Genomic DNA, 57671 nt, shown 5'->3' with positions numbered 1-57671 from the left:
GAGTGCGGACTTAGCTTAGAGCCCATAATTGAGGCCATTCAGGCCTGGGGCGAGAAGAACCGAGCCGTTATCAGTCAGGCTTAGCTCAGCAGGTAGCCTGAAAGGAAGGGCTAGAAAATCACCCTCGGAATACTAGCCCAGCTACTTTATGGGGTGCACACTGCATCTTGCATTGTCTTTAATTGCCGGGCCTTTTCCTCATGTTGCAGCTTCCCACTTTGCCCATCGTTTCGCGGCTGGCACCCACGCCCAGTGGCTTTTTGCACCTAGCAACGCCCTAAACTTTACCCTAACATGGCTGGTAGTGCGCCAGGCTGGCGGCACCTTGCACTTGCGGATTGACGACTTAGACCGAGCCCGGTTTCGGCCTGCCTACCTCGATAACATCTTTCGCACCCTGGCATGGCTAGGGCTCGACTACGACCAAGGGCCCGCCGGACCCGATGCGTTTGAGCGGTACTTTTCCCAGCGGCATTTTTTGCCTGAGTACGAAGCAGCTCTGCAAAGTGCCCAGGCTGCCCACCCGGGCTTATTTTATGCCTGCCGCTGCTCTCGCACTGAGCTGGCCCGCTTGGCTCTGCCCGATGGACGCTACCCCGGTACGTGCCGCACTACCCACCTGGCGCTGGCCGGCCCCGATACTGCGTGGCGAGCCCACGTGCCGGCTGATGCTACCGTGTCGTTCCCGGACCTGGGCAGCGGCGCGGTGCACGTCAGCCTGGCCCAGGAGCTAGGCGACTTTGTCGTGCGCAAGAAAGATGGTACGGCCGCCTACCAGGTAGCATCGGTAGTAGACGACGTGCGGTTAGGTGTTACGCTTATTGTGCGTGGGCTTGACCTGCTGCCCAGCACGGCGGCTCAGTTATGGTTGGCGCACTACCTGCCCGGCGCGAGTCGCTTCGGGGCTACTCAGTTTTGGCACCATAGGCTGTTGCTAGACGAGGTTGGACAAAAGCTGTCCAAATCAACCCAGGCCAGCCACCAGCGCGGCATTATGGAGGCTGCCGGTAGCCCCCGCGTAGTGTACGCCGCCGCTGCCCGCCTCCTCCAGCTGCCCGCCGCTGCTGCTGAGTCGTTGGAAGCGTTGCGGCAGTATTTCAACCAGTGTACTACCCAATAAGCACTGCGCATACAAGGTGGGCCTTCGTGCTAACGTGTTGTACTCGTCATATTCCGCCACCCCTAGCGTAGCTCCTTCTTAAATTCTTCGGCCCAGTGGTCAGCGAGGCGGGTAGGCTCGGGGAGCTTGTAGCCGCGCAGGCAGGCCAGCGTGAGGCGGGTGGCGGTGGCTTGGTCGCAGCGGTGCCCAGGACTCACGAAGAGCGGATTCACCTTGTCCTTACTGCGGATGACTTCGCCCAGCAGGTCGCCGCTTTTGTCGGTGAGGGGAGAGAGGCTGCCCTTGGCAACGTCGGGGTCTTGGTATACACCAGTTAGCTTCTGCTTGGCCACCCCGAAAGTGGGCATATCGAGCATTACCCCAATATGAGCGGCAATACCCATGCGGCGCGGGTGCGCGATACCGTGCCCATCGACCATAATGATGTCGGGTTTTTGGTGCAATTGCTGGTAGGCGCGCAGCACATTGGGTGCCTCCCGAAACGATAACAACCCCGGAATGTAGGGCAGTTCTACGGTGCTGGTCTGGTACACCTTCTCCACAAGCTCCAGGCTCGGGAATTTCAGCACCACAAACACGGAAAGGATGGTTTCGGGGGTGGGAAAGGAGGAGTCGCAGCCCGCTATAAAGCGCGGCTCCTGCGAGAGGGGCTCAAGGCGTACGCGCGTGCGAAGCTCTTCCTGCTGCTGGGTGAGGTCGCGCACAATGCGCGGGTCCGCGGGGGGCGTATAGGGGCGGTAGTAGGCCATAGTAGGGTGGGAGGGTGTGGGTAGTGTACTGCCCCACCTGCCCGTAGGTTGGCATCTGGCGGCCGGCTTCGAACCAAATACGGAAGCTGGCTGGCCGCGCCATGCAGTAACTCCGCCTTAACCCGGCCCCAGGGGCGCACGTTACGACACCCAACCGCTGCGTATGCGGCTGACCTTTCCCCTCCGTGCTATGAGCAAATCCGAACAACCCGCCCACACCGGCAGTGGCCCCCTATTTGAGCGGCGCTACTGGGTAGATGTGCAGAACCCGCGCCGTACGGCGGCTGAGCTGTTTGAGCACATCAAATGCAACTTGCCCGAATTCTCCCCCGATTTGCTCGCCGATTTCGAGAAAGCCAAAGGCCAGGCCCATGAGTTGCGCGTGGACGATGAGTTTCGCATCAAGATTCTGGGTCCGTGGAACGGCGACGTTCGGGTAGATGAGATTGGCAACGACTACTTTGTACTGGTCACACTGGAAAGCCACCCCGAAGCTGGGCGCATCCGGTTCTCGCTGGGCCCTCATCCGCAGCTGCCCGATGCACTGCGCTTTGAAATTCACTCCTGGGCCCGCTCCCGCGACGGGCTGGTGGCCTTCACCTACGATACTTTGGGGATGGGCAAGCGCGTGCAGCAGCAAACCTGGGAAACCTTCTGCGAGCGGGTGGCTGAGGCTAGCGGAGGCTTGCTGCTAGGCCCTGTGCACGTAGAAACCGTAAGACAATCGGATACGAACACTGAAGTAACGCGCGATGCCTGAGTCCCGGCCCCTGTATGAGCTCCAGAAAGCTCGCCTTGAATCGTACGCCAAAGCAGGCTACAATTTCGACCTCGACCGCACCGACGAGTACACGGCCGAAAACGGCTGGCGGGTAGACGACTACGAAACGGAGTTGCCCCACGAGATGCCCGGCCCCCCGGACCCGCATGGGGCCTGGGCGGCCGCGCGGGAGGTGCTGCGCCGGTACACCTTTCCGCCTCCCGATCTTATTACGGGCATCTTCTTACCCGATCAGCCTTGGAACAGCGCGTAATGGTGCTGCGGGGGCAGTTTTTATTCTTTACCTTCTGGTTTGGGGTACGCATTGGCGGTGTTACCGACGAAGTGCAGGCCTTGTTCAGTGGGCAGCAGGAACAAGTCTGGGGCTATAACTACCGCACTTTGGAAGGACACTTCGAGCGGGGGCAGATCGACTTTACCGTTCACAAAAATCTTACTACTGGTCGCATCCGCTTCCATATTCACGCCTTTTCGCAAACGGGCCGTATCAGCAACCCCTTTTACTGGATTGGTTTTCGTCTGTTTGGGCGCATGCTCCAGCGCAAGTTTTCTACCGAGTCGATGAAGCGGCTGCGGGCCCAAGTAGAAGAAATGCTGCGCAAAGGCTGGACGTCCCCCACAACTACCGCTGGCCCACCCGTGCAGGCCGCCGCAGGGCATGAGGATGCCACCGAGCAATTGCGCAAAGCCACACAGTAGCCCTACTACTGCGCGGCTTACCTTGGTAGTAAGCGCATAGGTCGTAGCCTAGCGGCCCCTGGGTTACGGGTTCCGGCTGGCTCGGTAAACGTTTTCCTGCTAAGCCGCTGTACCATCTAGCACTAGGAAGGAGTAGCTAGAAATCAGGGCACAAGGTTCTTCACTTCTACCGTAACGCAGAGGGTAGGCGGCTGGGGTAAGAGAAGGTTGACGGTAAAAAGGCGAAGCCACCTTGGCCGTAAACAATTACCCTGTGAAACCGTTATTGTGATTCCGTTCTGAAGTTTCAGTTCTCTACAACCAACCCGTTTTCATGTCACAAGCAAAAGGCTACGCTGCTCCCGCAGTGCATGCTCCCCTCGTACCCTTCGACTTCCAGCGCCGTGAAGTGGGAGCCCACGATGTACGCATCGAAATTCTATTCTGTGGCGTGTGCCACTCCGACCTTCACCAAGTGCGCGACGAATGGGGCGGTTCTGTTTTCCCTATGGTACCCGGCCACGAAATTGTGGGCCGCGTAACGGAAGTAGGCGCGCACGTGAAAGGCTTTACTGTAGGCGACCTAGCCGGCGTGGGCTGCATGGTGAACTCCTGCCAGCACTGCCCCGAGTGCAACGAAGGCCTTGAGCAGTACTGTGACGAAGGATTTGTGGGCACGTACGGCGCTACTGACCGCGACGGCACCATAACCTACGGTGGCTACTCCAATAGCATTGTGGTAACGGAGAAATTCGTGCTCCACGTGTCGGATAAGCTGGACCTCTCCCGCGTAGCGCCGCTGTTGTGCGCTGGCATCACCACGTGGTCGCCCCTGCGGCAGTGGAACGCTAAGGCTGGCGACCGGGTAGCTGTTATGGGCCTGGGTGGCCTGGGCCACATGGCCGTGAAATTTGCCGTTGCTCTGGGCTGCGAAGTAACTGTGTTCAGCACCTCCCCCAACAAAGAGGCCGATGCCAAAGAACTAGGCGCCCACAAGTTTGTGGTAAGCAAGGATGCCGACGCCATGAAATCGGTGTCGAATTACTTTGACTTGATCATCAACACGGTGTCGGCTACCATGGACCTAACTCCCTACATCAGCACCCTGCGCCTAGACGGCACCATGGTACTGCTGGGCGTGCCACCAGAAGCCCCACAACTGCACGCGTTCAACCTCATTGCCAAGCGTCGTCGTATTGCTGGTTCCCTCATCGGAGGTATTCAGGAAACCCAGGAAATGCTGGATTTCTGCGCCGAGCACAACGTAATGAGCGACGTGGAAGTGATTCCCATGAACTACATCAATGAGGCCTACGAGCGTATGCTGAAGTCTGATGTGAAGTACCGTTTCGTGCTAGACCTAGCCACCATCTAGGCAAGAGCAGTAAAACAGAAGAGCCCGGCTTCCTCCTTGGAAGCTGGGCTCTTCTGTTTTACTGCTCTTGCTGAGTTACTTGTGCGGTAGCAGAGCGAGTGTTCCAACGTTTGCGGCCCCTTCTTCTCAGCAGAAGCAAAGCCACGCCCCCAGCGCTACCTAGCGTGAGTAGATTGGAGACCCAGCTTACGGCCTCTGAGGCCCGGTGTGCCGCTATGGCCGTGGCAATCTGTTTGTGCTGGTCGGGGCGGAACTGGTCGGCGGAAAGCGAAAGCACAACCTGCCCCCTCTTAAAGTGTCTGCGCTGAAATTGCCAAGTGCCTCCTTGGTACCGGGCTACTACCAATCCGGTGGGGTACAAGTTTTCCGTTTCTATGGTTACTTTTTGGTCGGAGAAGAAAACATACTGCACCCAAAATACCCGCCAGTGGTGGTGCTTACTTGCTCGCAAGAAGTACAGCTTCTCAACGTGATGATGGGGGTTCTGGATAACGACTTCGCCAGGGGAAGACGCCAATGAGGACGGAGAACTCAACAAGAGCTTTATTCCTATTATGGGGAGGCTTAGTAGCACCAGGCCTAGTGCCAGTAGCTTGCGGACAAACGAGCTATGGGGCCGCCGAAAAATAAGCAACGCTAGTAGCAGCAACAGTACCCCATCGGCACCTAGGATAAAAGCGACTACCAAGTCTAGTTGGTGTAGTTGATACAGCATATAGCAATAGCGCGTTGTGTGTCATGAATAATAATTAATATCTACTCTTTTTCTACGGGGTAGCGAAAGGTGCCTTCCAGTGTGAAGCGCTTGCCCCCGCGGCCCGATTCGCAAACAGTGCACCGGTAGGAGCCGGCCAGCCAGTGCTTGGCGCCGTTGATGGCCGTAATCGTAACGGAACCTGGATTATCGGGGCAAGATTTAGAGTAGGCCGCCGTCTTGCCAAAGCGGTAGGAGGCGTCTCGGTTGCGTCCACTCAAGATTTCCTGAAAGCTATACGTGCCCGTCTGAATCGGAAATCGGTCAATCAGGATAGTGAGGCCCTCCCCATCGGGGTCATCGGCCCGGATGATATTGAGGCGGAGCGTGCGGGTGTCGCTGAGGAAAAAACGCGAACTAATAGTATCGGCAGCAACTGCCTGCCCATTCACGCGCAAGGTTAGCAAGCGGGCCGAATCGGGGGGCGTGTGGCGGACAGTGGGGGCAGCACCCAGCAGCGGTAAGAGTAGCAGGGGTAGGAAGCGGTTCATAGAGCAGCTAAGGGCAAGAATCAGCCCAGAAGATACGTCATGGAATTACACGCCTCAAGCGCCTGCTCTTAAACCTGCCCCCTGCCGTCAAATGGGCCCCCTAAAACCAGGAAGCCGAGCCTACGTTGGTAGGTGCCTCGGCTTCCTGGTTTTACTGACTAAGAGAACTGCTACTCCTCGCGCCATGGGTATTGCTGCAAGGCTACTTCCAAGCAATCCATAGCTTTATTGATAACATCTTGGTTGACCACGTAGGCCATACGCATTTGCTGGCGGCCCAGAATGGAGGTGGCATAAAAGCCCGCCGCCGGCGACACCATGAGCGTTTGCCCGTTGTGCTGAAACTCCTCCAGCAGCCACTGTGCAAACCGCTCGGCATCGTCTACGGGCAGGTGGCAGAGCACGTAGAATGCACCGCGGGGTAGGGGGCAGCGTACGCCAGGCATGGCCCGCAGGCGGCGCACCATCAGGTCGCGGCGGGCCTGGTACTCGGCTTTGGTATGGTCGAAGTAGTCTTCTGGTAAGTCGGCGGCAGCTTCGGCCAGCAGCTGACCCAGGCCGGGCGGGCACACCCGCAGCTGGGCTAGTTTGAATACTACGTCGCGCAGGGACTTGTTTTTAGTCACGAGGGCGCCAATACGGGCTCCGCAGGCGCTATACCGCTTCGAGATAGTGTCAATAAGAACCACGTGTTCGTCAACACCTTCGAGGTGTAGGGCGCTGGTGAACTCTCCGTCGTAGCAGAACTCCCGATAGGCTTCATCGGAAAGCAGGTACAGGTTGTGGCGCAGGCAGAGGTCTTTGAGCTGCTCAAGTTCTTGGCGGCTGTATACGTAGCCCGTTGGGTTGTTGGGGCTGCAAATCAGGATGGCCTTGGTGCGGGGCGTAATCTTACGCTCAAACTCCTCAATGGGTGGCAGCGCAAAATCCTGCTCCAGGTGCGATGCCACGGGTACCACGTGCGTGCCCGTAGACACGGCAAACGCAGTGTAGGGACCGTAGAATGGCTCCGGCACAATAAACTCATCGCCTGGGTTAAGGCAGGCCAGCAGCGCAAACGAAATGGATTCGCTACCGCCCGTAGTTACAATAACGTCCTCGTAGGTGACCGACAAGCCCAGGCGCTGGTAGTAATCGGCCAGCTTGCGGCGGTAGCTCAGCGTACCTGCCGTCGGGCCGTACTCCAGCACTCGAATGTCCGCCTGCTGCACGGCCGCCAGCATGGCTGGCGGCGTCTCGATATCGGGCTGCCCGATGTTGAGGGGATGCACCGTCAGGCCGCGTTGGCGAGCGGCTTCGGCGTAGGGCGTAAGTCGGCGGTAAGGAGAAGGCGGTAAGGCCAGTCCACGCTGCGAAGGTTGAAGCATGGGCTTAAAGTTAGCTTAGCTGCCTAGAACGAGCCACTTTTCCGCGAAACTTCTAATGCAATTACCGCGGAATGCAATTCGCAAGGGCTAGCAAGATAGCCTGGCAATTTGCTGCGTTGGCGTAGGTATGTTGCCTCTACAACCAACCAAGGCAGAATGTGCAACCGACCACGCTAAGTAGTCTCCGCCTTTAGTGCAAACCCCGCAAACCAGCGCCCACGCTACCGGTTATGTTCCCATGACTCCCTCTTCCCCCCAACCCGAAGTATGGCTGCGCGGTCCGCTCCCGGATGTGCTGCCCCTGCTACAGCCCATAGCTCACGCCCTGCTGCAAGCCCGCGAGGAGTTGCAGGTTGCCCTGCGCCACTTCCCCGACCACTTATTGCAGGTTCGGCCAGCGGGCGTGGCCTCAGTGGGTTTCCATCTGCGTCACTTGGCCGGCGTGCTTGACCGCATGCAAACTTACGCTCGTTATAAGCCCCTAAGCCAAGCGCAATTCGAGTTTCTGGCTGCCGAGAAAGAGGGCTCTACCACCTCTCCCGACACCGTTGCGCACTTACTACAGCAGTTTGCTGGCCAAGTAGAAGCCATGCTGGACACCCTGCGTGCCACCCCGGAAGCTACGTTGGCGGAATTCCGGCCAGTAGGCCGGGCGGGGCTGCCGAGCACCGTTATGGGCCTGCTCGTACACGCCGCCGAGCACACCACGCGCCACGTGGGGCAGTTGCTGGTCACGGCCCGGGTAGCACAGGCTGGGGCTGCTGCCTCGGCGTAGATTGGATAAGAAATTTCCTGCTGTTTGCCTTTGCTACGACCAGGGTAACAAAAAAGTAATAGTATACCAGAGAGTATGGTCGGCTAGATGGCCCCAGAGCAAGGCCTGCGTTCTGGTAGCGTCCATATTCCGGTGTTCTGATAGGATTGCTTGCCTGGGAATGTGGGCCGGTGAATGGGAATTTGGATGCTCGGGAGGGACTGCCAGAAGGCGCTAGCGTCCGGCTTACGGTACGGCTCCTCTATAACCCCTGAGTATTCATTCCGTTGGTATAAGCTCAATCCTTTACCAACTGCTATGGAAAATAAACCAACTAGCCTGCCCCCTCAAGAGCAAGACCAACAGCCCGGAATCGAGGCGGAAATGACCCCACAGCCGGAATATATCCGGTCGAATTATAAGGGAAGCAACAAGCTTCAGGATAAAGTGGCGCTCATCACGGGTGGCGACTCCGGCATTGGTCGGGCCGTGGCCATTCACTTCGCCCGCGAGGGAGCTGATGTAGCCATTACTTACATGTCGCACGAAGAGCAAGACGCCTATGCTACCCGTCAGTTGGTAGAAGCCGAAGGTCGCCGCTGCCTCACCCTGCCCGGCGACTTGCGCGACCGGGAATACTGCCAGTCTATTGTAAGCCAAACCGTGGAACAATTAGGCGGCCTGAACGTGCTGGTGAATAATGCGGCGCAGCAATTCGTGAGTCAGGACGTCACGGATGTAGAAGACCAGCAATGGGAAGACACCTTCCAAGTGAACTTCTTCTCCTTCGTGCGCGTGACTCGGGCCGCCCTAGAACACCTCAAAGAAGGCGACTCTATCATCAACACATCTTCCATCAACGCCTACCGTGGCAACCAGCAGCTCGTGGATTACACTTCCACCAAAGGTGCTATTACGGCTTACACTCGCTCAATTGCTCAGCAGCTAGCCGAGAAGAAGATTCGGGTAAACTCCGTTGCTCCTGGCCCCATCTGGACGCCCCTTATCCCCGCTAGCTTCCCCGCCGAGAAGGTAGCCTCCTTCGGGAAAGACACGACCATGAAACGCCCCGGCCAACCTTCTGAGGTGGCGCCTGCCTACGTGTTCCTGGCTTCCGAAGATGCTTCCTACATCACGGGGCAAGCTATTCACCCCAATGGGGGCGAGATTCTGAATACCTAAGCCGGCTACGGCTACTGCATGAGAAAGGGCACCCATGTGGGTGCCCTTTGTTATGGGGGGGATATGGTTAGGCTGCTACTGAGTTGCCTCGCTTGAAATACTGGTTTATTCCTTTCGAGAACAGAAGCATGAGCACAACCGTCAGGTGCAAGGGAACGAGCAGCCCAAAGCCCAGGACTTTACCACCGTGGGGGATGTTGTAGGATAACACGACGTAGGCCAGGTAGAGCTGCACGCAGGAAAACAGTAGCGTAATGAAATGGGCCGGCCGCCACCGCTGAAAAAGAGATATGCTGAGCAGAGTGGTCCAGAGGAAACTGACGGAAATGTGGCCGGAGCTTTCTACAAACCAATCCGCAAACACGCTTGGCAGTAAAGAGGTGAGCAATAGGCACGCCGCTACTACCGCCAACTGCCACACGCCATTCTCTCTCGGGTTCATACTAGGTAACACGCCCTGGGGCGGCTGGTAAAGAGTAGATAGCTACTGGCGAAGTATACGCAAAGGGCACTAGCCCGTTTAGAAGCAACCGTAGGTTGGAGGGGTCGTCGCAGCTTCTAGGTAGGGAAAGCAAAGCTACTATCTGATGGGTGGTTCCTAGCACGCCAAGCACCAGTTTCTAGCAAGATTTTCGCCCAATAATTACCCCGTGCTGGCTGTTACGCTGATGGGGTGTGCAGGTAGTTTTTTATGCGTACTCGTTTGGCCCGGTACCGAAACCAGCCTGCCACCGTGATACCAATTCCTACGGGCACGAATACAACGCCTACCCACACGTAGAGGTAGTCACGAAAGAAGTTGATGAAGGAGAAACCGGCTACCACCAGGGCCATGCCGGTACGTACGTAGGCCAGCACTGTGCGCTCATTGGCCAAGTGGGTGCGTTCCAGCGCAAGCTTGTCGCGTAGGTCGAGGGGAAGCTCAGAGATGAGAGGCGAAGATGAAGGCATGTCCATCTTACGCATAACGACAGTTGTGGTAGGCACTTCTAGAAATCCAGAATCTAGCTTGCAGCCGCCTTATCTGGACTTAACTACGCTCGGAATAGCTTTTTGTCGGCCCAAAAGGTGCCAAATGGCACCACCGATACTACCAAGGCCAGCAGTGCCTTCCGCCACGACCAGCTATGCTCCAAGCTCGCTTGAAGTACTAGTAATAGGTACAGCACAAATAACACCCCGTGCGCCATGCCCACAATGCGCACCGCTGCCGGTTCGCCAGCCAGGTATTTCAGAGGCATGGCAATCCCCAGCAGCACCAGAAACGAAATGCCTTCCAGAAACCCAACAGCGCGTAATCGGCCAAGCGTGGTACGTAGCAATACAAGCATAAATCCAACTGGAACTGATAAAGCCGCAAGATACGCCTGCCAGCAGTACAACTAGCCACTAAAAATTACCAATGCTCCCGAGATTTTAATCCTAAGGGACAGTATCGCTGTCCGAAATTTGAAAATAGTAAAGTGAAAATTAAACCCCCGCGCCAGCCTTACAGCCAACGCGGGGGTTCTTATGAGTAATTGGCTAGTGCCAAGCTACTACATCCGGCTGATAATCTCGTCGCCGAACTCGCTGCACTTCAGCAGAGTAGCACCTTCCATCAGACGCTCGAAGTCGTAGGTAACGCGCTTTGAGGCAATGGCGGCTTCGAGCCCTTTGTAGATCAGGTCGGCGGCTTCCTGCCAGCCAGGTGCTCAAACATCATGGCACCCGACAGGATAACCGAGCCGGGGTTCACCTTATCTTGGCCAGCATACTTGGGTGCGGTGCCGTGGGTCGCTTCGAAAATGGCGTGGCCCGTTAGATAGTTGATGTTGGCACCGGGAGCAATGCCAATGCCACCTACAATAGCTGCCAGCGCATCGGAGATATAGTCGCCGTTCAGGTTCAGGGTAGCTACTACCGAGTACTCGGCGGGGCGGAGCAATATTTGCTGCAAGAAGGCATCGGCAATGCTGTCCTTAATCAGGATCTTACCACCTTCCAGGGCTGCGCGCTGCTGAGCATCGGCTACTTCTTGGCCCTGCTTGGCAACTACCTTGTCGTACTGGTTCCACGTGTACACTTTGTCGCCAAACTCGCGCTCTGCCAGTTCGTAGCCCCAGGTTTTGAAAGCCCCCTCGGTAAACTTCATGATGTTGCCCTTGTGGACCAACGTCACCGACGGTTTGTTGTGCTCAATGGCATATTGAATAGCCGCGCGTACCAAGCGCTCTGTACCTTCCTTCGATACGGGCTTGATGCCGAACGACGAGGTCTCGGGGAAGCGAATTTTCTTTACGCCCATCTCATCCTGCAGAAATTCCAGCATTTTCTGGGCCTGCGGCGTGCCGTTCATGTACTCAATACCGGCGTAAATATCCTCCGTGTTTTCGCGGAAGATCACCATGTCGGTCAGGTTGGGCTGCTTCACGGGCGAGGGTACGCCTTCAAACCACCGCACCGGGCGTACGCAAGCGTACAAGTCAAGCTCCTGGCGCAAGGCCACGTTCAGAGACCGGATACCACCACCCACGGGAGTAGTCAGGGGGCCTTTGATGCCCACCAGGTATTCGCGGAAAGCATCGAGGGTTTCGTTTGGCAGCCAGTTGTTGGTTTGCTTGAAGGACTTCTCGCCGGCCAATACCTCTTTCCACACCAGCTTGCGCGAGCCGCCATAGGCTTTTTCTACTGCCGCGTCGAACACGCGGACGGAAGCCGCCCAAATGTCCGGACCCGTGCCGTCGCCTTCGATGAACGGAATGATGGGTTGATCGGGCACGTGCAGCTTGCCGTTCTTGATGGTGATTTTCTCTGCCATTGTTGAAAAGGTACTTAGGTACTATAGGTTTTTGGTGGTGGGCCCCGTCCCTAGCTCCTCCCGGGGGGAGGGGTACGTCTAGTTTCTAGCTATTCACTTCGGATTTCTTGCTCTCAGGTGGATAGATGTAGAACTAGAAATAACAGCCCAGGCTAGTGCTCCTATCTTGCTGAGTAGGGGCTAGGGATAGAGTACTTAATAGCCGAAAATCTCTTTCAGCGTAAGTTGCTGGACCTGCCCGTACTTGGCCAGTTCCTTGAAGTTGAGGCGGTCCTTGGAGCCGATAACCAGAATGGTTTGCGGCTGCCCTTTCACGCGAGCCTGCTGGAACTTCTGCAAGTCCTGGAAGCTCATGTTAGGCGTCTGCTCGTACACGTCGCGGCGCACATCATAATCGAGGCCGAGGCGTTTGGCCCGCTCGTAGCTGAAGAGGATGTCCGACTTAGTGATGCGCTCCGTGGCAATGCTGTTGCGGATGGCGTTCTTGGCAATCTGCAGATTGGCTTCGGCCACGGGCATGTCGTTGAGCAGGGTGTTCATGCCGGCCATGGCCTCGGGCAGCTTGTCGCTCTGGGTGCCGATATAGCTGAGGTTGTAGGAACTGCGTCCTACCTTATCGGCATTAGCAAAGCGCGAGGAAGCCGAGTAGGCCAGGGCTTTCGACTCGCGTAGTTCCTGGAACACAATACTGCCCATACTCCCCCCAAAATACTCGTTGTAGAGGCTGGTAGTAGGTATCAGTCCTTTGTCGTACATGGGCCCTTTGCTCAGGAACAGAATTTCGGCCTGTACCATGTTGTAGTCTACCCAATATACTTTGCGGTCCGTCATGGGCTGCTCCGCGAAGTCCTTGTTAGCTGGCACGGGCGTGAGCTTAGCAGGTACGCGGTGGGTTGTATTCAGCGTAGACGCTAAGGCGTCGGTAGCGCGTGGCCCGTAGTACAGCACGCGGTGCTGGTAGGTCGGGAGCTTCTGGATGAGGGCGGTGAGCTGCTCAGGCTTCAGCGCTTTTAGCTCTTTCTCGCTCAGTTGGCTGGTGAAGGGGTTTTTCGCGCCGTACTTGGCGTAGTTCACCAGGGCCTGGTTCAGAATAACTCCTTTGTTGAGCTTGGCATCCTGGCGGGCTTTCAACACCCCAGCCACCATGTTCTTGAGGGCGGCGGCATCGGGCTTGGGGGCGGCAAGCAGACTTTCGAACAGCTGCAAGGCTTGCTCAAAGTTGCTGTCGAGGCCGGAGAGGCTCACGAAGGTGCGGTCCTGGCCGCTTTGCACCGAGAAAGAGCACCCGAGCTTGTAGAACTCCTGCTGGAGCTGGGCGGCGTTGTATTTGCCGGTGCCCAGGTACTGCAGGTAGTCGGTAGCGAGACCAAGCTTGGGGTCATTGTTGGTACCCAAGTCCAGCGCGTAGTACAGGTTGAAGAGGTTGTTCTCCTCGTTGTGGGTGTAGTACACCGGAATGCCCGAGGCCAGCTTGGTTTCCTGAATGTCCTTCTTGTAGTCCAGGAAAACCGGCTGCAATTCGGGCGACGTCTTAGCCGTAACTTCTTTGTAGAACGCAGAGGCCGCTTCGCGGTTTACGGGCACGGGCGTAATGGAGGGCTTCACCACTTTCACCTTGTTGGAGTCCTGGCCGGTGCGCTTGTACACCAGCGCGTAGCCGGGGCCGTAGTACTCGTTGGCCACGCGCATCACGTCCTGCTTGGTGATGGTAGCGAAGTCGTCGAACTGTTTGAGGTAGTCCTTCCAATCTTCGCGGGCCACAAACGCCGCCACAAAAGCGCCGGCACGAGCCTCGTTGCTTTCGTAGCTGCGGGTACGCTGTAACTGCTCGTTGTTGATAATGGCCGGAATCAGCCACTCTGGGAAGTCACCCTTCTTTACCTTGGCTAGCTCGCCCAGCAGTAAGTCGCGGACTTGCGTGAGGCTTTGGCCCTGGCGGGGGGTAGCGTACAGAACGTGGGTGGAGTAGTCGTTGTTGAGGTCGGTGAAAGAAGCCGCACTCAATACCGTTTGCTTCTGATTCAGGTCCAGGTCAATGAGGCCGGCCTGCCCGTTGCTCAGGATCTTATCAATCATGCGCAGCACCAGCGCGTCGCGGGAGGCAGTGCCGGGAAAGCGGAAGCCGAGCATTACGTTTTCAGCATCGGGCCCCAGTATTTGCTTGACAAGGGGCGCCGTGATGGGCGCTTCCTGGGCCGGAGTGAAAGTAGGTACTGGCTTGGCCTGTAGCTTGCCAAAATACTGGTCAATCAGCTGGATGGTCTGGTCATAGTCCAGGTCACCGGAAAGGCAGAGGGCTACGTTGTTGGGCACGTAGTACTGCCCGAAGTACTTCTTGATTTCTGTAATGGAAGGGTTCTGCAAGTGCTCGATGGTCCCGATGGTGGTTTGGGTACCATACTCGTGCTTTTGGAACAAGCTGCTGTTCAGGGCTTCAAACTCCTTGCGGAAGTCACTATCCAAGCTGCGGTTTTTCTCCTCGTATACTGCTTCCAACTCCGTGTGGAACAGGCGGGGCACCATTTCCTGCATGCGCTCGGCCTGCACGGCAGCCCACTTCTCTAGCTGGTTACTCGGAATATCTTCCTGGTATACCGTCTGCTCCACCGAGGTGTAGGCGTTCGAGCCCTTGGCCCCGATGGCGCCCATTACCTTGTCGTACTCATTTGCCACGGCGTACTTAGCCGCCACGCTCGATACCGAATCTATCTGATGGTAGAGCTTTTTGCGCAATGCGGCGTCGCGAGTACTGCGATACTGCTCGTAAAGCGCCTCGATTTTGTCCAACTCTGGCTTCTCCGCGGCCCAGTTCTGAGTACCCAACTTAGAGGTGCCTTTGAACACCATGTGCTCCAAGTAGTGCGCCAGGCCGGTAGCGGTGTGCGGGTCATTCTTAGAACCGGCGCGCACCGCTATGTACGTTTGAATGCGCGGCGCATCATCGTAGTCCGACAAGTACACCGTTAGGCCGTTATCTAGGGTGTAGATACGCGCTTTAAGCGGGTCGCCTTCCACCGTTTGGTACTTGTACTCTTTCTGTTGCGCAGCTGGCACAGTTGTAGTAGCGCAGCCGAGGTAGGTGGAGTGGCCGCCGGCTTACTTGTCTGACACTGGGTAAGGCCGAGCGTAGCCAGGGCCGGAAGGATAAGCAGCAGGGGTTTCTTCACGGGCAAATTCGACGCGGAAAACGGAGCAGGAAAGGATTAGGGCCAAAGATAGGCCGCCCCCCTGGGAATAAAAAGCTTGGCGAAGGGCCGCTTCCCGCGAAGTGCGAAAATTTGCGTATGAGAATCATGGCTCAGCGAGAACAGCTAAACCGCCCTGCCCAGCCTTGGTTTTGTACTCATTCGATCAGCGCCCTACCAGTAGAAACACAAAAACTGCCCTGTGGGTAGCAAGCAGAAGTTGAGTTATCCGTTTAAGGTAGCCTACATGCTGTTTGCCAGCCCACAGGGCAGCGGTAAAACGTAGCGGTGATCCTAAAAGTCAGCGTCGAGACCCAGCTTCTGCTTCATGGCCGTCAGCATGGGGTACTTTTCCATCAGGTACTCTAGCTTGTCGCTGGAAGTATAGAGCTTGCGGCCGGTATCTACCCGCTCCACTACTTCCACTTGCACATTGATGCGAGGGTAGCCCGTCCGTCGCCGTAGTTCACCTAGGAAGTCGGCCCGAAACTCGTTGAACTGGTCCTCCTGCACCGGATTGTCTACGCGTAGCACAATAACATGCTGGGCGTTGGCTTGGACGGGGCGGTTGAGCAGGCTGTACTGGCTCATGCTAATGGCCTTGCGCTCTTCAATCAGCTCGGCCCATACCCGCTGCAGCACTTCGTCGTTCACGGCGGGTAGGCCGGTTACGGGGCCCGCTGGTTCCGCCTCCGTGGTAGTTTTTCCGGCGGCAGCTTGCTGCTCTAGCTGGGCCTTCATTGCGTTTAGGCTGCCTAAGCCGGGTAGCTTGGTGCCAAGCCCAAGTGGCTTGCCGGTGGGCATGCCGGGCCGAGGAGGGGGCAAGGGCGCCGCCGTAACGGGTACCTGGCCCGGCTCGTGGCCCGCCACGCTGGGCGTACCAATTTCTACGTGCGGCACTGAGTCGCGCAGTTGGGGCGTGGCCGGAACCTGAGTTGCTGCTTCATCCTCAATGCTGGGCGTATCATGAAGCTCTTCTACCCCGCTTTCAATGGGTACGATGGGCTCGGGGTCGGCAGGGCCCGATACTACCGTAGGCGCTACGGCAGGCGGTCCAGCCGGCGGCGGTACGGGCGCGGGCGGCGTATTCTCTGGGGCCTTCGCGTGTGGAGCAGCCGTTTCAATACGGTTGCTGACCGGAGCCAGACTAGGCGCAGGAGTGGCCGGGGGCGTTACGCTACTTTTTTTTTTTCGCCTCGTCGTTGCCCGACGAGGCTTGCGCGGTACCGTTAGCTGCTGGGCCAGCACCTAAGTCGCGGGCAAATTGCACGGCACCGTTGAGGTAGGCCAGCTTCATTAGCATCAGCTCCACGTGCAAGCGCTGGTTCTTGGCTTGCTTAAACTCCCGGTCGCACTGGCTGACCAGGTTTAGCGCCGAAAGCAGGAAGGCCAGCGGTGCCGCCTGGGCTTGCTGCACGTAGCGGCTACGGATGTTATCGGATACTTCCAATAGCTGCACCGTCACGGGGTCTTTGCACACCAGCAAGCCTCGCAAGTGCTCAGCCGCGCCCACCACAAAGTTGTGCAGGTCAAACCCGTTCTGCATCACTTCCTCCAGCAGAAGCAATGTCCCCGACAGGTTCTCTGCCAGTAAGGCGTCTACTAGCCGGAAGTAGTACTCATAATCTAGAATGTGTAGATTCTGCACAACGTCCTTGTAGCGCAAGTCGTGGCCCGAGAAGGTCACCATCTGGTCGAACATCGAGAGGGCGTCGCGCAGGCCACCGTCGGCCTTTTGGGCTAGCAGGTGCAAGGCGTCGTCTTCGGCCTGAATGTGCTCCTGAGTAGCTACATAGCGCAGGTGCCCCCGGATGTCGTCTACCCGAATCCGGTTGAAGTCGAATATCTGGCAGCGTGAAAGAATCGTTGGAATAATCTTGTGCCGCTCGGTGGTAGCCAAGATGAAGATGGCGTAGCTCGGCGGCTCCTCTAAGGTTTTCAGGAAAGCATTGAAGGCCGCATTCGAGAGCATGTGCACCTCGTCAATGATATACACCTTAAAGCGGCCCTGCTGAGGGGCGTAGCGCACCTGCTCAACCAAGCTGCGAATGTCTTCCACCGAGTTGTTGGAGGCCGCGTCCAGCTCGTGCACGTTGAAGGAGGCATTCTCCTGGAAGGCTCGGCAGGAGCTGCACTTACCGCACGCCTCTAGCTCAAATGGGGTATTATCCGGGTCAGCGGCCTGCTGCAGCGCATCGGGTACAATGTCGGGCTGCGTGCGTAGCAGCTCCGAAACCGGGCGGCCTTTGCGCACGTGCTCTTCCACAAACTCACAGTTAATGGTCTTAGCCAGAATGCGCGCGCAAGTGGTTTTGCCCACTCCGCGTGGGCCACAAAACAGGAACGCCTGAGCCAAGTGCTGGCTAACAATGGCGTTCTGCAGCGTGGTAGTAACGTGCTGCTGCCCAACTACGCTGCGAAACGTAGCGGGACGGTATTTCCGGGCCGAAACAACGAAATTCTCCATAAGTCCTGACCACAAAGATACGCAATACCTGCCCCGAATCCGCCCCTTGCGCTAGGTCTGGCCTGTTAATTCGCAGTAATGTAGGCGGAATTACAAGTGCATGTTCGCCTGATAATTGTATTGATAAATAGCGTTTTTTGCGTGTATAATCACGTTGCTAAAGTGGCAAAGGAACAGGTTGCTACCAGCAGCAAGTAGTCAGAGTTTGAAACGAGATTTGCTCCACGAACTAGGTTGCTCAGTGTTGCAGGGTAAAGCGGTGTAGCGGGAACAATTTCAATCACCAACAACGTTTTCTACCCAACGTGCGTACATTTGCACCCCGCTACTTGTGGCGGGCATCGTTCTTTACCAATTGGGGCTGACCGGAATTGACAGCTTGTGCAGGTCGCGAGTAAGCGTGTCGGGAGTTGGATGAATCTCCCGTTAAAAAGTCGTCCAAACAACAACCGGCGAGTATAGCTACGCCATGGCTGCCTAATCTAGGTATTAGGTAATGTCATCGTCCCGCATCCGTCCTCCTTCTCACGGGTGAGTTCGGGGCGTCGTAAGCAGTTAGGATAGTCTTGGTGGCGCTGCGACGCCAGGGCGAAATCAAGCAGATAAGGGGAGACTAAGGGCCTGATGTGCGCCTGGGATCCTTCGAAAATTCAAGCATAGATACACACGTAGAAAGCTCGACGGCTTCCTTGTCTGGACCAGGGTTCGAATCCCTGCAGCTCCACCCCTAACCCCGTCCCTGATTCAGGGACGGGGTTTTTCATTTCTATGGTATGTGGAACCACAGTTTTGCATCAAGAAGATACTTCACTCACCTGTGAAAATCACAACGCCCTGGCTATGTCCTATAGTCAGGGCGTTGTGATTTTCACAGGTGAGTGCTTGGGTAGGGCGTGCTCGGAATAGCGGAGTACTAGCCCCAAAACACCAGCAGCCATACAAGTAGGCACAGCATTACCGTGGTAAGAGCTTTTTGCCACCAAGCTGGCTGCATTGTGCTCGTATCGTGGGTGGGAATTGGGGTGTTGTCGGTGTAGTTTTTGTACGTGTAGGGGTGCTGGTCCATATAAAGTATAGCTAAAAAGCCTCGGGCATCCGAGTGGTGGGTGGGAGTAGGAGAGGGAATAGGGCGAAACGTACGGACAACTGCCTAGCTTGGATGGAAGTAGGGGGCGAAACAGCCGAAGTACTCGGTCAATGTACAGGATTACTATGTGAATAAATGTGACTTTTCAAGTCAAAATCAATCTGTTAAGCTACTTGCGCCATTCCACCTTCAGCGTGCAGTAGGTGGTTGCTCACCACTGCCGCCTGGTAGCAAGGGGCATAGCCAGCCATACCATGTGCTTATATATCTAACTTAAAAAACTCGCCCTTGGCCTTTAGAGAGGACTGCCGAATGACAAGGTCCCCGGTAATGACGAAGGTGCGCGGCTGGAACGATTCTTTTTCCTGCACTTGCTCTAAAAACAAACGAGCAGCTTGCTGACCAATACGGTAAGGGTGCAGGTTAACGGTAGTCAGGCTTGGCTCAATCATAGAGGCCATAAACTCATCTCCGAAGCCTACCACGGCCATATCTTCGGGTACACGCAGGCCGCGGGCCTTTAGGGCTACCAGCAAATCGAAGGCATTGGTGTAGTTGATGGCGAAGATGGCATCGGGCGGGTGGGGGAGAGCCAGCCAGGTATCTAAGGCAGCTACTGCCTGCTCTGGCTTGAAGTTGATATGCGTACGTAGCTCATCGCGCAGGGGCATGCCATACTTTTGCAATGCACTCACGTAACCCGCCAAGCGGTTGCGGCTGATAAGCAGGCTTTCGGGGCCCGCCAAAATAGCAATACGCCGGGCGCCCTGCTCAATCAGATGCTGGGTTACGCTGAAGGCACCATTCCAGTCGTCTAGGATAACCTTGGCAGTATCCACCTCATTACACACCCGGTCGAAGTGTACAATGGGAATGCCGCGGCTGGCGGGTTGCTTTACGTGGTCGAAGTTTTCGGTTTCGCGGGAGTGGCATATCAGCAGGCCGTCTACGCGACTCGCAATAAGGGCCTGCACGTTGCTAACCTCCATCTCGTACGATTCCTTCGACTGGCAGATCATTACCCGATAGCCCGCCTCCGCTACTACCTGCTGAATCCCACTCACGGCCGTAGCGAAGAATGGCCGTTCAATATCAGGTATTACCACCCCAATGGTTTTGGTTTCACTGCTTTTCAGGCTTTGCGCCAGTAAGTTAGGCTGATAGTCGAGCTGGCGAGCTACCTCCAGAATAGCTTGGCGAGTATTAGCATTGATATCGGAGTGGCCATTGAGCGCGCGCGACACCGTGGAGGGCGCTACCCCTAGTTCCTTGGCTACGTCGCTGATGGTAGTTTGGCGGCGTTTTTTCTCTGGGATGGGCAGTGCTTTTTCATCCGTGAAGTGGTAGTTACAGGCTTTGCAGTGGTAACGCTGCCGCCCCCGGATGAAGCCAGCGCGCATTACCGCATCAGCCAACCGACACTTGGTACATTTGATCATGGGGTGGGAATTGAATTATTCCAAAGGTGGGTAGATGCCTCGGAAAAGTAAGGCAGCACTAGGGGTTTTTAATTGAAGGATAATCTACAGAATTTTTTTTACTGCTTTAGAACTGTGCTTCACCTACCGAAAACGTTTTCGAAAACGTTTTCGGTATTTTTATTTAGAAATCAGCCGTTTAGGAGGGTTTTTGAAGTGCCAATACACTCGCTTGTTTTTTTATCTTCGGTAGTAAGTACTCCCTAACTGCTCTGCATCGGTAATACGGCTGATGCACTAATAGGGTAGCTGAACGGTAATAAAAATTGCACTTTTTGCTAGAAAGAGTACCTCTTATATGTTGCACACCATGCGCTGGTTTGGTCCCCAGGACCCGGTTTCTCTTTTTACACTTCGGCAGGCCGGCTGCACGGGCGTTGTAACGGCCCTGCATCAGGTACCAGTAGGGGCAGTATGGAGCATTGAAGCCATTCAGGAACGGCAGCGGCTTGTGGAGCAGGATAATATTCAGTACTCACCTCTGAAGTGGGCGGTGGTAGAAAGCCTGCCCGTCCATGAAGACATCAAGAAGGGTCGCGTAATTCGCGCCGAATACATTCGCAATTATCAGCAGAGCCTGCGCAACCTGGCCGCCTGTGGCATTCACACGGTGTGCTACAACTTCATGCCCGTCTTGGATTGGTCGCGCACCAATCTTACGTACGAAATGCCCGACGGCTCGCGGGCCCTACGGTTTGTGTGGCAGGACTTTGCTTTGTTTGACCTGTGCATCCTACGGCGCCTGGTGCCGAAGCCGACTACGAAGTAGAGGTAGCAGCCGCTGCCCGCGCGCAGTTCGAGAACATGTCGGCCGCTGAGGTGACTGCCCTGACTAACGTGGTGCTGCTAGGACTACCCGGTTCGGAAGAGGCCTTCGAGCTGGCTGGTTTTCAAGCCCTGCTTGACGAGTATGCCAGCATCGATGCCGCTACGTTGCGCGAAAACCTGTATTACTTTCTGCGGGAGGTAGGGCCAGTGGCCGAAGAAGTAGGCGTGAACCTTTGCATTCACCCCGATGACCCACCGTTTCCCCTGCTGGGCTTGCCTCGCGTAGTGAGTACCGAAGCCGACCTGCTAGGCCTACTACAAGCCTACGACTCACCGGCCAATGGCCTGACGTTTTGCACTGGTTCCCTGGGCGTGCGGCCCGATAATGATCTGCCCGGCATTGTGCGGCGCCTGGGAAACCGCATTCACTTTGTGCATTTGCGTGCTACTAAGCGCGAAGAAAACCCGCGCAACTTCCACGAGGCCGACCACCTCACCGGCGACGTGGATATGTACGCGGTAGTACGCGAACTAGTGATAGAGGAGCAGCGCCGAGCTGCCACTGGCCAGGGCAACCCCGCCCTCCCCATGCGCCCCGACCACGGCCACCAGATGCTCGACGACCTGGAGAAGCGCACGTACCCCGGCTACTCCGCCATTGGGCGCCTGCGCGGACTAGCCGAACTGCGGGGTCTGGAGTTGGGCATCCGGCGCAGTCTAGAGGCGAACTTACAAGAGCCACTGGCTACTTCCATCCACGCTGCGAGCTCCCTTTAACTGTTCTCTTTCGCTGTCCATCCCACCCATGCTACCCCGTTTTTTCCTGCTGCTTGCGTTCCTCAGCCTCGGCACTTACCTGCCTGGGCGCGCCGATGATGGCTACCGCTTGTGGCTGAAATATGATGAGCTGCCCGAAGCCAGCCTGCGCAAGGCCTGGCAGGCGCAAGCACGCGGGATTACGCTGGCATCTGCTTCAACTCCCACCCTGCAAACTGCCGCCCGCGAGCTGCAACTTGGGCTGCAAGGGCTGCTGGGGCGCCCGGTGCCGGTAGGGACGGCATCGGGCAGCAAGGGCCTCATTCGGCTGCGCGTAGCTCCCGACCCTAGCTTGGGTAAGGAAGGCTACCGCATCACTAGCCAGGCCAGCGGGTTGGAAATTACTGGCCCCACCGACGCGGCTGTGCTGTACGGGTGCTTTGCTCTCCTGCGGCAGGTACAAACTGGGCAACGGCCCAACCAGTTCAACCTGAGTAGCCAGCCCCGGATTCAGTACCGCTTACTTAACCACTGGGACAACCCCAACGGCACTGTGGAGCGCGGTTATGCGGGCTCCTCTATCTGGAAGTGGCACGAACTACCCGAGCGAATAGACCCGCGCTACCAAGACTACGCCCGGGCCAATGCCTCCATCGGGATTAATGGGGTAGTGTTGAACAACGTGAATGCCAGTGCCCGCTACCTCACCCCTGAGTACTTGCAGAAAGTAGCTACCCTGGCCGGTGTAATGCGCCCCTACGGCATCCGGGTGTACCTGTCCGTGCTGTGGGCTGCTCCCAAAGTTATTGGTGGGTTGCCTACCTCTGACCCACTCGACCCCAAGGTGAAGCAGTGGTGGGCCGCCCGCACCGATGAAATCTACCGGACTATTCCCGACTTCGGCGGCTTTCTAGTGAAGGCCAACTCTGAAGGCGAGCCTGGCCCCCAGGACTACGGCCGCAACCACGCCGATGGGGCTAATATGCTGGCGGCTGCTTTAGGCAACCACGATGGTATTGTGATGTGGAGGGCCTTCGTGTATAAGGCCAACTCCAAGGGCGACCGGTTCAGGGAAGCCTACCAGGAGTTTCAGCCCCTCGATGGCCAGTTTGCTTCCAAAGTACTAGTACAAGTGAAAAACGGTCCCATCGACTTTCAAGCCCGGGAGCCTTTTCACCCGATGTTCGGCGCTATGCCTCGCACGCCACTCGTGCTGGAAGTGCAGCTGACGCAAGAATACTTGGGCTTTGCTACCCACCTGGTATACCTGGGGCCGCTCGTGAAAGAGTGCCTGATGGCCGATACGTACGCCCAAGGGCCTGGCTCTACCGTCGCCAAGGTGGTCGATGGTACCCTGGAAAAGCACGCAATCAGTGGCATTGCGGGCGTAGCTAACATTGGCTCCGACCGCAACTGGACCGGGCACCCGGTAGGGCAAACCAACTGGTACGCCTTCGGGCGCTTGGCCTGGGACCACACGCTTAGCCCGGAGGCTGTTGCCGAAGAATGGACGAAAATGACTTTGACGCGGGAGCCGGCTGCGTTGGCTAGCATCCTGCCCGTGCTAAATCAGTCGCGCGACATCTATGTGCGCTACACTACACCCATGGGCCTCCACCATATCATGGGCCAGACCCTGCACTACGGTCCGGAGCCGTGGCTTTCCCAAAGCGCCCGCCCCGACTGGACTTCGGTGTACTACCACAAAGCCGACTCTGTGGGATTGGGTTTTGAGCGCACAGCCCGCGGCTCCAACGCTCTATCCTTATACTCTCCTGGAGTGCTCCAGCAGTGGAGCAACCCCGCTACCTGCCCGCTCGATTACCTGCTCTGGTTTCACCATGTAGGGTGGGGGCAGCGTCTGAGCACCGGCCGCACCCTCTGGGATGAGCTGTGCACCCGCTACTACACGGGCGCCGATTCAGTACTGTGGATGCAGCGGCAGTGGGAGCAAGCCCGCCCCGCCGTGGATGCCGAACTACACGCCGATGTAGCCGCCCGCCTGCGCATTCAGCACCGCGAGGCTCTGTGGTGGCGCGATGCCTGCGTGCTCTACTTCCAGACGTATGCGCGGCGGCCGATTCCGCCTACGCTCATGCCACCTACCCGCCCCCTGGCCGAAATCAAGCAGCTGGTCGATATCTACCAATTGCGCTAATACTTCCTCTGTTACCCCTTTCTCACATGGCACATCTGGAGCCTTTCGTATCCCCGCATGCCCAAGCCAACGGGCAGCACCAGCCCAATCCATTTTCCTTGGAAGGGAAAATAGCCCTCGTGACGGGCGGTGGCACTGGTATTGGCCTGGAAATAGCCCGCTGCATGGCTACGGCTGGCGCTACCGTCATCATCACCGGTCGTCGCGAATCGGTGCTGCAGGAAGCGGCCACGGAGTTGGGCGAATCGGTACATTACCTCACCAACGACGTGTGCGAATTAGACACTTTGGAGGACTTGGTTGCTCAGATTGAGGCTACCCACGGCCCGCTGGACATCTTGGTGAACAACGCCGGCATCAACATGAAGAAGCCCGCATTGGAGGTCACGGATGAGGAATTCAGCCGCATCATTCACACCAACCTCAACGCCGTGTTTGCCCTCACCCGCACCTGCGCCAGCCGCATGATGGAGCGCAAGAGCGGCGTAATTCTGATGATTTCATCCATGGCGGCCTACTACGGCATCGACCGGGTAGTAGCCTACGCCGCTTCTAAGTCGGCAGTGGAGGGCATGGTGAAAGTGCTAGCCTCGGAGTTCTCCAAGAACAATGTGCGGGTAAACGCCATTGCACCAGGCTTCATTGAAACCGACATGAGCCGCACGGCCATGAACTCCGACCCCGACCGCCGTGACCGGGCCATGCGCCGCACGCCCATGGGCAAGTTCGGACAGCCGTCTGACATCGGCCACGCGGCCGTGTTCCTCGCCTCCGAGGCAGCACGCTACATCACCGGGGCTTCGCTGCCCGTGGATGGTGGCAATTCTATCGGCTTTTAGCGCCCTCGCGGGCTACCTGCAACATCCCACATTTTAAAATTCCCACACTCCATGCACGCAACTATACGAAAATCGGCTCTTGGGCTGGGTTGGCCGCTACTCCTTGCTACCGGTTTGCCCCTGGCCGGTACCCTGCTTGCCCCGATGCAGGCGCAAGCCCAATCAACTCGCACCGTAACAGGCCGCGTGACCGAGCAGGCCACCGGCGAAGGTATTCCGGGCGTAACGGTGGTGGTGAAAGGCACTTCCGCTGGAGCTTCTACGGGTGCGGATGGCTCTTTCTCGGTGCAGGCCCCAGCTAACGGCACTACCCTGGTGTTCTCGGCTATTGGCTATGTGTCGGTAGAGCAGCCCATCGGCTCCGGCACAACGTTTAACGTAACCCTTTCCACCGACGCCAAGGCCCTGGATGAAGTAGTGGTAGTAGGCTACGGCGTGCAGAGAGCAGAAGCGGTAACTGGTTCAGTTGCTTCTATCAGTGGAGAGTCGTTGCGCGAAGTGCCATCTGCCAACATCTCACAGGCCTTACAAGGCCGTTTGCCAGGTGTGCAGTTTTCGCAATCTTCCTCCCAGCCTGGTGCGAGCACGCAAATTCGGATACGCGGTACTCGCTCACTTGGTGCCAGTAATGATCCATTGATTGTATTGGATGGTATTCCTTTCCCTGGTTCAATTGGTGACATCAACCCCAACGATATTCAGAGTGTAGATATCTTGAAAGACGCGTCGGCCACGGCTATTTACGGGTCACGTGGGGCAAATGGAGTTGTCCTGATAACTACCAAAGGGGGCAAAACAGGTCAAAAACCGCAAATAACATACGATGGGTTTGTTGGCGCTAAGACCCTCTTCGCCAAATACCCTATGATGAATGGGCCTGAGTTTGTTGCGCTTCGCAAAGCAGCGGGCCTGTATACGAACGCCCTGGATGAAGCCGATGATGTAAATACTGATTGGCAGGATTTGCTATACAAAACTGGCATTCAATCAAACCATAACTTAGGTGTTTCTGGTGGTACTGAAAACGGGCGTTATAATTTCAATGCGGGCTATTATCAAGAAGAAGGTGTAATTCCTACTCAGCAGTATACCCGCTATTCTGTTCGTGGAACGCTTGACCAAGGAGTTGGTAAGTATATCCGGTTAGGTTTCACCACAAATAACACCTACAACCTATCAGAAGGCTCGAATGTAGGTATATATGGTATCCTGAATTCATCGCCAATTGCCAATCCGTACAATGCTGATGGTAGCTTAAAAAGAACCATCAGAATGCCCTTGGATGAGCAGTGGGTGTATACAAGAGATATAGTAGAAGAGCTGAGCGATAGATGGTTAAGTGAAACCAGAGCTTTTGCCACCTACAACACCATATTCGGGGAAGCTAAAATTCCTGGCGTAGAGGGGTTGAAGTATCGGGTCAACCTAGGGGTAAACTACCGGCAGAGCCAGGGTGGTTCTTACACCGGACAGGGAATAACCGCTGTTAACCCTACTACACCTTCCACGGCATCCGTTAGTAACCAGGTTACTAGAGACTGGACTATTGAAAACATTGTATCCTATGACCGCACCTTTGCCCAAAAGCATAATGTAAATGTCATAGCCTTATATTCTGCCTCAGATAACACGTTCAACCAGTCGCGAATTGCGGCCAGGGATATTCCGTCCGACGCCTTCCAATATTACAATCTGGGACTGGCCGCCGGCGAAATCACAGTACCCCCCGGTGACCAGATATACTCCAAAAGTGGTCTGATGTCCTACATGGGACGCGTGATGTACTCCTATGATGACCGGTATTTGCTATCGGCTACGGTCCGTTCGGATGGCTCCTCTAGACTTGCTCCAGGCTACAAGTGGAATACCTATCCTGCTGTGTCGGTAGGCTGGAACATAGCCAGAGAATCGTTTATGCAGGATATTTCTGCCATAAACATGCTGAAACTGCGAGCTGGTTATGGTGTAACGTCGAACCAATCCATTAACCCGTATGCCACTCTGGGCCGTTTAGCTACCAGACCATACAATTTTGGGCCAACCAATTACCAGACGGGGCTATTCGTAAACCAACTGCCGAACGCTACCCTAGGTTGGGAATACTCAAAGACCTGGAACTATGGATTGGATTTCGCTACGCTGAACAACCGTCTTTCGGGTACCGTTGAGTACTACGTTACAAACACCGAGGATATTCTGCTCCCTTTGCCATTGCCTCCAACTTCTGGCGTGGATAGTTATACTGCCAATATTGGATCTACCAAAACAAAGGGGTGGAGCTGTCTTTGAACGGGGTGATCTTAGACAACCTCAATGGCTGGACCTGGGAGGCGGGCTTTAACATGTATGCCAACCGTAACAAGATTACGGCGCTTGCTGGCGAACAGCAAAGAGATGAAGGAAACTGGTGGTTTGTTGGCAAACCTATCAACGTAATATTTGATTACGAAAAAATAGGATTGTGGCAAGAAGGAGACCAGTACCGAAACATTCTTGAGCCAGGCGGAAACGTAGGTATGATCAAGGTGAAATACACCGGTGACTACAACTCCGATGGCACTCCTACCAGAGCGATTGGCCCGCAAGACCGTCAAATTTTGGATGTAAACCCGAACTTCCAAGGAGGTTTCAACACTCGGGTTGCGTATAAGGGATTTGATTTTAGTACGGTAGGCGCCTTTCAAAGCGGCGGTATCCTTATTAGTACCCTATATGGTTCATCTGGCTACCTCAATCTGATGAACGGTCGCCGTGGCAACGTAAAAGTGGATTACTGGACTCCGGAGAACACGGACGCCAAATACCCTAAGCCAGGTGGCCTTGCGAGCGGCGACAATCCAAAATATGGCAGTACGCTGGGTTATTTTGATGCTTCTTACCTGAAGGTGCGCACCATTTCGCTGGGCTATAACTTTGATAACAACGCGTGGTTGAAAAAAGCTGGAGTTAGCAGACTACGGCTTTATGCGACGGCTCAGAACCCATTTGTGATATTCTCTCCTTATAAGAAAGAATCTGGCATGGACCCTGAGACTAACTCTTACGCCGACCAAAATGTGGCCGTAACTGCGGGCACGCCGAGCCGTCTGCTGACAATAGGTACTAACGCACCTGCAACCCGGACCTACTTGTTAGGCCTGAACCTTACCTTTTAAGAAAGAGACAAATGAGAACCTTTAACATAAAGTTTTTTATTGGGGCGGCCATACTCTCTATGTCCACAGTTGGGTGCTCTGATATCTTGGACGAGGATCCTAGGAGTATTTATACGCCTGGCTTCTTTCAGACAGAAAGAGGTGTTAATGGGGGATTGACCTCCATGTATGCCCACTTACGCTACATTTACGGTGACGCTTACTTCTATAACACTACCTCACGGGAACCGATGAAGTAACCTATGGTAGAGATGCCGATGAGAACTTCCTAGCCATGGATTTCTCAGGGAGAGCGGTGCTTAACGCCAACAACAGCCGGGCAGATAGATTGTGGACGGCTGCTTTTCCTAACATCAACACGGCCAGTGGCGTGATTAAGAATGCCGCCGCGGTAGGATCCATTTCTCCAGCCCTGGTTGCAGAGGCGAGATTTTTCCGCGCCTTCGATTACTTCATGCTGGTACAAACGTTTGGCGGGGTACCTCTAGATTTGGGTGCGGGAGAACTGGAGTTCAACACCAATGCTATTAGAACCTCCGTCCGCAATACGGTACCTGAGGTTTATACAAAAGCAGTTTTCCCTGATTTGTTGCAGGCTATTACTGATTTGCCGGCGACTCCACGGGTTATAGGAGGCGTAACTAAAACCCTGGCCCGTCTTTATCTGGCAAAAGCTACCTGACCTACGCTTGGTGGCTTGAAAACCCTAACAATATTCCAACCTATCCAGCGGCTCAGAGAGTAGATCCTGCTGGTCGTAACGCCCAGTATTATTATCAGCAGGCGTATGATATAGCAATAGCGGCATTGAGAACCCAGGCCCATTCCGTTTGCAGGGCACGTACTATGACGTACACGTGGCAACAAATGACCGCAATGCAGAAATGATGCTGTTTGCTGACCATACCGAATCCAGCGAGTTATACAATGGAAGTAGCCTTACCTTCGGTAGTGGCGGTGCCCCTGACAACTTTGCTGGCTGGATGATGACTTGGAACTATACCAACATCAGAAGCGCCACGAATGCTAATGGCACTACTCCAGTATCTTCTGTTCAGCGGGAAGCAGTTCAGGCATTAGGTCGCCCCTGGAATCGCATGGCTCCTACCATCAACGCCGTTGAGAACACCTTTGCCGATAAAACAAACGATTCTCGGTACGACGGTACTTTTACCACGGTTTACCGTGGGAACTGGCCGAAAGGAGGAGTAGCTGCGCAAACCTTATACAATGCCAATAATTTGCCAGTAAACCCGGGGGATCCAATCCTGACTTTCCTGAATGCAGAACCTACTACTGCTATAACTTATCCTACCGGAGCAGGTGCGAGCAATATAGGAGCAGGAGTGCTACCTGGTAGAGCAGATTATGTGGTTTCGCCGCGTGGTATAAGCAGAATTGTTTACCCAGGTCTCTGGAAGCTTGGCCCTTACCGTACTGACAACGGTACCGGATTAGGGCAACCTAATGCTGGCAGTACTCGCCCGTTCAACATTGCCAAATTCTCTGAACTATACTTTGTAGCGGCAGAAGCAGCTGTAAAAGGAGCAACTCCCAAGGCTGGTCAAGGTGCCAGAGAATTGATTAACGTGATTCGTGCTCGGGCCGGTAAGTGGCGTTTTGATAACAATGGCAACGTAGCAAGATGCAGGATAACAGCGCGGTTATGGTTGCCGCCACGCCGACTACTATCGACATCAACTATATTTTGGCAGAACGTTCGCGCGAGTACTATGGGGAAGGTTACCGCTGGTATGATCTGGTGCGTACCCAAAAATGGAATGAGCTAGCCTCTTCCTACCGTATCGGGGGAAGCAACTACGGAGATCATACACCTGTAACCGTTACGCGTACCATTCAACCATATCACTACCTGCGTCCTATTCCGCAGGTTCAGCTTGACCGTATGGATGTGTCCGCAGACGTAAAAGCTACTTACCAAAACCCAGGGTACTAATATTCTGATGGAAAGAGAAACAGATTGGTTGCGCCATACGAGCAGCCAATCTGTTTACTCCATTCCTTCGAGAATGCATTCTTTGCATGGAAACAAGGCAAAATGCTGCGTTGGTACGTACCAGCAAGCGAATGGAATGCGTGAGGAGGTATGCCCCACTATTGATTGGCTCTAGGCCTTCACGTATCCCCCCGGTGTAACGAATAAATAAGGCTGTAACGCTGCCCTTAATATTCAGCCCTTCCACATGTTGCGCTCCATTCCACGCCAGGAAATTGACCACACGGGGAAACCCACGCAGAATCCTGGGTGTCCCACAATTGGCTGATTAGTAGCTAGTAAGCTAGAATAATGTATTGCCGGCAGTACAACCGAACCCGAATTCGTTCGGCCAAGGTGTACTGTCGGCAATATGTTTACACTAGTGGGTAAGCGCTGGTCATTGTTGGTCTACCTCACAGAAACCTAGCTGTTGCTCCATTACGGCCAGAGTGGCCTAGACACCAGACTAAACACCGTTAATTCTCACCAGAGTATATGAGACAAACCAACATGAAAGCCTTGCTGGGTAGCATTACTACTGCTTTACTCCTGCAAAGCTCAAGTCTATTTGCACAATCGATTGAGTTAGTCAACCCCATTCTGACGGGTTTTTACCCAGACCCGAGTATCACCAAGGTGGGCAAAGATTACTATTTGGTAAACTCCACCTTCTCTTACTTTCCAGGTATCCCGGTCATGCATAGTAGAGACCTCAAAAACTGGAAACAGGTGGGAAACGTGATTGACCGGCCCTCGCAAATGACCTTTATGGGCGACCGAATGACCCGCGGGCTATTCGCGCCGGCCATTGAGTACCATAACGGTACCTACTACGTCACCTGCACACTCATTGACCACAAAGGCAACTTTGTAGTCACCGCCAAGAACCCTGCTGGGCCATGGAGTAACCCAACTTTCTTGCCTGAGGTGAAAGGAATCGACCCCTCACTGTATTTTGAGGGCGACAAGGCCTACGTTATCTATAACAGCGACCCGCCCGACAACAAGCCGCTGTATGATGGACACCGCTCCATCAAGATTATCGAGCTGAACCCGAAAACGCTGCAAACCGTGGGTGAGGCTAAAATTGTGGTGAATGGTGGGGTAGACCTGAGCAAAAAGCCCGTCTGGATTGAGGGCCCGCACCTGATGAAGCGCAATGACTGGTACTACCTCTATGCAGCGGAAGGCGGCACCTCGGTCAACCACACGGAGGTAGTATTCCGTAGCAAGGCGCCGTTAGGTCCGTTTGTGCCTTACGAGAAAAACCCCATCCTCTCGCAGCGCGAGTTGCCCAAAGACCGCAAAGACCCCATTACCTCGGCAGGGCATGCGCAGTTTGTGGAAGGGCCAGATGGCAAGACCTACGCCATTTTCCTGGCTGTTCGGCCTACGAGGGGAATTTCTATAATACGGGGCGCGAAACCTTTATTGTGCCCGTGGTATGGAGAGACGAGTGGCCCGTCATGGACCTGGGCCCAATGGCGTGCAATACAGCTACAAAGCCAACTTCCCCGAGGTGAAACAGCCCGGCGCCCTGCCCCAGAGCGGTAACTTTGGCTACACGCTCACCTTCGAGAAGCAGCTGGACCCGGCGCTACTGTTCCTGCGCACCGTGGATAGCACCAATTTCTCCCTAAGCAAGGCGAAGGGCCTCACCCTGAAGCTGAAGCCTGAAACGTGCGCGGAGCTTGGCAACCCAGCCTTCATCGGCAAGCGGCAGCAACACATGGTTGGCAGCGTCGAAACCGAGCTGACCTTTGCGGCAAAGGCCTCGAATGAAACGGCTGGCCTAGTAGCTTTTCAAGATGAGAAGCACTTCTACTATCTCTGCAAGTCGGTAGAGAATGGCAAGCCCGTCGTTCAACTGTTCAGAAGCACGACCGATGCCAAGAACCCCGAGTTGCTGGCGAAAGCACCCCTAAAGGCGGCGGCCGGCAAGGTGCAGCTACGCATTAATGCTGATGGCGACACGTACAGCTTCCGCTTTTCGGAGGATGGCAAGACCTATACATTGCTGAAAGACAAGGTAGACGCGCGGTTTCTGAGCACGCAGGTAGCAGGAGGCTTTATCGGCTGCTTGTACGGCATGTACGGCACATCGGCCGGACAGCTACTACCAACACCGCCTCCTTTAAGTGGCTGAAGTACGAGGGCCACGACCCGATGTACAAGAAATAATACCCGGCCCACTAGCTCCGCTTCCATCCTCCTTCTATGCGCTACTACTCACTCATTTGCCTGCTCGTGCTACCACTCGCCGCTGCTCAGGCCGCCAAGCCTATCCGCATTACTAGTCCTAATGGGGCTGTGCAGGTGACCGTAGATGTAAGCCCCCAGGGGCAGCCAACCTACGCCGTGCGCTACCGGCAGGCCGAGTTACTGCGCCCCTCGCGCCTGGGGCTGCAACTCGCCAGCGCCGACCTTACACAGGGCCTTAAGCTGACGAAAGCCGACAAGCAAACGGCCGTAGCCGACGACTACCAACTTGCCACCGACAAGCGGGCTAACTGCCACTACCGAGCCAACCGGCGCGTGGTGCACTTCCAGAGCCAGGCCAGCGGGCCGCAGTTGAGCGTGGTGTTTCAGGTGTCTGACGATGGGGTAGCGTTTCAGTATCTAGTGGAAGGCAAAAGCCAGGAAGTGCAGCACATTACATCTGAGGCCACCACGTTTCACTTGCCGACCAGCGCGAAAGGCTGGCTGCACCCGCATGCCAAAGCCCAGACTGGTTTTGCCAATACGCAGCCCTCGTACGAGGAGTACTACCAGCGTGGTATTGCAGCCAGCACGCCATCTACACTGGGGCAGGGGTGGTCGTTTCCGGCGCTGTTTGAGGTGGGCGGGCACTGGTACTGCTCACGGAGGCCGGCATGGGGCGTACCTATAGCGGCACTCACCTAGGCCACTCTGCGCCCGATGCCGAATACAGCATCGCCTTTCCGCAGGTCCCGGAGCGCACCACGCCCGAGGCCGCGCTGCTGCCCGAAAGCCGTCTGCCGTGGCGCACGCCCTGGCGGGTGCTGGTAGTGGGCAACTCCTTGCGGCCAATCGTGGAATCGACGCTGACCACCGACGTAAGTCCGGCTGCGCAATCGGCTGCCTTGCCTGCTGCACCCGGTAAGTCGTCGTGGTCGTGGGTGTTGCTCGGCGACGATAAGACTACCTACGACGTGCAGCGCCGCTTCATCGACTATTCTGCTAGCATGGGCTGGGGGTACTGCCTGGTGGATGCCCTCTGGGACAAGCAAATAGGCTATGATAAAACGCAGGAACTAGCCCAGTATGCCCGCAGCAAAAACGTAGGCCTGTTGGTATGGTACAACTCCAATGGCCACTGGAACGAGGCTCCGCAAACGCCTACCAATGTGCTATTCGAGGCCGAAAGCCGTCGCAAGGAATTTGCCCGCATTAAGCAGATGGGGGTTGCGGGAGTGAAAATCGACTTTTTCGGTGGGGATGGGCAGTCTTTTATGAACTACTACCAGGACCTGCTCACCGATGCCGCCCAAGCTGGTCTGCTGGTTAACTTCCACGGTACCACCATTCCCAGGGGCTGGAACCGCACATACCCCAACCTGATGACGATGGAAGCCGTGCGCGGCTTCGAGTTCCTGACTTTCGACCAGGCCAATACCGACCAGGAGCCCACCCATTGTGCCGTGCTGCCCTTTACCCGCAACGCGGTAGGACCAATGGACTTTACCCCTATGGCATTTTCCGAAATCAGGGGCAAAGAGCGTCGCACCTCCAATGCGTTTGAGCTGGCCCTATCGGTACTGTTTCAGTCGGGCATTCAGCACTACGCGGAGGTGCCCGAGGGCATGGCCGCGCAGCCGGCTACGTGCGGGAGTTTGTGCAAAAGCTGCCGCCCCGGTGGGCAGATGTAAAATTTATGGATGGCTACCCCGGTCAGTACGCCGTGCTGGCCCGCCAAGCACCCGGCGGCGCGTGGTATGTGGCCGGCATCAACGGCACCGACGCCCCCAAAACTATTCAGCTCGACCTCAGCCAGCTAGGCCTGCAAAAGGGCACCCTCATAACTGATGGCGCTACCAACCGCAGCTTCAGCACGCAGGCTGTGGCTGGCTCCACCATCAGCGTGACGCTGCCGGCGCGGGGCGGCTTTGTAGTCCAGCCCTAGGCCTATATCGGTAGCTTGCTCACTTGGCCTCTTGCCGCCAGTAGGCCACTCACGGAATAGCACACAGCCACATTTAGAGGGTTAGTCGATGAACCTGCATCTCAAATTTCTGCAACGTAGTAAGGGTATCTGTCTGCTGCTGTGCGTGCTGTATGTGGGCCTAGGTAGCAGCACGGCTCAGCGCCTCCCCAAGCAGGCCAAGCTAACCCGGAAAGGAGCGTTTTACACCGGGCAATACCCCAACCTGCTGCGGGAAGCGGGCTACAGCCAGGCCGACATCGACAAGAAGGTAACGCAGGCCTACCATGACGTTTTCGAGGGGCCTAGTCGGGTGTACTTTGAAGTGGATGACTCCATGGCCTACGTGTCGGATTTAAAGAATCACGACGTCCGGACCGAAGGGGTTTCGTATGGGTTGATGGTAGCGGTGCAGCTAAACAAGAAGGAGGTATTTGACCGCATCTGGCGCTGGTCGAAGAAATACCTGCAGCATCAGGAAGGCCCCTTGAAGGGCTATTTCGCCTGGAGCATCAACCCGACTACCATGAAGCGCAACTCCGAGGGGCCAGCCTCCGATGGCGAGCTGTACTTCGTTACCAGTCTGCTATTCGCCTCCAACCGCTGGGGAAACACTACGGGTATCAACTACTATAAGGAGGCACGCAATATCCTGGATGCCATGTGGAAAAAGGATGGTACCGGCGACGTGTACAACCTGATCAACACCCAGCACAAGCAGATATCCTTTGTGCCAGTGGGGAACATGTATAACTGGACGGACCCCTCATACCACCTGCCGGCCTTTCTGGAAGTGTGGGCTGCGTATGCCAAGGATGGGCACGAGCAGTTTTACCGGGCCTGCGCCGATACGTCGCGGGCGTTCCTGCACCGCGCGTGTAACCCCGTAACTGGCCTCAACTACGACTATACCGAGTTCAGCGGGAAGCCTCACGCAACCGAGTGGGCGCCGCCCGCCTTCCGCTACGACTCCTGGCGGGTGCCCATGAACATTGCCATGGACTACGTGTGGTTTGGCAAGGACAAAGCCTGGCAGGAGCAGTACGCCCAGCGTTTTCAGGGTTTTTTGCGGAGCAAGGGACTTAACACCTTTGAAGACCAGTTCAACGTGGATGGCTCGCGGCCCGATTTCATTCTGCAAGCCGGCGACGTCAAGAAGCTCCGGCATTCGCTCGGCCTGGTAGCCACCTCAGCCGCGGCCTCCCTGGCAAGTCAGGATAAACAAAAGCTCGACTTTGTGCGCGCCCTTTGGAACGCCAAGCTGGCACCCTACGAAGACGGCTACTTCGACCCCTACTATGATGGCCTGCTGTACTTATTCAGCTTGATGCACTTAAGCGGCAACTATCAGGCTATTAAGCCTGCGCCACACCACTAAGCCATTTGCACCGGTAGTTTTTGCCATGCCTTACTCCATAAAGCGAAGTGCTTTATTCTTCGGAATAATCCTCGCCTCAACTTCTGTTTCGCCGCTCGCTGCGCAAGTGAAGCAGGCGCAAAACCCTGTCATCTTCGCCGATGTGCCAGATATGGCCATGATTCGGGTGGGCAAGACCTACTACATGAGCAGCACCACCATGCACATGAGTCCGGGCGTGCCCATTATGAAGTCTACGGACTTGGTGAACTGGTACCTCGTGAGCTACGCCTCCGATACGCTGGGTAACCAGGATGAGCTAGCGCTCCGCAACGGCAAGAGCACCTACGGCCGGGGCTCGTGGGCGAGCAGCTTACGGTTTCACCAGGGCACCTACTACGTCTCGACCTTCGCCCAGACAACCGGCAAAACCTACGTGTATTCGACCAAGAATATCGAAAAAGGCCCCTGGAAAGTCTCGTCATTTAAGCCCAGCTACCACGATCATTCCTTGTTTTTTGACGACGATGGGCGCGTGTACCTGGTGTATGGCGCTGGTAAGCTGCGGCTACTTGAGCTCACGGCCGACGCCTCCGGCGTGAAGCCCGGTGCCACGGAGCAAGTACTGATTGAAAACGCCAGCGCCCCAGCCGGCCCCAATATTAATCTACAAGCCGAAGGCTCGCAGTTGTTTAAAATCAACGGCAAGTACTACCTCTTCAACATTGTGTGGCCTAGGGACGGCATGCGCACCGTGGTGGTGCACCGCTCCGATAAGCTCACTGGACCCTACGAAGGCCGGGTAGCGCTGCAAGACCTGGGCGTGGCACAGGGCGGCCTCATTGATACGCCCGATGGCCGGTGGTTTTCCTACCTGTTCCGTGACTTTGGAGCCGTAGGCCGCATTCCGTACCTGGTGCCCGTGACGTGGGCTGATGGCTGGCCCGTGCTGGGCATCGCCGGCAAAGTACCCCAAACACTTCCCTTACCACCCAGCAAGGGCCTGATACCGGGCTTAGTGGCGTCAGATGAGTTTAACCGGCGTAAGGGTGAGCCCGCCCTGCCGCTGGTGTGGCAGTGGAACCACAATCCCGAAAACTCCCTCTGGTCGCTTACTGACCGCGCGGGCTACCTGCGCCTGAAAACTGGCCGCGTAGACACCACGTTCCTGCTGGCCCGCAACACCCTAACGCAGCGCACCATCGGGCCAACCTGTACGGGCACTACCGCCCTAAATGTGTCGCATCTGAAGGAGGGCGATTTTGCTGGCCTAGCCTTGCTGCAAAAGCGGTACGGCTTGGTAGGAGTGGACTACCGGAACGGCGCAAAATCCATTGTTATGATTAGCGCCGAAACGGAGAAACCCGTGGAGCTGCAACGCCTGCCGCTCACGCAAAACACCGTGTACTTCAAAGCAGCATGTGACTTCACGGAGCGCAAGGACGTGGCTACTTTCTACTATAGCCTTGACGGAAAATCGTGGCTAGCCCTTGGGGCACCGCTCAAGATGGCCTACACGTTGCCGCATTTTATGGGCTACCGATTTGGGCTATTCAACTACGCCACCAAAGCTGCCGGCGGCTACGCCGACTTCGACTATTTCCGCATTGCGGACACCACTGCCGGAACCAAGTAAACTCTAGCCCAATGCTATATCGTAAGCTGCCCTATATGTTGAGCGCGTTTGCACTCCTGCTAGGAGGCACGGCCAAAGCGCAAAACCCGTTTATTACCAATCAGTTCACGGCCGACCCCACGGCCCGGGTCTTCAACGGGCGGGTGTACGTATACCCCTCACACGATATTCCGGCCGCGCCCGGCCGGGGGCGGGCCGGCTGGTTTGTGATGGAGGACTACCACGTGTTTTCATCCGCTAACCTTACCGACTGGACCGACCACGGCGTCATCGTGACTCAGAATAAAGTGCCGTGGGTGAAGCCCGACAGCTACAGCATGTGGGCTCCTGACTGCATTGCCCGCAATGGCAAGTACTACTTCTACTTCCCGACTACCCCCAAGGATACCACCATTAACAAGGGCTTTACCGTAGGAGTGGCCGTGGCCGACAAGCCTACTGGCCCCTTTGTGCCGCAGCCGCAGCCCATCAAAGGGGTGCGTGGCATCGACCCCAACGTACTGATTGATAAGGATGGGCAGGCTTACCTGTACTGGTCGGAGGGCAACATTTACGCCGCCAAGCTCAAGCCCAACATGCTGGAGCTGGCCTCGGAACCCGTCACGCTGGGCGAGCTGCCCACCAAAGGCTTGAAAGAAGGACCGTTTGTGTTTGAGCGCAAGGGCATCTACTACCTCACGTATCCGCACGTGGAGAATAAGACCGAGCGCCTCGAATACGCCACCAGCACCAGCCCGCTGGGCCCGTTCACGGTGAAGGGCGTCATCATGGACGAGTCGCCGACTGGCTGCTGGACCAATCACCACTCCATTCTGCCGTTCAACAACCAGTGGTACCTGTTCTACCACCACAACGATTTGTCGCCGGCCTTCGACAAGAGCCGTTCGGTTCGGCTGGATAGCTTGTTTTTCGAGCCCAACGGGGCCATCCGCAAAGTGGTGCCCACCCTGCGTGGTGTAGGCCTCACCGACGCCCGCCAGAAAATCCAATTGGACCGCTACAGCCGCCTAAGCAGCCGCGGTGCTTCCATTGCCTTTCTGGACACGGCCAACACTTTCCAAGGCTGGAAAACCGTGTTTACTGATAACCAGGGCTGGGTGCAGTACAATGGCGTAGCTTTTGGCAAGCAGGCTCTCAAAACCGTGACGTTGCGAGTGCAAGCCGCCGCGGGTGCCACGGTGCAGTTGCGCACCGACGGGACCACGGGCCCAATGCTAGCCCAGGTAACCGTGCCAAAGGGTAGCCAGTGGCAGGAGGTAAAAGCACCTGTATCAGCCTTCAAGTCGGGCACGCATGCGCTGGTCGTTTCCTCCAAAACAAGCATGCCCGTGGCTATTGACTGGGTCAAGTTTGACTAGGAGGTGAAGAAGCTGCTCGATTGCTAACCGTCTGATTTTCCCACCCATTACCTGGCCTGCTAGGCCTCTTTCCACGGTATGAGAAACATAGTCCCTGCTATCCTGAGTGTTGTGGTGCTGAGTGTGAGCAGCGCGGTTGCCCAAAAAATGGCAATGGAAGCTCCTAAGGGCTTCGATCTGCCCACCGCCGGTATTGCCACTGGCAGAATAGATAGCATCAGCTACACCTCGAAAACCGTGGGGACGGTGCGCAAGGCACTGGTGTACACACCGCCAGGGTATTCCAAGAGGAAGAAGTACCCAGTGCTCTACCTGCTGCACGGTATCGGGGGCGACGAAAAGGAGTGGCTCAAGGGAGGACGACCACAGGTGATTCTGAATAATTTGTACGCGGCGGGCAAGCTCAAGCCCATGCTGGTGGTGATGCCCAACGGCCGGGCCATGAAAGATGATCGGCCCGTTGGGAATATCTACGAGTCGTATAAGGTAGCCGCGTTTGCCAACTTCGAAAAAGACCTGTTGACCGACCTCATTCCTTATATCGAGAAGACCTATCCAGTTCTCAGGAACCGCGAGAACCGGGCCGTAGCCGGCCTGTCGATGGGAGGGGGGCAGTCGCTGAATTTTGGGCTGGGTAACCTGGATAAATTCGCCTGGGTAGGCGGCTTTTCGTCGGCCCCCAACACCAAGCTGCCCGAGCAGCTGGTGCCCGATCCTGCGAAAGCCGCAAAGCAGCTTAAGCTCCTCTGGATTTCCTGCGGCGACCAGGATGGCCTGCTGCCCATCAGCCAGCGCACTCACGACTACCTCTACGAGCACAAGGTGCCGCACGTGTACTACCTAGAGGCTGGCGGGCACGACTTTAAAGTCTGGAAAAACGGGCTGTACATGTTCTCGCAGTTCTTGTTTAAGCCCGTAGATGTAGCCGCGCTGCCTACCTATACGGTGCTAGGCGCTCCTGCCGCCACCAACGTGCGCAACGCCAAGTACCCCCAGATTCTGCCTGATAACCGCGCCGTATTTCGCCTGAAAGCCCCCGGTGTGCAGCAGGCCCAACTAGACCTGGGCCGCAAGTACGACATGGTGAAGGACAGCAGCGGCACCTGGACCGTGACCACCGATACGCTGAGCCGGGGCCTACACTATTATTCGCTGGTGCTCGATGGGCTGCCCGTGGCCGACCCCGCCAGCGACACCTTCTACGGCATGGGCCGTATGGCCAGCGGCATCGAGATTCCGGGTCGTGGCACCAGCTTTTACGCCCTGAAAGACGTGCCCCACGGCGAGGTGCGGATGAAGCGATATTATTCAAAGGTCACTAATTCTTGGCGGCAGTTTTACGTGTACACGCCGGCGGGCTACGATGCTGATACGGCCACCAAGTACCCGGTGCTCTACCTGCTGCACGGCGGGGGCGAGGACGAAACTGGTTGGGCTAAGCAAGGCAAAGCCGACTTGATTCTGGATAACCTGATTGCCGAGAAAAAGGCCAACCCCATGCTTGTGGTGATGCTGGATGGCAACATAGGTGGCCCTAGTGGCCTAGCGGGTTTTAAGGAAGGTACCCTGAAGCGTTTTGAAGACGAGTTAAAGCAAACTGTGCTGCCAGTGGTAGAAAGCAACTATCGGGTGGCGGCCGGGGCCAATAACCGGGCGCTGGCAGGCCTATCGATGGGCGGCCTGCAAACGCTCTATGCCGGTATCAAGAACACGGATATGTTTGCTCACTTGGGCGTGTTCAGCTCGGGCTTTTTCGCCAATAATGCGGCCTTGTCTGATCCACAATACGCTTTTATGAAAGCCAATGCCGGCACCATCAATACCAACCTCAAGCAGCTGTGGCTCTCGATGGGCGGGCCAGCCGATATTGCCTACGCGAACAATAAAGTGATGCGGGCCAAAATGGATGAGCTGGGCATCAAGTATGTGTACAGCGAGTATCCCGGCGGCCATACCTGGCCCGTGTGGCGCCACGACCTGTACCTGTTTGCTCAAGGGCTGTTTTAGGCCGCCAGCCTGCCTCGCGGCCTTAACAGGCCTGCGTAGTCTTCCCACCTACTACCTGCTCCAATGAAAAAGACCTGGCTCATTGCCCTGCTTGCCTCCGGAGTTTACTTCCCTTCGCAGGCGCAAAACCCGATTATTAAAGACGTGTTCACGGCCGACCCGGCGCCGCTGGTATACCGCGATACGCTGTTTCTCTACACCGGCCACGATACAGCCTCAGTAACCGAAACAAATTACAAAATGCCCGACTGGCGCATCTATTCCTCCACCGACATGGTGCACTGGAAGGATTACGGTAAGCGCCTATCGCCGCGCACTTTCGCCTGGGCTACCGGTGATGCCTATGCCGCACAATGCGTTTTCCGCAATGGCAAGTTCTACTGGTTCGTGTCTACGTTTCATAAGAAAGACGATAACAGCCAAGGCGGCGCAGCCATCGGGGTGGCTGTGTCAGATAGACCTACCGGGCCGTTCAAGGATGCCATTGGCAAGGCGCTCGTCGTCAATGAAATGACCAAGGACAAGCCCCACGCCTGGGACGACATCGACCCCACGGTGTTCATCGATGACGACAAGCAGGCCTACATGTACTGGGGCAATGGAAGCTGTAAGTGGGTGAAGCTGAAGGATAACATGACCGAGCTAGCCGGCCCTGTCACCACCTTCACGCCCAAGAACTACATTGAGGGCCCTTGGGTGTACAAGCGGAAGAAGCTGTACTACCTCGTGTATGCCAGCGCCGGCACGAAGCCCGAAATGATTGAGTATTGCACGGCCACTAGCCCCACCGGGCCCTGGACGTACCGAGGCATTATTCAGGAAAATGTGCCCAACAGCTTTACTACGCACCCCGGCATCATCGACTACAAGGGCAAGAGCTACTTTTTCTACCACAATGGTGCCCTGCCCACCGGTGGCAGCTACCGGCGCTCCATCTGCGTGGATTATCTGCGCTACAATCCCGATGGCACCATTCAGAAAATAATGCAGACGACGGAGGGCGTAGCGCCAGCGAAATAGTGGCCTTCCTGCCCCGCTTCTCACCCACCTGACCTACATAATTCCCGCTATGAAAACCCTTTTTCTGATCGTTCTGCTCCTGAGCCTCCCCGCCGGTTTGCGCGCCGAAGACGGCCATCAGCTGTGGCTCCGCAAGCAACAAGCGGCACCCGTTAAGGTGGTATCCTCCGCGAAAAACTCGGCCATAGTTGCTACGGCCAAGCAGGAGCTACAGCAAGGCTGGCGTGGAAAAGCTGGAGCGTCGGTGGCGCTGACTATTAAGAAGGACAAAGCCATCAAGTTCGATGGATTCCACCTCAGCCCGAACGGGGTGCAGGCTACTACGGAGGCGGGCCTATTGTACGGAGTGTTTGAGTTGCTGCGGCGCCAACAAACCGGGCAGGCGGTGTCAGATGCCCTCTCGAATCCCTCTTATGAGTACCGCCTCTTAAACCACTGGGACAACCCCGATGGGTCGGTGGAGCGCGGGTATGCCGGGCAATCCATATTCTGGCGCAAAGACAACGCTTTGGTGACTACCGCCGAGGATAAAATCCGCTGGCAGGAATACGCCCGCGCCAATGCCTCCGTGGGTATCAATGGTGCCGTCATCAATAACGTCAACGCTTCTCAACTGATTTTGACGCCTGAGTACCTAGGCCGGGTGAAAGCCATTGCCAACGTATTTCGGCCGTACGGAGTGAAGGTGTATCTGGCGGTGAAGTTTACCTCGCCGGCATTACTGGGTGGCCTAAAGACTTCAGACCCCCTCGACCCGGCCGTGGCTACCTGGTGGCAGAGCAAGACCAAAGAAATTTACCGGCTCGTTCCGGACTTCGGCGGCTTTCTGGTGAAGGCCAGCAGTGAAGGTCAGCCCGGCCCCCAGGACTACGGCCGCACCCACGCCGATGGCGCCAACATGCTGGCCGACGCGGTAAAGCCCTACGGCGGAATAGTGATGTGGCGCGCCTTTGTGTACAGCCCCAATGATAAGGACCGGGCAAAACAGGCCTACAATGAGTTTGTGCCGTTGGATGGTAAATTTCGGGACAATGTCATCATTCAGGTAAAAAACGGGCCGGTTGATTTCCAGCCCCGCGAGCCGTTCAGTCCGCTCTTCGGGGCGCTGAAGAAAACCTCCGTAATGCCTGAGTTTCAGATAACTCAAGAGTACCTGGGGCACGCCATTGATTTGGTGTTCTTGTCCACGATGTGGGAGGAGTGCCTGCAAAGCGATACGTACCAAGCCGGGCCGGGCAGCACGGTGGCCCGCTGCACCGATGGCCGCGTGTACCCGCAAAAGCACACGGCCATGGCCGGGGTATCTAACGTAGGCCTAGATACCAACTGGACCGGCCACGATTTTGCCCAAGCCAACTGGTATGCCTTCGGCCGACTGGCCTGGAACAACACCCTCAAGAGTGCGCAGATAGCAGACGAGTGGCTTAAGCTCACGTTTTCTGGCGCCGCTGCTCCGCAAAGCGCCGCCCCGCAGTACGCCGCCGACTGGAATACTAATTTCCTGGGTCCGGTGAAGCAGATGATGCTGGATAGCCGGGAAGCCGCCGTGAACTACTCCGTGCCGCTGGGCTTGCATCATATTATGTCGGCCACCCGTGGGCACTATGGCCCCGGGCCGTGGTGGGCACCACCCAAAATGCGCGCCGACTGGACGCCGCCCTACTACCACCAAGCCGACTCCGCGGGCGTGGGCTTCAACCGCACCACCACCGGCAGCAACGCGGTAAGCCAGTACCACCAGCCGTTGGCTTCTCAGTTTAACAATCCCCAAACCTGCCCCGATGAGTACTTACTGTGGTTCCATCACTTGCCGTGGAATTTCAAGATGAAAAGCGGCCATACCCTGTGGGAAGAGTTGGGCTACCACTACGACAAGGGCGTGCAGCAGGTGCGCCAGTTTCAAAAAGTGTGGGACAAGGCTCAGCCCTACGTAGATGCGGAGCGGTTTGCCGTGGTGCAGTACAAACTGCGGAGCCAAAGCGGTAATGCTGTGCAGTGGAAAGATGCTTGCCTGCTGTACTTCCAACAGTTCAGCCACATGCCACTACCCGCTACCATAGAGCCGCCGGCAAGTAATCTGGATGCCATTATCGCCAATGACATGCACCCAAGGGGGCAAGAGAATTAGCGGCCTGCCAAGATGAGTTCCCTGTCAGAGGTTTAGTCCGCTATACCACCTGAAGCCCGCTCTAACAATCAGGGTGTGGGCACTGCCTAGCCGCTAGGCCTGGTTTACCTGGTTCGCCCTCTGGTTCAGGCCGCGGACCACGAGGCAAATCCAACGTTACATGTATTAATCAACCCCTCAAATGATGCATCCCCTTTTTTCTGGCACCTTGCTTCCTGGGCCAGTTACCCTGGGTCGGAAAGGCCTGTTGCTGGCGTTACTCGGCAGTTGTTTGCTGACACCCACCCAAACTACTGCGCAAGTGCGCCTGCCAAAGCTGGTCAGCAACGGAATGGTGCTGCAACGCGACACGAAGGTGAACATTTGGGGCTGGGCCAAACCCAGCGAGAAAGTTGCCTTGAAGTTCAACGGGAAAACCTACCAGGCTACCACTGGTGCCGACGGCAAATGGCAGATCAGTCTGCCCGCACTGAAAGCTGGTGGGCCGTACCAGATGGATATTACAGCCAGCAACCGTATCACGCTGAAGGACGTGCTGGTGGGCGACGTGTGGCTCTGCTCGGGGCAGTCGAACATGGAAACGCCCATGAGCCGAGTACGCGACAAGTACCCGCAGGAAGTAGCCCAGGCCAATAACCCGCGCATCCGACAGTTTAACGTGCCGCTAACCTACGCCTTCAGCGGACCACAAACCGACCTGACGGGTGGTTCCTGGGTGGCTGCCGACCCGCAAAGTATCCTGCAGTTTTCAGCGGTGGCCTACTTTTTCGCCAAGGAGATAAGCGCAAAATACCAGGTGCCGGTAGGTATTATTAAGGATGCAGTGGGCGGCTCACCGGCCGAGGCTTGGCTGAGCGCCGGGGCGCTCAAGCAGTTCCCCACGTACGAGCAGCAGGGCGCTAAGTACCGAGACAGTGCCCTGGTAGCTGGTATCAAGCAGCGGGAAGGCGCCGCCGTAGCCGACTGGTATAAGCGCCTGCACCAAACCGATCAGGGCGAAGCACCAGGTCAGACTAAGTGGTCGGCGGTGGGCTATGATGCCAGCGGCTGGGCTTCTATGAATGTGCCGGGCTACTGGGCCGATCAAACACCGCTGGGCCCTGTGAATGGCGTGGTGTGGTTTCGGAAAGAGGTAGAGGTGCCTGCCAGTATGGTAGGCAAACCGGCCCGCTTAGAGCTAGGTACGCTGGTTGACGCCGACTCTACCTACATCAATGGCCAACTTGTAGGCACTACGGGCTACCAGTACCCACCCCGCAAGTACGACTTTGCGCCCGGCGTACTTAAGGCCGGCAAAAACGTGATAGTTGTGCGGCTGATTAGCAACGGAGGCCGTGGAGGCTTTACGATGGGTAAAAGTTACCAGCTCACCAGTGGCGGGCAGACCATTGACCTGCGCGGACCGTGGCAGTACAAGCTAGGCGCCACCATGTCGCCCACGCCCGGTACTACTACCTTTCAATACCAACCCGGAGGACTGTATAATGGCATGATTGCGCCCGTGCTGCCGTACGCTGTAAAAGGCGTGCTCTGGTACCAGGGCGAGTCGAATGCTGGCCACCCGGAGGATTACCAGTCCCTGCTTTCCTCCCTAATCACCGACTGGCGGCAGCAAATGCAGCGCCCCAACCTGCCCTTCGTGTACGCGCAGCTGCCTAACTTCATGGCCGTGAGGAAGGAGCCCAGCGAGAGTGGTTGGGCGGCCCTGCGTGATGCGCAGCGCCGCACGCTGGCCGTGCCTAATACGGGTATGGCAGTGCTCCTGGATGTGGGCGAGTGGAACGATATTCACCCCCTTGATAAGCAGACAGTAGGCCACCGCCTGGCGCTGGCCGCGCAATCAGTGGCCTACGGCGAGAAGAAGATTGTGGGCATGGGGCCCCTGTACCAGTCGATGCAGGTGAACGGCAACAAAGCCACGATTTCTTTCACCAACACGGGTAGCGGTCTGGTAGCAAAGGGCGGCGACAACTTGCAGTACTTTGCTATTGCAGGTGCCGACAAGAAGTACGTTTGGGCTAACGCCAAAATTGAAGGCAACAAGGTAGTAGTCTGGAGCGACCAGGTACCGCAGCCCGTATCGGTGCGCTACGCTTGGGCCGACAACCCCGAGGGCACTAAGCTCTACAATAAGGAAGGATTACCAGCTTCTACCTTCCAGGCCAGCGTGTCAGCAACCGCACCAGCTCAATAAAAACCGGCTACCGCTCCGGGGGCTACCCTTCTTACCTGTTCGAACCTTGCTTGTAGTGCGCTGAACTCAAGCGCGTATCCGCCTTGTGCAGCGCATTCCTGTTGCCGGTTTTTCCGTGTACCTGCTATTGCTACGCGCTGCCTGCCTCATACTTCCACCTTTCCCACCATATGAAGAAACGTTTGCTTTTCTCCGGCTTCCTGGCCTGTCTGAGCTTATCGGGCCAAGCCCAACAAGCCCCCGCCGCCTACCTCGACCCCTCCAAGCCTGTCAGTGTGCGGGTGCGAGACCTGATTTCGCGCCTCACCCTAGAAGAAAAGGCCGATCAGATGATGTACAACAGCAAGGCCATTGAGCGGCTGAATATCCCGGCGTACAACTGGTGGAACGAGGCCCTGCACGGGGTAGGGCGGGCTGGTGCGGCCACTGTATTTCCGCAGGCCATTGGGCTCGGAGCCAGCTTTGATGATGACTTGGCGCTACGCGTATCTACAGCCATTTCCGACGAGGCGCGGGCCATGTACAATGCCGCCGTGGCTAAGGCTACCGCCAGCAGTACAGCGGCCTTACTTTTTGGACCCCCAACATCAACATCTTCCGCGACCCTCGGTGGGGAAGGGGGCAGGAAACCTACGGTGAGGACCCAACCCTTACGGGGCGCCTCGGGGTAGCGTTTGTGAAGGGCTTGCAGGGCCCCGACCCGCAGCACCTGAAAGTAGCCGCTTGCGCCAAGCACTTTGCCGTGCACAGCGGCCCCGAAAAGCTCCGGCACGAGTTCAACGCAGTAGCCTCGCCCCAGGATTTGCAGGAAACCTACCTGCCCGCTTTCAAGCAACTGGTGGATGCAAATGTGGAAGCCGTAATGTGCGCCTACAACGCCACCAATGGAGAGCCGTGCTGCGGTAATACCTACTTGCTGCAGGATGTGCTGCGCAAGCAGTGGGGCTTCCGGGGCCATATTGTGTCAGACTGCTGGGCGCTGGTGGATTTTTACCAGGGGCATAAGGTGGTGAAAACACCGGCAGAAGCGGCCGCGCTGGCCTTGCAACGGGGCGTAAACCTGAACTGTGGTAGCGTGTATCCTTACCTGCCCGAGGCCGTGAAGAAGGGCCTGACGACGGAGGCGCAGATGGATAGCTCCCTGGCCATTCTGCTGCGGACCAAGTTCAAACTGGGTCTGTTCGACGCCCCCGGTAGCAGCCCCTACGACAAGCTGTCTACGGACGTCATCAACAGTCCCAAGCACCGTGCCCTGGCCCGGGAGGCTGCGCAAAAGTCTATTGTGCTGCTCAAGAACAACGGCGTGCTACCTCTGCGCAACGACTTAGCGAAATACTTCGTGACGGGCCCCAACGCGGCGAATCTGGATGCTCTGCTTGGTAATTACTACGGCGTCAACCCGGAGATGAAGACCATTCTGGAAGGCCTGGTGGCGGGCGTGAGCCCTGCCAGCCAAATGCAGTACCGCCCCGGCGCCCTACTCGACCGGCCTAACCAAAACGGCGTAGACTGGGTAAGCGGCACGGCCCGCACCTCCGACGCTACGTTTGTGGTGCTGGGCATCAATGGGCTGCTGGAAGGAGAAGAGGGCGAATCCATTGCTTCCCCATCCTTCGGCGACCGGCTCGATTACAACCTGCCCCAAAATCAGATTGATTTCCTGCGGGGCTTACGCAAAAACAATCAGCAGCCCTTGGTAGCCATCATCACCGGAGGCAGCCCCATGAACCTAGCGGAAGTACACGAGCTGGCCGACGCGGTAGTTCTGGCTTGGTACCCCGGCCAGGAAGGCGGCAACGCCGTGGCCGACATCGTATTTGGGAAAGTGTCGCCTTCAGGCAAGCTACCCATTACCTTCCCCAAGAGCCTCGATCAGCTGCCCGCCTACGAAAGCTACGGCATGCTGGGCCGCACCTACCGCTACATGACCCAGGAACCACTGTACCCCTTCGGCTACGGCCTGAGCTACGCCAAGTTTGAGTACGGCACCCTGAAGCTGCCCAAGAAGGCAGCTAAGAACAAGCCCGTAGAAGTGGAAGCCACCGTGCGCAATACTGGCAAAATGGCTGGGGAAGAAGTGGTGCAGCTTTACCTGACGCACACGCCCCGCCAAGGCCAGCAGATTCCGCGCTACGCTCTCAAAAATTTCCGGCGGGTGGCGTTGCAGCCTGGTGCCAGCACTACGGTCAAGTTCACGCTCACGCCTGAGCAACTGGCTCTGATTGATGCCCAAGGCAAATCGGTGGCTCCTACGGGCCGGTAACCATTGCAGTGGGTGGGTCCCTACCCTCGGCGCGTAGCCAAACCCTCGGAGCTAGCAAGCCCGCTACGGCTACCCTTGCGGTGCGCTAAAGGTGCCCTTTTCCCAAGCTGTCAACTCTTCCTCCATGCTCTTTGCTCGGGTCTTCCGCGCGTCTGGCGGCCACCGTTGCCTCTTCTGCCTACCAGCACTAGCCAGGGTTCCATAGTACTGGCTGGTGCTAGCAGGCCACAACATTGGCGTGCGCAATAACCATACACTTCTGCGCAACCCCTCGGCCAGTAAGTGCTTCACCCTCTGCAGTACCAACCAGCTTACGAAGGTGCGCGTATTGGATGTACAAGGATGCTCGGTGCGAGGGTCATCAAGGGGCTGTGGACTTGTAGTTGTCGGTAATAGTTGGGATAAGTGCTAGTCAATTGATTGAAGTACAATGTATTACTGCTGAAAAAAGTGTGCGCGCAGCAATACAACGAGCCACTGCCGAGGATAAGAAATATAGATGACGTCGAATAGAATTTTTCCTTCTAAGGAGTTTGGCGTCACAAAACCGGCAGACCCCGCCGGTTTTTGACTATTTGGATAATAAGTACGAAAATAAATTTGCTTGCCTCTACCTATCGAAAACGTTTCCGAAAACGGTTTCGGTATTTTTATTACGAATGCAAAGCGCTGAAGCCTATTTCGGGTGAAAGGTGTGTAGGTACTTACTGTATATTCGAGAAACAATAGTCTGATGTAGTCCTTGGAATACGCTCAGGTAGCCACGGTTTGAAAACTGTATTGTGTAGGATGAAATAGAATTATTTCGTTCCGTGGTATTGTCCCGACGTTGATGCCCCCGCCCACTTCCTCTCGCCTGAAACTACTCTCTCATGAAATACCTGCTCGGGTATGATATCGGCAGCTCTTCTATAAAAGTAGCCCTGCTGGATGCCACTACTGGCCGCTGCCTGGCCAGCGTTACTTCACCGAAAACGGAAATGGAAATCTCGGCCCCCATGGTGGGTTGGGCGGAGCAGCGCCCGGAGCGTTGGTGGCAGGAGGTTGTAAACGCTACCCACCAAATCAAAGCCGAATACGGGTTCGATACTTCCCTGGTAGCCGGCATTGGCATCACCTACCAAATGCACGGCCTGGTGCTGGTAGATAAGGCCGGCAAGGTATTGCGTCCCGCCATCATCTGGTGCGACAGCCGCGCCGTAGACTTTGGCAACCAGGCCTTCGAGGGGTTGGGGGAAGACTTCTGCCTAAACAGCTTCCTCAACTCGCCCGGCAACTTCACAGCTTCCAAGCTGAAGTGGGTGAAAGAAAACGAGCCCGACCTGTACGAGCAGATTCACAAAATTCAGTTGCCAGGTGATTACATTGCTTTCCAGATGACGGGGCGCCTGTGCACCACCATCTCGGGCCTCTCGGAAGGCGTGTTCTGGAACTTCCGGGAGCAGGCCATTGCGCAAGACCTGCTGGACTACTACGGCATCAGCCGCGACCTGCTGCCCGAAGTAGTAGACACCTTTGCCGAGCAGGGGCGCCTCACGCCCGAAGCTGCCCAGGAACTGGGCCTTACGGCCGGGACGCCCATCTGCTACCGCGCCGGCGACCAGCCCAACAACGCCTTTTCGCTCAACGTACTGCAGCCCGGCGAAATAGCGGCTACGGCGGGCACGTCTGGCGTAGTATACGGCATCAGCGACCAGCCCGTGGTAGATTCCCGCTCCCGCGTGAATGCCTTTGTGCACGTGAACAGCACGCCCGCTCAACCTCGCAATGGCATGCTACTGTGCGTGAACGGAACGGGCATCTTGAACAGCTGGCTGCGCAAAGTGGTGGGCGAAATTCCTTACAACGAAATGAACACCCTGGCCGCTACTGCCCCAGTAGGGGCCGAAGGACTGGTATTTCTGCCCTTCGGCAACGGGGCGGAGCGGGTGCTAGAAAACAGGCCTACTACCGCCGAGCTTCGGGGCCTGAGCTTTAATACCCACGGCCGCCAGCATGTGCTGCGCGCTGCGCAAGAGGGCATCGTCTTCGCCCTGAACTATGGCATGGACATCATGCGTGAGTCAGGAGTACAGGTGCGCAAGGTGCGCGCCGGCAATGCCAACATGTTTCTGAGCCCACTGTTCCGGGAGGCCTTCGTGAACTCCGGCAACGTGGAGCTGGAACTCTACAACACTGATGCCGCCCAGGGCGCCGCGCGCGGCGCTGGGATTGGCGCGGGCGTATACGCTAGTGCCGCCGAGGCATTCGCAGGCCTAGAGCGCATTCTCACGCTAGAGCCTACGCCCAGCTTGCAAGACCAGTACCAGGCCGCTTACGGTCATTGGAACCATACACTACAACAAGTTTTAGGTCACTCAACCACCCAATCGCATGTCAACCAGCACGCTTTCTAAAACGGAATTTTTCAAGGGCATCGACACCATTAAGTTCGAAGGTCGGGAGTCAGACAACCCACTGGCGTTTAAGTGGTACGACGAGAACCGCATTGTGGCCGGCAAAACCATGAAGGAGCACTTGCGCTTTGCCACTTCCTACTGGCACACCTTCACGGGCACCGGGGGCGACCCGTTCGGCCCCGGCACCAAGCAGTTTTCCTGGGACAGCAAGGGCGATATTCTGGGTCGCGCCTACGACAAGATGGATGCCGCCTTTGAGTTCTTCACCAAGCTGGGCACGCCCTACTACTGCTTTCACGACGTTGACCTGGTAGACGAAGGCGCATCGTTGAGCGAGTACGAGAGCAATCTGCAAGCCATTGTTGAGTACGCCAAGGAAAAGCAGCGCGAAACCGGTATTAAGCTGCTCTGGGGCACGGCCAACGTGTTTTCTAACCCGCGCTACATGAACGGGGCCAGCACTAACCCCGATTTTCAGGTAGTAGCCCACGCCGCTACCCAGGTGAAAAATGCCATTGACGCTACGATTGCCCTGGGCGGCGAAAACTACGTGTTCTGGGGTGGCCGCGAAGGCTACATGACCCTGCTGAACACGGACATGAAGCGCGAGCTAGCGCACATGGGCCGCTTCCTGACAATGGCGCGCGACTACGCTCGTCAGCAGGGCTTCAAGGGTAAATTCTTCATCGAGCCCAAGCCAGCCGAGCCCACCAAGCACCAGTATGACTTCGACGCTGCTACCGTTATTGGCTTCCTGAAGGAGTTCGGCCTGCAAGACGATTTCATGCTGAACCTGGAAGTAAACCACGCCACGCTGGCCGGCCATACTTTCCAGCACGAGCTACAGGTAGCCGCCGATGCGGGCCTGCTGGGCTCTATGGACGCCAACCGCGGCGACTACCAGAACGGCTGGGACACCGACCAGTTCCCCAACAACCTCAATGAGTTGACCGAGTCTATGCTCATCATTTTGGAGGCCGGGGGCTTCCAACACGGTGGTATCAACTTCGACGCCAAAACTCGGCGTAACTCTACCGACTTGGAGGATATCTTCATTGCCCACATCAGCGGCATGGATACGTTTGCCCGCTCCTTGGTGGTAGCCAACGACATCCTGGAGAAGTCGCCTTACCGCAAGTTCCGTCAGGAGCGCTACGCTTCGTTCGACTCGGGTGAGGGTGCCGCCTTTGAGAAAGGCCAGCTGACCTTAGAAGACCTGCGCACCATTGCGCACAAGTCGGGCGAGCCCACGCCCCGCAGCGGCAAGCAGGAGTGGTTGGAAAGCATTATTAACCAGTACATCTAAGCGTTTGCCAAACGAAACCGGCTGGCCTTCCATATGGGCGTGGGAACCCTAGGGGAGAGGCTGGCCGGTGCCGTTTGCGCGCCGGATGGGGGTAGCAGGGTAGGGCCTCGCTATCCTGCATGCCCGCAGCCAAAGCCTCCCGCTGTTGATGAATGACGCATCGTCTTATATCGGCCGTGGGGGGCTTTGTATGTGTTTGCCCGAACTGAATCCTTTGTTCTGACTATGAAATCCACCGTTTTCACCTTTCCGAAACTAGCCTTGGGTGCCTTGCTCGTGAGCTGCGCCGGCTTGCTCAGCAGCCAGCACCCCGCCGCCGACAAAGGCCTCAAAGACTATTACAAAAACTACTTCCCTATAGGCGTGGCGGTAGGGCCGCAGTCGATTAAAGGTGCGGAAGCTGAACTGATAAAACAGCAGTTTAACAGCGTGACGCCGGAAAACGCCATGAAGATGGGGCCGATTCATCCGGAGGAAAACCGCTACTTCTGGACCGACGCCGACGCCATCGTAAACTTCGCTCAGGCAAACAAGCTGCGGGTGCGCGGCCACAACTTGCTCTGGCACGAACAAACGCCCAAGTGGCTGTTCAAAGATGCCCAGGGCAAGCCAGTAAGCAAGGAAGTACTACTCAAGCGCTTACACGATCATATTTTTACGGTAGTGAAGCGCTACAAAGGTAAAATCTACGCCTGGGATGTGGTGAATGAGGCCATTGCCGACAACCCCAGCGAGTTCCTGCGCAACTCCGAGTGGTACCAGATCTGCGGCGAGGACTTCATTGCCAAGGCCTTTGAGTACGCCCACGAGGCCGACCCCAAAGCCGTGCTATTCTACAACGACTACAACACGGAACGCCCCGAAAAGCGCGAACGGGTGTACAAGCTGCTCAAGAAGCTAGTAGACGCCAAAGTGCCGATTCATGCCGTAGGGCTGCAAGGCCACTGGTCGTTGCAGGAGCCCACGGAAGCAGAGCTACGTAAAGCCATTGAGCAGTATTCTTCGCTGGGCCTGAAAGTGCAGATTACGGAGCTTGACGTGTCTGTTTACCCTTGGGAAAAGGAGCGTCGCGAGAAGCGCCCCGGCGAGCTGGACACTTACACACCGGAGGTGGAGCAGAAGCAGGCCGCGCAATACAAGATGTTTTTCCGCGTCTTCCGCGACTACAAGAATGTGCTGACTGGCGTGACCTTCTGGAACGTGTCGGACCAGTACAGCTGGCTGGATACCTACCCAGTAGCCGGCCGCAAAAACTACCCTTTGCTTTTCGATCAGAACCTGAAGCCTAAGAGAGCTTACCAGGAAGTTGTGAAGTTCTAGGCGGCGCGCAGCTCCCTTGTCAGCTGAGGAGAGGTAGGGCGTGGTTGACCGGAGCGTTAGAGCAGTTTCTAGCCCTGGTCGCCTCACCCCTGTCTAGCTCCTCTCTGGATGGAGGAAGACTAACGCTAGTTTCGTTTTAAGCCACTTTAGCCTCTCCTGGAGAAGCATATAACTAGCTCGTTATTTAGCCTTGCATTCCCTTCTGCCCTTTGGGGGAGGGGCTAGGGGCGAGGCGACCAGGGCTAGAAACTACAATGACAGTTTTTTCTGCGCTCATGCCCATTTCACATTCCCATTCAACACGCCCGGCCTTGCTGGCCCGCTGGCTGTGTGCCTTGCTGCTACTGGCCTGTGCCCCAAGCTGGGCCGACACGCCGTCTAGCCTAGGCGACACGTATATTTCTGCTAAGAAAAGCAAGGGTAGCTTCGCCCTGGCCGCTTCTGGTAAAGCAGCCCCCCTATACGCCAGCGCCTCTGAGTGGCCAGGCGTACTGCGTGCCGCCAAAGACTTGCAGGTCGATATCAACCGCGTCACAAAGTTGCAGCCCACGCTAACTACTGACCAGGCACCCAAGGGTAAGGAAGTAGTGCTCATTGGCACTCTGGGCAAAAGCCCCCTGATTGACGGACTTGTGAAAGCCGGCAAACTAAACGGGGCTGCCTTAGCTGGGAAGTGGGAAGCGTTTGTAGTGCAAACCATTGAAAAGCCTATGCCGGGCATTGACCGCGCCCTCGTCATTGCCGGCAGCGACAAGCGCGGTACCATCTACGGCATCTACGACGTGTCGCAGCAGATGGGGGTGTCGCCGTGGTACTGGTGGGCCGATGTGCCCACGAAGGAGCAAAAGGCGTTGTACGTGGCAGCGGGGGGGCATTCGCAGGGCGAGCCAGCCGTGAAATACCGGGGTATCTTCATCAACGACGAAGCACCGGCTCTGCAAAACTGGTCTAAGGAGAAATTCGGCGGCGTCAACTCCAAGATGTACGCTCACATGTTCGAGCTGATTCTGCGTCTGAAAGGCAACTACCTGTGGCCCGCTATGTGGGGCAATGCCTTCAACGATGATGACAAGCAGAATCCGGTGCTGGCCGATGAGTACGGCATTGTGATGGGCACCTCCCACCACGAGCCTCTGACGCGCGCTCATGACGAGTGGCGGAGGTATGGCAAAGGACCCTGGAACTACCAAACCAATGCGGGCACCTTGCAAGAGTTTTGGCGCGGTGGCATGCAGCGCATGGGCACCCGCGAAAACATCCTGAGCATTGGTATGCGCGGCGACGGCGACGAGCCCATGAGCGAGGAAAACAACATTGCCCTGCTAGAGCGCATTGTGGCCGATCAGCGTAAGATTATTGCCGAGACGACCGGCAAACCCGCCGAGCAAACCCCCCAGCTGTGGGCCCTCTACAAGGAAGTGCAAGACTACTACGACCGGGGCATGCGCGTGCCCGACGACGTAACCCTACTGCTCTGCGACGACAACTGGGGCAACCTCCGCAAGCTGCCAAAGCTAGGGGAGAAGCCCCGTAGCGGCGGCTACGGCATCTACTACCACTTCGACTACGTGGGTGGGCCTCGCAACTACAAGTGGCTCAATACAAACCCGCTGCCCCGCATTTGGGAACAAATGCACTTGGCCCATGAGTACGGCGCCAACCAAATCTGGATTGTGAACGTGGGTGACCTCAAGCCCATGGAGCTTCCCATCTCGTTTTTTCTGGACTACGCGTGGAATCCCAACCGCATTAAGGCCACCGACGTAGCCGCCTACACCCAGCGGTGGGCCGCTCAGCAGTTTGGCCCCAGCCATGCCGCCGACATTGCCGACATCCTTGCCAAATACGCCAAATACAACGCTCGCCGTAAGCCCGAGCTACTAGACCAAAACACATATAGCCTCGCCAACTTCCGGGAGTTTGAAACGGTAGTAGCCGACTACAACCAGTTACTCACGCGGGCTGAGGCTATCAACCAAAAGATTCCGGCCGCCTCCCGCGACGCTTACTACGAGCTTGTGCTGCACCCCGTACAAGCCTGCGCCAACCTCAACGAGCTATACTATACCGTTGCCCTGAACCGGGAGGCTGCCCAAAAAGGCCTGTCTAATACGAATGCGCTGGCCGAAAAAGCCAAGGCCCTGTACGCCAAAGACGGCGAAATTACGCGCCGCTACCACGCGGTGGCGGGCGGCAAGTGGAACCACATGATGGACCAAACCCACATTGGCTACACCTACTGGCAGCAGCCCGAGGCCAACAAAATGCCCGAAGTAAAAACCCTGGCGAATGCCACCAGCCAGCCGACGCCTACTGCGTCGGTAGCGGCTCCCAAGGCTGGTGGTGCAGCAGCGGCCGGAGCTGGCTTTCAGGAGAGCAATGGCTACGTGAGCATAGAAGCCGAGCACTACACCAAGGCCGTAACAACTGGCCCGGTTACCTGGCAACACCTCCCCGATTTTGGCCGCACGCTAGGGGCCGTCACATCATTCCCGGTTACGGCTGCGCCCCAGGCCACGCCCGGGGGGCAGTCGCCCCACTTGGAGTACACCATTACTATGCAGCAAGCGGGGCCGGTTACGGTGCGCGCCTACTTAGCCCCCACACTTGACTTCACCAATGACCAAGGGTTGCGGTACGCCGTTTCTATTGATGATGAAACGCCGCAGATCATCAACCTGCATACTGGCTTGAAGCCCGACAACGGGAACAGGCCCTGGGAGCAGGCCGTGGCAGAAAGCATCCTCATCAAAACCTCCCAGCATAACCTCGCTACTGCTGGCACGCATACCCTAAAGTTCTGGCGTGTGGACCCCGGCGTGGTGCTGGAAAAGCTGGTGGTAAGCCACGGTGAGTTGCCTGCCAGCTACCTCGGCCCCCCAGAAAGCCCGGCTACGGTATCAGGCTCGGCAAAGGGGAGCGTTGGGCGCCGCTAGTTGCTTGCTCCAGCCTTACTTAGCTCTGCGCTGGGGTATTAGTTATCATCTGCTGATAGTTGAGCCTACAGGGGGCACCCAGCGCAGTTGTCTAGGAGTAGCAACGACAGTTGCACGCCGCCACTCCGGATAAGCCGGTACAGCAGAAGAGTCTACGCGTGGGCTCAGATAGAAAGTGTACGCATACGCTGCCCTTGCGCACCAACGACGTGTTACTCTTAACGCTCCAGCCTAACTTGTAAAGCAGCACAGGCCAATACCAGGGTTGGCCTGTGCTGCTTGTGGGTTTTGAAGGGGTAGAAGATCTGCAGCCGCAGATATTGGAGCCGGAAGTAGGAGGCCTATCTTCGCTCCGGTGCGCTGCATGCGTCCGCGCTTCAGAACTCTACTTCCGCTTTGCTACTGCTGTCCATGTTACCTAAATCTATACTTCTTCTGGTTCTGCCGGCGTTTGTCGCCTGCACTCGCCCGGCCCCTACCAGTATCAGTACTGCCCACCCTGGTGCCTACTTTCCGCCCTCCGGCGATGCCTGGCAACGCCAAGCACCTGCCGTGGCGGGCTTCGATTCTGTCCGGCTTGCGGATGCGGTAGCCTTTGCCAAAACTCAGGAAACCACCCAAATGGCGCCTGATTTTTCTACCCAGGAGGAGATTTTTGGCAAGTTGCTGGGACCTATTCCTAGCAGCCGCGCCGCTACCAACGGCATCATCCTGCGCCATGGCTACATTGTAGCCGAGTGGGGCGATACTAAGCGGGCCGATCCTACCTACAGCGTAGCCAAAAGCTTCCTGTCTACCATTCTAGGCATTTCCATCGACCGGGGTAGAATCAAAAATATTCATGATCCGGTAGCTACATACGTGCAGGATGGCGGGTACGAATCAGCCCAGAACCGGCCCATAACGTGGGAGTACCACGCCCGCCAAACCAGCGAGTGGGAGGGGGAGCTGTGGGGTAAAAATGCCAACTTTATTGGCCACGAAGCCTTCGGCCGGGGCGAGCGGAAGCCCCGTGCCCTACAAGCGCCCGGCTCCTACTATGAGTACAACGACGTGCGAATCAACCGGCTGGCCCTGTCGTTGCTGCGCGTGTGGGAGCGGCCATTGCCGGAGGTGCTGAAAAAGGAAGTACTGGACCCCATTGGGGCTTCTACCTCTTGGCAGTGGGTTTCCTATCCAAACGCCATAGCTACCGTCCGCGGTAAGATGATGCCCTCGGTAAGCGGAGGTACGCGCTGGGGTGGGGGGCTCGTCATCAATGCCCGCGACGAAGCGCGTTTTGGCTACCTCATGCTGCGGCAGGGGCGGTGGGGCCGCCGCCAGGTAGTATCACCCGCTTGGATTCAGCAAGCCACAACCCCCGGCCCCGTAGGGCCCGACTACGGCTACCTCTGGTGGCTCAATACCACCCGCAAAGCCTGGCCCGATGCGCCAGCTACCAGCTATGCGGCCCTTGGCGCCGGCCAAAACACCATTTGGGTTGATCCAGAGCACGACTTGGTTATTGTGTGGCGCTGGCACAATGGCAGCCCCAACGAATTGATAAAGCGTGTGCTCGGAGCCTTGAAAGCGTAGTGCAACGCAGTTGGCTAACGGCAGTAGGTAGCTGCCCGGCACAGGGCCACAAACAAGAAACCCGGGC

General features: G+C 56.6%; 43 protein-coding genes, 1 other RNA gene and 4 pseudogenes (1 of these 48 running past the window's edge). 35 read left to right on the top strand and 13 right to left on the bottom strand.

Annotation, left to right across the window (positions count from 1 at the left end):
* Positions 1–84 carry the end of a winged helix-turn-helix transcriptional regulator gene (locus tag VI25_RS01190; protein ID WP_045690227.1) on the top strand. It extends 255 nt beyond the left edge of the window, so the window shows 84 of its 339 coding nt (coding positions 256–339); its start codon lies beyond the left edge, outside the window; the stop codon is at positions 82–84.
* Positions 85–172: 88 nt separating this feature from the next.
* Positions 173–1120 (top strand): glutamate--tRNA ligase family protein, encoded by a 948-nt coding sequence (locus VI25_RS01185; RefSeq protein WP_055562185.1) that lies wholly within the window; start codon positions 173–175, stop codon positions 1118–1120.
* 62 nt (positions 1121–1182) lie between these two features.
* Here the strand turns inward: VI25_RS01185 and nfi are convergent, their stop codons facing one another.
* The gene (gene nfi, locus VI25_RS01180) at positions 1183–1869 is read right to left on the bottom strand and encodes a deoxyribonuclease V (protein WP_045690223.1); all 687 of its coding nucleotides are present in this window, start codon (positions 1867–1869) and stop codon (positions 1183–1185) included.
* Positions 1870–2059: 190 nt separating this feature from the next.
* On the opposite strand from nfi, the gene VI25_RS01175 reads away from it, so the two are divergent.
* The 4 genes from VI25_RS01175 to VI25_RS01165 all read left to right on the top strand — a co-directional run bounded on the left by VI25_RS01175 (position 2060) and on the right by VI25_RS01165 (position 4703).
* Positions 2060–2629 carry a hypothetical protein gene (locus VI25_RS01175; RefSeq protein WP_152981441.1) on the top strand — a complete coding sequence of 190 codons (570 nt, stop codon included), beginning with the start codon at positions 2060–2062 and terminating at the stop codon, positions 2627–2629.
* Positions 2622–2903: a DUF1990 family protein gene (locus VI25_RS28160; protein WP_201783248.1), complete on the top strand. Its 282-nt coding sequence runs from the start codon at positions 2622–2624 to the stop codon at positions 2901–2903. Before VI25_RS01175 ends, VI25_RS28160 begins: the two co-directional genes overlap by 8 nt.
* A complete protein-coding gene (locus tag VI25_RS28155) occupies positions 2888–3349 on the top strand; it encodes a DUF1990 family protein (protein ID WP_201783247.1) in 462 nt (153 codons plus the stop codon). Before VI25_RS28160 ends, VI25_RS28155 begins: the two co-directional genes overlap by 16 nt.
* 313 nt (positions 3350–3662) lie before the next feature.
* Positions 3663–4703: an NAD(P)-dependent alcohol dehydrogenase gene (locus tag VI25_RS01165; protein WP_045690221.1), complete on the top strand. Its 1041-nt coding sequence runs from the start codon at positions 3663–3665 to the stop codon at positions 4701–4703.
* A 58-nt stretch (positions 4704–4761) separates the two neighbouring features.
* Here VI25_RS01165 and VI25_RS01160 read toward each other — a convergent pair whose 3' ends face one another.
* The 3 genes from VI25_RS01160 to VI25_RS01150 all read right to left on the bottom strand — a co-directional run bounded on the left by VI25_RS01160 (position 4762) and on the right by VI25_RS01150 (position 7315).
* Entirely contained in the window at positions 4762–5418 is a 657-nt protein-coding gene (locus VI25_RS01160) for a hypothetical protein (RefSeq protein WP_045690125.1), read from the bottom strand.
* A 41-nt stretch (positions 5419–5459) separates the two neighbouring features.
* Positions 5460–5948 (bottom strand): hypothetical protein, encoded by a 489-nt coding sequence (locus tag VI25_RS01155; protein ID WP_045690126.1) that lies wholly within the window; start codon positions 5946–5948, stop codon positions 5460–5462.
* Positions 5949–6118: 170 nt separating this feature from the next.
* Positions 6119–7315 carry a pyridoxal phosphate-dependent aminotransferase gene (locus VI25_RS01150; RefSeq protein ID WP_045690127.1) on the bottom strand — a complete coding sequence of 399 codons (1197 nt, stop codon included), beginning with the start codon at positions 7313–7315 and terminating at the stop codon, positions 6119–6121.
* A 238-nt stretch (positions 7316–7553) separates the two neighbouring features.
* Here VI25_RS01150 and VI25_RS01145 point away from each other — a divergent pair, with 238 nt between their 5' ends.
* Together VI25_RS01145 and VI25_RS01140 are read left to right on the top strand one after the other, a co-directional pair.
* A complete protein-coding gene (locus VI25_RS01145; protein WP_045690128.1) occupies positions 7554–8090 on the top strand; it encodes a DinB family protein in 537 nt (178 codons plus the stop codon).
* A gap of 297 nt (positions 8091–8387) precedes the next feature.
* Positions 8388–9251, top strand: coding sequence for an SDR family oxidoreductase (locus VI25_RS01140; protein ID WP_045690129.1), 864 nt, complete (start codon positions 8388–8390; stop codon positions 9249–9251).
* 67 nt (positions 9252–9318) lie between these two features.
* On the opposite strand, the gene VI25_RS01135 is transcribed toward VI25_RS01140, so the two are convergent.
* The 7 genes and pseudogenes from VI25_RS01135 to dnaX all read right to left on the bottom strand — a co-directional run bounded on the left by VI25_RS01135 (position 9319) and on the right by dnaX (position 17703).
* Positions 9319–9693: a hypothetical protein gene (locus VI25_RS01135; protein WP_045690130.1), complete on the bottom strand. Its 375-nt coding sequence runs from the start codon at positions 9691–9693 to the stop codon at positions 9319–9321.
* 218 nt (positions 9694–9911) lie between these two features.
* Positions 9912–10217 carry a DUF202 domain-containing protein gene (locus VI25_RS01130; protein WP_201783246.1) on the bottom strand — a complete coding sequence of 102 codons (306 nt, stop codon included), beginning with the start codon at positions 10215–10217 and terminating at the stop codon, positions 9912–9914.
* Between the two features lie 68 nt (positions 10218–10285).
* Positions 10286–10582, bottom strand: coding sequence for a DUF3817 domain-containing protein (locus tag VI25_RS01125; protein ID WP_045689790.1), 297 nt, complete (start codon positions 10580–10582; stop codon positions 10286–10288).
* A 207-nt stretch (positions 10583–10789) separates the two neighbouring features.
* Positions 10790–12051: pseudogene (gene icd / locus VI25_RS01120) on the bottom strand (NADP-dependent isocitrate dehydrogenase).
* Between the two features lie 195 nt (positions 12052–12246).
* Positions 12247–15105, bottom strand: a complete 2859-nt coding sequence (locus tag VI25_RS01115; RefSeq protein WP_045689789.1) for a M16 family metallopeptidase — start codon at positions 15103–15105, stop codon at positions 12247–12249.
* A 425-nt stretch (positions 15106–15530) separates the two neighbouring features.
* Positions 15531–16484 (bottom strand): hypothetical protein, encoded by a 954-nt coding sequence (locus tag VI25_RS01110; protein WP_045689788.1) that lies wholly within the window; start codon positions 16482–16484, stop codon positions 15531–15533.
* Positions 16414–17703 (bottom strand): DNA polymerase III subunit gamma/tau, encoded by a 1290-nt coding sequence (gene dnaX / locus VI25_RS01105; RefSeq protein WP_072144727.1) that lies wholly within the window; start codon positions 17701–17703, stop codon positions 16414–16416. The genes VI25_RS01110 and dnaX overlap by 71 nt, the downstream gene beginning before the upstream one ends.
* A gap of 357 nt (positions 17704–18060) precedes the next feature.
* Here dnaX and ssrA point away from each other — a divergent pair.
* Positions 18061–18430, top strand: a transfer-messenger RNA (tmRNA) gene (gene ssrA, locus VI25_RS23140).
* A 186-nt stretch (positions 18431–18616) separates the two neighbouring features.
* Here the strand turns inward: ssrA and VI25_RS24980 are convergent.
* Together VI25_RS24980 and VI25_RS01100 are read right to left on the bottom strand one after the other, a co-directional pair.
* The gene (locus tag VI25_RS24980; protein ID WP_161806853.1) at positions 18617–18769 is read right to left on the bottom strand and encodes a hypothetical protein; all 153 of its coding nucleotides are present in this window, start codon (positions 18767–18769) and stop codon (positions 18617–18619) included.
* Between the two features lie 281 nt (positions 18770–19050).
* Positions 19051–20229 carry a LacI family DNA-binding transcriptional regulator gene (locus VI25_RS01100; RefSeq protein WP_045689787.1) on the bottom strand — a complete coding sequence of 393 codons (1179 nt, stop codon included), beginning with the start codon at positions 20227–20229 and terminating at the stop codon, positions 19051–19053.
* Between the two features lie 337 nt (positions 20230–20566).
* Between VI25_RS01100 and uxuA the strand changes: the two are divergent.
* From uxuA to VI25_RS01000, 26 genes and pseudogenes are all read left to right on the top strand, one after another.
* A pseudogene (gene uxuA / locus VI25_RS01095) lies at positions 20567–21813 on the top strand (mannonate dehydratase).
* A gap of 28 nt (positions 21814–21841) precedes the next feature.
* Positions 21842–23950, top strand: a complete 2109-nt coding sequence (locus VI25_RS01090; RefSeq protein ID WP_082455344.1) for an alpha-glucuronidase family glycosyl hydrolase — start codon at positions 21842–21844, stop codon at positions 23948–23950.
* A 26-nt stretch (positions 23951–23976) separates the two neighbouring features.
* Positions 23977–24789, top strand: coding sequence for an SDR family NAD(P)-dependent oxidoreductase (locus VI25_RS01085; RefSeq protein WP_045689786.1), 813 nt, complete (start codon positions 23977–23979; stop codon positions 24787–24789).
* Between the two features lie 51 nt (positions 24790–24840).
* Entirely contained in the window at positions 24841–27078 is a 2238-nt protein-coding gene (locus VI25_RS01080; protein ID WP_236704828.1) for a SusC/RagA family TonB-linked outer membrane protein, read from the top strand.
* Positions 27063–27944 (top strand): hypothetical protein, encoded by an 882-nt coding sequence (locus VI25_RS26280; RefSeq protein ID WP_236704827.1) that lies wholly within the window; start codon positions 27063–27065, stop codon positions 27942–27944. The genes VI25_RS01080 and VI25_RS26280 overlap by 16 nt, the downstream gene beginning before the upstream one ends.
* 274 nt (positions 27945–28218) lie before the next feature.
* Positions 28219–28626 (top strand): RagB/SusD family nutrient uptake outer membrane protein, encoded by a 408-nt coding sequence (locus VI25_RS26275; protein ID WP_236704826.1) that lies wholly within the window; start codon positions 28219–28221, stop codon positions 28624–28626.
* Between the two features lie 175 nt (positions 28627–28801).
* The gene (locus VI25_RS26270; protein ID WP_262489895.1) at positions 28802–29734 is read left to right on the top strand and encodes a RagB/SusD family nutrient uptake outer membrane protein; all 933 of its coding nucleotides are present in this window, start codon (positions 28802–28804) and stop codon (positions 29732–29734) included.
* Entirely contained in the window at positions 29653–29901 is a 249-nt protein-coding gene (locus VI25_RS27525) for a RagB/SusD family nutrient uptake outer membrane protein (protein WP_262489894.1), read from the top strand. Before VI25_RS26270 ends, VI25_RS27525 begins: the two co-directional genes overlap by 82 nt.
* Positions 29902–30453: 552 nt before the next feature.
* Positions 30454–32124, top strand: a pseudogene (locus VI25_RS28750) (glycoside hydrolase family 43 protein).
* A 36-nt stretch (positions 32125–32160) separates the two neighbouring features.
* A pseudogene (locus tag VI25_RS24550) lies at positions 32161–32966 on the top strand (glycoside hydrolase family 97 N-terminal domain-containing protein); the annotation flags it as partial.
* Positions 32964–33833 carry a glycoside hydrolase family 97 catalytic domain-containing protein gene (locus tag VI25_RS24545; RefSeq protein WP_410503419.1) on the top strand — a complete coding sequence of 290 codons (870 nt, stop codon included), beginning with the start codon at positions 32964–32966 and terminating at the stop codon, positions 33831–33833. The pseudogene VI25_RS24550 and the gene VI25_RS24545, both read left to right, overlap by 3 nt.
* 5 nt (positions 33834–33838) lie before the next feature.
* Positions 33839–34087, top strand: a complete 249-nt coding sequence (locus tag VI25_RS24540) for a glycoside hydrolase family 97 C-terminal domain-containing protein (protein ID WP_161806852.1) — start codon at positions 33839–33841, stop codon at positions 34085–34087.
* An 88-nt stretch (positions 34088–34175) separates the two neighbouring features.
* Complete coding sequence (locus tag VI25_RS01060; RefSeq protein WP_045689784.1) at positions 34176–35483, top strand: glycosyl hydrolase family 8; 1308 nt, start codon at positions 34176–34178, stop codon at positions 35481–35483.
* Positions 35484–35508: 25 nt separating this feature from the next.
* Positions 35509–37098, top strand: a complete 1590-nt coding sequence (locus tag VI25_RS01055) for a glycoside hydrolase 43 family protein (RefSeq protein WP_055562183.1) — start codon at positions 35509–35511, stop codon at positions 37096–37098.
* A gap of 35 nt (positions 37099–37133) precedes the next feature.
* Positions 37134–38456, top strand: a complete 1323-nt coding sequence (locus tag VI25_RS01050; protein ID WP_236704825.1) for a family 43 glycosylhydrolase — start codon at positions 37134–37136, stop codon at positions 38454–38456.
* Between the two features lie 78 nt (positions 38457–38534).
* On the top strand, positions 38535–40463 hold the full coding sequence (locus VI25_RS01045; RefSeq protein ID WP_045689783.1) for an alpha/beta hydrolase-fold protein: 1929 nt from the start codon (positions 38535–38537) through the stop codon (positions 40461–40463).
* Between the two features lie 63 nt (positions 40464–40526).
* Positions 40527–41483, top strand: coding sequence for a glycoside hydrolase family 43 protein (locus VI25_RS01040; protein ID WP_055562181.1), 957 nt, complete (start codon positions 40527–40529; stop codon positions 41481–41483).
* A 49-nt stretch (positions 41484–41532) separates the two neighbouring features.
* A complete protein-coding gene (locus VI25_RS01035; RefSeq protein ID WP_045689573.1) occupies positions 41533–43611 on the top strand; it encodes an alpha-glucuronidase in 2079 nt (692 codons plus the stop codon).
* 181 nt (positions 43612–43792) lie between these two features.
* Positions 43793–45805: a sialate O-acetylesterase gene (locus tag VI25_RS01030; RefSeq protein WP_236704824.1), complete on the top strand. Its 2013-nt coding sequence runs from the start codon at positions 43793–43795 to the stop codon at positions 45803–45805.
* A 170-nt stretch (positions 45806–45975) separates the two neighbouring features.
* The gene (locus tag VI25_RS27520; RefSeq protein WP_262489893.1) at positions 45976–46476 is read left to right on the top strand and encodes a glycoside hydrolase family 3 N-terminal domain-containing protein; all 501 of its coding nucleotides are present in this window, start codon (positions 45976–45978) and stop codon (positions 46474–46476) included.
* Entirely contained in the window at positions 46392–48068 is a 1677-nt protein-coding gene (locus VI25_RS26260) for a glycoside hydrolase family 3 C-terminal domain-containing protein (protein WP_316934225.1), read from the top strand. The genes VI25_RS27520 and VI25_RS26260 overlap by 85 nt, the downstream gene beginning before the upstream one ends.
* 872 nt (positions 48069–48940) lie before the next feature.
* Entirely contained in the window at positions 48941–50464 is a 1524-nt protein-coding gene (locus VI25_RS01020; RefSeq protein ID WP_045689572.1) for a xylulokinase, read from the top strand.
* Positions 50442–51773, top strand: coding sequence for a xylose isomerase (gene xylA, locus VI25_RS01015; protein WP_045689571.1), 1332 nt, complete (start codon positions 50442–50444; stop codon positions 51771–51773). The genes VI25_RS01020 and xylA overlap by 23 nt, the downstream gene beginning before the upstream one ends.
* A gap of 225 nt (positions 51774–51998) precedes the next feature.
* Complete coding sequence (locus VI25_RS01010) at positions 51999–53093, top strand: endo-1,4-beta-xylanase (RefSeq protein ID WP_055562180.1); 1095 nt, start codon at positions 51999–52001, stop codon at positions 53091–53093.
* Positions 53094–53368: 275 nt separating this feature from the next.
* Positions 53369–56029: a glycosyl hydrolase 115 family protein gene (locus VI25_RS01005; RefSeq protein WP_055562179.1), complete on the top strand. Its 2661-nt coding sequence runs from the start codon at positions 53369–53371 to the stop codon at positions 56027–56029.
* 411 nt (positions 56030–56440) lie between these two features.
* Positions 56441–57604 (top strand): serine hydrolase domain-containing protein, encoded by a 1164-nt coding sequence (locus VI25_RS01000; RefSeq protein WP_045690311.1) that lies wholly within the window; start codon positions 56441–56443, stop codon positions 57602–57604.
* Positions 57605–57671 lie beyond the last annotated feature (67 nt).

The sequence above is a fragment of the Hymenobacter sp. AT01-02 genome (assembly GCF_000961955.2).
Lineage (GTDB): Bacteria > Bacteroidota > Bacteroidia > Cytophagales > Hymenobacteraceae > Hymenobacter > Hymenobacter mucosus.
This window is presented reverse-complemented; position numbering and strand designations above follow the sequence as displayed.

Coding starts and splice junctions, on each gene's coding strand:
- nfi (WP_045690223.1), bottom strand. CDS start 1,869: ATGGCCTACTACCGCCCCTATACGCCCCCCGCGGACCCGCGCATTGTG.
- VI25_RS01175 (WP_152981441.1), top strand. CDS start 2,060: ATGAGCAAATCCGAACAACCCGCCCACACCGGCAGTGGCCCCCTATTT.
- VI25_RS28160 (WP_201783248.1), top strand. CDS start 2,622: ATGCCTGAGTCCCGGCCCCTGTATGAGCTCCAGAAAGCTCGCCTTGAA.
- VI25_RS01165 (WP_045690221.1), top strand. CDS start 3,663: ATGTCACAAGCAAAAGGCTACGCTGCTCCCGCAGTGCATGCTCCCCTC.
- VI25_RS01160 (WP_045690125.1), bottom strand. CDS start 5,418: ATGCTGTATCAACTACACCAACTAGACTTGGTAGTCGCTTTTATCCTA.
- VI25_RS01155 (WP_045690126.1), bottom strand. CDS start 5,948: ATGAACCGCTTCCTACCCCTGCTACTCTTACCGCTGCTGGGTGCTGCC.
- VI25_RS01150 (WP_045690127.1), bottom strand. CDS start 7,315: ATGCTTCAACCTTCGCAGCGTGGACTGGCCTTACCGCCTTCTCCTTAC.
- VI25_RS01145 (WP_045690128.1), top strand. CDS start 7,554: ATGACTCCCTCTTCCCCCCAACCCGAAGTATGGCTGCGCGGTCCGCTC.
- VI25_RS01140 (WP_045690129.1), top strand. CDS start 8,388: ATGGAAAATAAACCAACTAGCCTGCCCCCTCAAGAGCAAGACCAACAG.
- VI25_RS01135 (WP_045690130.1), bottom strand. CDS start 9,693: ATGAACCCGAGAGAGAATGGCGTGTGGCAGTTGGCGGTAGTAGCGGCG.
- VI25_RS01130 (WP_201783246.1), bottom strand. CDS start 10,217: ATGCGTAAGATGGACATGCCTTCATCTTCGCCTCTCATCTCTGAGCTT.
- VI25_RS01125 (WP_045689790.1), bottom strand. CDS start 10,582: ATGCTTGTATTGCTACGTACCACGCTTGGCCGATTACGCGCTGTTGGG.
- dnaX (WP_072144727.1), bottom strand. CDS start 17,703: ATGGAGAATTTCGTTGTTTCGGCCCGGAAATACCGTCCCGCTACGTTT.
- VI25_RS24980 (WP_161806853.1), bottom strand. CDS start 18,769: ATGGACCAGCACCCCTACACGTACAAAAACTACACCGACAACACCCCA.
- VI25_RS01100 (WP_045689787.1), bottom strand. CDS start 20,229: ATGATCAAATGTACCAAGTGTCGGTTGGCTGATGCGGTAATGCGCGCT.
- VI25_RS01090 (WP_082455344.1), top strand. CDS start 21,842: ATGCTACCCCGTTTTTTCCTGCTGCTTGCGTTCCTCAGCCTCGGCACT.
- VI25_RS01085 (WP_045689786.1), top strand. CDS start 23,977: ATGGCACATCTGGAGCCTTTCGTATCCCCGCATGCCCAAGCCAACGGG.
- VI25_RS01080 (WP_236704828.1), top strand. CDS start 24,841: ATGCACGCAACTATACGAAAATCGGCTCTTGGGCTGGGTTGGCCGCTA.
- VI25_RS26275 (WP_236704826.1), top strand. CDS start 28,219: ATGGATTTCTCAGGGAGAGCGGTGCTTAACGCCAACAACAGCCGGGCA.
- VI25_RS24540 (WP_161806852.1), top strand. CDS start 33,839: ATGGATGGCTACCCCGGTCAGTACGCCGTGCTGGCCCGCCAAGCACCC.
- VI25_RS01060 (WP_045689784.1), top strand. CDS start 34,176: ATGAACCTGCATCTCAAATTTCTGCAACGTAGTAAGGGTATCTGTCTG.
- VI25_RS01055 (WP_055562183.1), top strand. CDS start 35,509: ATGCCTTACTCCATAAAGCGAAGTGCTTTATTCTTCGGAATAATCCTC.
- VI25_RS01050 (WP_236704825.1), top strand. CDS start 37,134: ATGTTGAGCGCGTTTGCACTCCTGCTAGGAGGCACGGCCAAAGCGCAA.
- VI25_RS01045 (WP_045689783.1), top strand. CDS start 38,535: ATGAGAAACATAGTCCCTGCTATCCTGAGTGTTGTGGTGCTGAGTGTG.
- VI25_RS01040 (WP_055562181.1), top strand. CDS start 40,527: ATGAAAAAGACCTGGCTCATTGCCCTGCTTGCCTCCGGAGTTTACTTC.
- VI25_RS01035 (WP_045689573.1), top strand. CDS start 41,533: ATGAAAACCCTTTTTCTGATCGTTCTGCTCCTGAGCCTCCCCGCCGGT.
- VI25_RS01030 (WP_236704824.1), top strand. CDS start 43,793: ATGATGCATCCCCTTTTTTCTGGCACCTTGCTTCCTGGGCCAGTTACC.
- VI25_RS27520 (WP_262489893.1), top strand. CDS start 45,976: ATGAAGAAACGTTTGCTTTTCTCCGGCTTCCTGGCCTGTCTGAGCTTA.
- VI25_RS01020 (WP_045689572.1), top strand. CDS start 48,941: ATGAAATACCTGCTCGGGTATGATATCGGCAGCTCTTCTATAAAAGTA.
- xylA (WP_045689571.1), top strand. CDS start 50,442: ATGTCAACCAGCACGCTTTCTAAAACGGAATTTTTCAAGGGCATCGAC.
- VI25_RS01010 (WP_055562180.1), top strand. CDS start 51,999: ATGAAATCCACCGTTTTCACCTTTCCGAAACTAGCCTTGGGTGCCTTG.
- VI25_RS01005 (WP_055562179.1), top strand. CDS start 53,369: ATGCCCATTTCACATTCCCATTCAACACGCCCGGCCTTGCTGGCCCGC.
- VI25_RS01000 (WP_045690311.1), top strand. CDS start 56,441: ATGTTACCTAAATCTATACTTCTTCTGGTTCTGCCGGCGTTTGTCGCC.